At 66.4% G+C, this 54,963-nt stretch carries 55 protein-coding genes (1 of these 55 running past the window's edge); 21 read left to right on the forward strand and 34 right to left on the reverse strand.

Features of this window, described 5'->3' with window-relative positions; genetic code table 11:
- Positions 1-6: 6 nt before the first annotated feature.
- A complete protein-coding gene (locus tag ACO6D5_RS06910; RefSeq protein WP_485824974.1) occupies positions 7-1,215 on the reverse strand; it encodes an ABC transporter substrate-binding protein in 1,209 nt (402 codons plus the stop codon).
- A gap of 226 nt (positions 1,216-1,441) precedes the next feature.
- Between ACO6D5_RS06910 and ACO6D5_RS06915 the strand changes: the two genes are divergently transcribed.
- Positions 1,442-2,182, forward strand: a complete 741-nt coding sequence (locus ACO6D5_RS06915; protein WP_485824975.1) for an IclR family transcriptional regulator — start codon at positions 1,442-1,444, stop codon at positions 2,180-2,182.
- A gap of 25 nt (positions 2,183-2,207) precedes the next feature.
- On the opposite strand, the gene rocF is transcribed toward ACO6D5_RS06915, so the two are convergent.
- Positions 2,208-3,146: an arginase gene (rocF, locus tag ACO6D5_RS06920; protein WP_485824976.1), complete on the reverse strand. Its 939-nt coding sequence runs from the start codon at positions 3,144-3,146 to the stop codon at positions 2,208-2,210.
- Between the two features lie 23 nt (positions 3,147-3,169).
- On the reverse strand, positions 3,170-4,405 hold the full coding sequence (gene rocD, locus ACO6D5_RS06925) for an ornithine--oxo-acid transaminase (RefSeq protein ID WP_485824977.1): 1,236 nt from the start codon (positions 4,403-4,405) through the stop codon (positions 3,170-3,172).
- Between the two features lie 165 nt (positions 4,406-4,570).
- Between rocD and ACO6D5_RS06930 the strand changes: the two genes are divergently transcribed.
- Positions 4,571-5,392 carry a MetQ/NlpA family ABC transporter substrate-binding protein gene (locus tag ACO6D5_RS06930; RefSeq protein WP_485824978.1) on the forward strand — a complete coding sequence of 274 codons (822 nt, stop codon included), beginning with the start codon at positions 4,571-4,573 and terminating at the stop codon, positions 5,390-5,392.
- Between the two features lie 14 nt (positions 5,393-5,406).
- On the opposite strand, the gene ACO6D5_RS06935 is transcribed toward ACO6D5_RS06930, so the two are convergent.
- Positions 5,407-6,603 carry an MFS transporter gene (locus ACO6D5_RS06935; RefSeq protein WP_315845979.1) on the reverse strand — a complete coding sequence of 399 codons (1,197 nt, stop codon included), beginning with the start codon at positions 6,601-6,603 and terminating at the stop codon, positions 5,407-5,409.
- A 92-nt stretch (positions 6,604-6,695) separates the two neighbouring features.
- On the opposite strand from ACO6D5_RS06935, the gene ACO6D5_RS06940 reads away from it, so the two are divergent.
- Complete coding sequence (locus tag ACO6D5_RS06940; RefSeq protein WP_315845978.1) at positions 6,696-7,166, forward strand: Lrp/AsnC family transcriptional regulator; 471 nt, start codon at positions 6,696-6,698, stop codon at positions 7,164-7,166.
- Positions 7,167-7,171: 5 nt separating this feature from the next.
- On the opposite strand, the gene ACO6D5_RS06945 is transcribed toward ACO6D5_RS06940, so the two are convergent.
- The 8 genes from ACO6D5_RS06945 to ACO6D5_RS06980 form a co-directional block, all read right to left on the reverse strand.
- Entirely contained in the window at positions 7,172-8,344 is a 1,173-nt protein-coding gene (locus tag ACO6D5_RS06945; protein WP_485825006.1) for a metallophosphoesterase, read from the reverse strand.
- Positions 8,345-8,442: 98 nt separating this feature from the next.
- Complete coding sequence (locus ACO6D5_RS06950) at positions 8,443-9,669, reverse strand: alpha-hydroxy acid oxidase (RefSeq protein WP_485824979.1); 1,227 nt, start codon at positions 9,667-9,669, stop codon at positions 8,443-8,445.
- 135 nt (positions 9,670-9,804) lie between these two features.
- On the reverse strand, positions 9,805-10,674 hold the full coding sequence (gene asd, locus ACO6D5_RS06955; protein ID WP_315845976.1) for an archaetidylserine decarboxylase: 870 nt from the start codon (positions 10,672-10,674) through the stop codon (positions 9,805-9,807).
- A gap of 109 nt (positions 10,675-10,783) precedes the next feature.
- On the reverse strand, positions 10,784-12,415 hold the full coding sequence (locus tag ACO6D5_RS06960; protein ID WP_081533934.1) for an ATP-binding cassette domain-containing protein: 1,632 nt from the start codon (positions 12,413-12,415) through the stop codon (positions 10,784-10,786).
- Between the two features lie 274 nt (positions 12,416-12,689).
- The gene (locus ACO6D5_RS06965) at positions 12,690-13,559 is read right to left on the reverse strand and encodes an HpcH/HpaI aldolase/citrate lyase family protein (RefSeq protein ID WP_485824980.1); all 870 of its coding nucleotides are present in this window, start codon (positions 13,557-13,559) and stop codon (positions 12,690-12,692) included.
- Between the two features lie 11 nt (positions 13,560-13,570).
- On the reverse strand, positions 13,571-14,290 hold the full coding sequence (locus ACO6D5_RS06970; RefSeq protein WP_315845973.1) for a response regulator transcription factor: 720 nt from the start codon (positions 14,288-14,290) through the stop codon (positions 13,571-13,573).
- Positions 14,291-14,638: 348 nt separating this feature from the next.
- Positions 14,639-15,124 (reverse strand): hypothetical protein, encoded by a 486-nt coding sequence (locus ACO6D5_RS06975; RefSeq protein WP_315845972.1) that lies wholly within the window; start codon positions 15,122-15,124, stop codon positions 14,639-14,641.
- Between the two features lie 118 nt (positions 15,125-15,242).
- The gene (locus tag ACO6D5_RS06980) at positions 15,243-15,842 is read right to left on the reverse strand and encodes a GNAT family N-acetyltransferase (protein WP_485824981.1); all 600 of its coding nucleotides are present in this window, start codon (positions 15,840-15,842) and stop codon (positions 15,243-15,245) included.
- A gap of 87 nt (positions 15,843-15,929) precedes the next feature.
- Here ACO6D5_RS06980 and ACO6D5_RS06985 point away from each other — a divergent pair, with 87 nt between their 5' ends.
- A complete protein-coding gene (locus ACO6D5_RS06985) occupies positions 15,930-17,168 on the forward strand; it encodes an NAD(P)/FAD-dependent oxidoreductase (protein ID WP_485824982.1) in 1,239 nt (412 codons plus the stop codon).
- A 9-nt stretch (positions 17,169-17,177) separates the two neighbouring features.
- On the opposite strand, the gene ACO6D5_RS06990 is transcribed toward ACO6D5_RS06985, so the two are convergent.
- Positions 17,178-18,305: a 3-deoxy-7-phosphoheptulonate synthase gene (locus ACO6D5_RS06990; protein ID WP_485824983.1), complete on the reverse strand. Its 1,128-nt coding sequence runs from the start codon at positions 18,303-18,305 to the stop codon at positions 17,178-17,180.
- A 285-nt stretch (positions 18,306-18,590) separates the two neighbouring features.
- On the opposite strand from ACO6D5_RS06990, the gene ACO6D5_RS06995 reads away from it, so the two are divergent.
- Together ACO6D5_RS06995 and ACO6D5_RS07000 are read left to right on the forward strand one after the other, a co-directional pair.
- A complete protein-coding gene (locus tag ACO6D5_RS06995; RefSeq protein WP_315845969.1) occupies positions 18,591-19,811 on the forward strand; it encodes an EAL domain-containing protein in 1,221 nt (406 codons plus the stop codon).
- Positions 19,812-19,958: 147 nt separating this feature from the next.
- Complete coding sequence (locus ACO6D5_RS07000; RefSeq protein ID WP_485824984.1) at positions 19,959-21,269, forward strand: ferredoxin reductase family protein; 1,311 nt, start codon at positions 19,959-19,961, stop codon at positions 21,267-21,269.
- Between the two features lie 10 nt (positions 21,270-21,279).
- Here the strand turns inward: ACO6D5_RS07000 and ACO6D5_RS07005 are convergent, their stop codons facing one another.
- Together ACO6D5_RS07005 and ACO6D5_RS07010 are read right to left on the reverse strand one after the other, a co-directional pair.
- Complete coding sequence (locus tag ACO6D5_RS07005; protein ID WP_485824985.1) at positions 21,280-22,935, reverse strand: mucoidy inhibitor MuiA family protein; 1,656 nt, start codon at positions 22,933-22,935, stop codon at positions 21,280-21,282.
- Between the two features lie 156 nt (positions 22,936-23,091).
- Entirely contained in the window at positions 23,092-23,991 is a 900-nt protein-coding gene (locus ACO6D5_RS07010) for a LysR family transcriptional regulator (protein WP_485824986.1), read from the reverse strand.
- Between the two features lie 105 nt (positions 23,992-24,096).
- On the opposite strand from ACO6D5_RS07010, the gene ACO6D5_RS07015 reads away from it, so the two are divergent.
- A complete protein-coding gene (locus tag ACO6D5_RS07015) occupies positions 24,097-25,374 on the forward strand; it encodes an MFS transporter (protein ID WP_315845965.1) in 1,278 nt (425 codons plus the stop codon).
- Between the two features lie 5 nt (positions 25,375-25,379).
- Here the strand turns inward: ACO6D5_RS07015 and ACO6D5_RS07020 are convergent, their stop codons facing one another.
- Positions 25,380-25,697, reverse strand: coding sequence for a flagellar transcriptional regulator FlhD (locus tag ACO6D5_RS07020; RefSeq protein WP_315845964.1), 318 nt, complete (start codon positions 25,695-25,697; stop codon positions 25,380-25,382).
- A gap of 302 nt (positions 25,698-25,999) precedes the next feature.
- Between ACO6D5_RS07020 and ACO6D5_RS07025 the strand changes: the two genes are divergently transcribed.
- The 3 genes from ACO6D5_RS07025 to ACO6D5_RS07035 all read left to right on the forward strand — a co-directional run bounded on the left by ACO6D5_RS07025 (position 26,000) and on the right by ACO6D5_RS07035 (position 30,320).
- Positions 26,000-26,716, forward strand: a complete 717-nt coding sequence (locus ACO6D5_RS07025) for a DUF2325 domain-containing protein (RefSeq protein ID WP_485824987.1) — start codon at positions 26,000-26,002, stop codon at positions 26,714-26,716.
- Between the two features lie 74 nt (positions 26,717-26,790).
- The gene (locus ACO6D5_RS07030) at positions 26,791-29,802 is read left to right on the forward strand and encodes a PAS domain-containing protein (RefSeq protein ID WP_485824988.1); all 3,012 of its coding nucleotides are present in this window, start codon (positions 26,791-26,793) and stop codon (positions 29,800-29,802) included.
- 161 nt (positions 29,803-29,963) lie between these two features.
- Positions 29,964-30,320: a hypothetical protein gene (locus tag ACO6D5_RS07035; protein WP_315845961.1), complete on the forward strand. Its 357-nt coding sequence runs from the start codon at positions 29,964-29,966 to the stop codon at positions 30,318-30,320.
- Positions 30,321-30,415: 95 nt separating this feature from the next.
- Here the strand turns inward: ACO6D5_RS07035 and ACO6D5_RS07040 are convergent, their stop codons facing one another.
- Positions 30,416-31,894 carry an RNA polymerase factor sigma-54 gene (locus ACO6D5_RS07040; RefSeq protein WP_485824989.1) on the reverse strand — a complete coding sequence of 493 codons (1,479 nt, stop codon included), beginning with the start codon at positions 31,892-31,894 and terminating at the stop codon, positions 30,416-30,418.
- 144 nt (positions 31,895-32,038) lie between these two features.
- The gene (locus tag ACO6D5_RS07045; protein WP_485825007.1) at positions 32,039-32,956 is read right to left on the reverse strand and encodes a sigma-54 interaction domain-containing protein; all 918 of its coding nucleotides are present in this window, start codon (positions 32,954-32,956) and stop codon (positions 32,039-32,041) included.
- 291 nt (positions 32,957-33,247) lie between these two features.
- Between ACO6D5_RS07045 and ACO6D5_RS07050 the strand changes: the two genes are divergently transcribed.
- A complete protein-coding gene (locus ACO6D5_RS07050; RefSeq protein WP_485824990.1) occupies positions 33,248-34,627 on the forward strand; it encodes a sigma-54-dependent transcriptional regulator in 1,380 nt (459 codons plus the stop codon).
- Between the two features lie 52 nt (positions 34,628-34,679).
- Here the strand turns inward: ACO6D5_RS07050 and ACO6D5_RS07055 are convergent, their stop codons facing one another.
- Positions 34,680-35,048, reverse strand: a complete 369-nt coding sequence (locus tag ACO6D5_RS07055; RefSeq protein WP_315845958.1) for a hypothetical protein — start codon at positions 35,046-35,048, stop codon at positions 34,680-34,682.
- Between the two features lie 130 nt (positions 35,049-35,178).
- Here ACO6D5_RS07055 and ACO6D5_RS07060 point away from each other — a divergent pair, with 130 nt between their 5' ends.
- Positions 35,179-35,397, forward strand: coding sequence for a hypothetical protein (locus tag ACO6D5_RS07060; protein ID WP_315845957.1), 219 nt, complete (start codon positions 35,179-35,181; stop codon positions 35,395-35,397).
- A 15-nt stretch (positions 35,398-35,412) separates the two neighbouring features.
- Here ACO6D5_RS07060 and ACO6D5_RS07065 read toward each other — a convergent pair whose 3' ends face one another.
- Together ACO6D5_RS07065 and ACO6D5_RS07070 are read right to left on the reverse strand one after the other, a co-directional pair.
- Complete coding sequence (locus tag ACO6D5_RS07065) at positions 35,413-35,715, reverse strand: DUF378 domain-containing protein (RefSeq protein ID WP_485824991.1); 303 nt, start codon at positions 35,713-35,715, stop codon at positions 35,413-35,415.
- A gap of 61 nt (positions 35,716-35,776) precedes the next feature.
- Positions 35,777-36,058, reverse strand: a complete 282-nt coding sequence (locus tag ACO6D5_RS07070) for a hypothetical protein (protein ID WP_485824992.1) — start codon at positions 36,056-36,058, stop codon at positions 35,777-35,779.
- Between the two features lie 132 nt (positions 36,059-36,190).
- On the opposite strand from ACO6D5_RS07070, the gene ACO6D5_RS07075 reads away from it, so the two are divergent.
- Positions 36,191-36,781, forward strand: coding sequence for a hypothetical protein (locus ACO6D5_RS07075; protein ID WP_485824993.1), 591 nt, complete (start codon positions 36,191-36,193; stop codon positions 36,779-36,781).
- A 4-nt stretch (positions 36,782-36,785) separates the two neighbouring features.
- On the opposite strand, the gene ACO6D5_RS07080 is transcribed toward ACO6D5_RS07075, so the two are convergent.
- On the reverse strand, positions 36,786-37,673 hold the full coding sequence (locus ACO6D5_RS07080) for an SDR family oxidoreductase (protein WP_485824994.1): 888 nt from the start codon (positions 37,671-37,673) through the stop codon (positions 36,786-36,788).
- Positions 37,674-37,860: 187 nt separating this feature from the next.
- On the opposite strand from ACO6D5_RS07080, the gene ACO6D5_RS07085 reads away from it, so the two are divergent.
- The gene (locus ACO6D5_RS07085; RefSeq protein ID WP_006222117.1) at positions 37,861-38,037 is read left to right on the forward strand and encodes a CsbD family protein; all 177 of its coding nucleotides are present in this window, start codon (positions 37,861-37,863) and stop codon (positions 38,035-38,037) included.
- A gap of 26 nt (positions 38,038-38,063) precedes the next feature.
- Here ACO6D5_RS07085 and ACO6D5_RS07090 read toward each other — a convergent pair whose 3' ends face one another.
- On the reverse strand, positions 38,064-38,405 hold the full coding sequence (locus tag ACO6D5_RS07090) for an ElaB/YgaM/YqjD family protein (RefSeq protein WP_315845952.1): 342 nt from the start codon (positions 38,403-38,405) through the stop codon (positions 38,064-38,066).
- Between the two features lie 76 nt (positions 38,406-38,481).
- The gene (locus tag ACO6D5_RS07095; protein WP_006222115.1) at positions 38,482-38,814 is read right to left on the reverse strand and encodes a four-helix bundle copper-binding protein; all 333 of its coding nucleotides are present in this window, start codon (positions 38,812-38,814) and stop codon (positions 38,482-38,484) included.
- Positions 38,815-38,961: 147 nt separating this feature from the next.
- Between ACO6D5_RS07095 and ACO6D5_RS07100 the strand changes: the two genes are divergently transcribed.
- Positions 38,962-39,225: a hypothetical protein gene (locus ACO6D5_RS07100; protein ID WP_485824995.1), complete on the forward strand. Its 264-nt coding sequence runs from the start codon at positions 38,962-38,964 to the stop codon at positions 39,223-39,225.
- Here the strand turns inward: ACO6D5_RS07100 and ACO6D5_RS07105 are convergent.
- Positions 39,211-40,278, reverse strand: a complete 1,068-nt coding sequence (locus tag ACO6D5_RS07105; RefSeq protein WP_485824996.1) for a DNA topoisomerase IB — start codon at positions 40,276-40,278, stop codon at positions 39,211-39,213. The two genes, ACO6D5_RS07100 and ACO6D5_RS07105, sit on opposite strands and share 15 nt — an antisense overlap.
- Positions 40,279-40,464: 186 nt before the next feature.
- Here ACO6D5_RS07105 and ACO6D5_RS07110 point away from each other — a divergent pair, with 186 nt between their 5' ends.
- Positions 40,465-40,626 (forward strand): hypothetical protein, encoded by a 162-nt coding sequence (locus ACO6D5_RS07110; protein ID WP_315847237.1) that lies wholly within the window; start codon positions 40,465-40,467, stop codon positions 40,624-40,626.
- A gap of 50 nt (positions 40,627-40,676) precedes the next feature.
- On the forward strand, positions 40,677-40,829 hold the full coding sequence (locus tag ACO6D5_RS07115; RefSeq protein ID WP_006222114.1) for a DUF3309 domain-containing protein: 153 nt from the start codon (positions 40,677-40,679) through the stop codon (positions 40,827-40,829).
- 92 nt (positions 40,830-40,921) lie between these two features.
- On the opposite strand, the gene ACO6D5_RS07120 is transcribed toward ACO6D5_RS07115, so the two are convergent.
- Together ACO6D5_RS07120 and ACO6D5_RS07125 are read right to left on the reverse strand one after the other, a co-directional pair.
- Positions 40,922-41,758 carry a universal stress protein gene (locus ACO6D5_RS07120; protein WP_485824997.1) on the reverse strand — a complete coding sequence of 279 codons (837 nt, stop codon included), beginning with the start codon at positions 41,756-41,758 and terminating at the stop codon, positions 40,922-40,924.
- A 126-nt stretch (positions 41,759-41,884) separates the two neighbouring features.
- On the reverse strand, positions 41,885-43,981 hold the full coding sequence (locus ACO6D5_RS07125; RefSeq protein WP_485824998.1) for an FUSC family protein: 2,097 nt from the start codon (positions 43,979-43,981) through the stop codon (positions 41,885-41,887).
- Between the two features lie 383 nt (positions 43,982-44,364).
- Between ACO6D5_RS07125 and ACO6D5_RS07130 the strand changes: the two genes are divergently transcribed.
- The 3 genes from ACO6D5_RS07130 to ACO6D5_RS07140 all read left to right on the forward strand — a co-directional run bounded on the left by ACO6D5_RS07130 (position 44,365) and on the right by ACO6D5_RS07140 (position 46,932).
- Positions 44,365-45,276, forward strand: a complete 912-nt coding sequence (locus ACO6D5_RS07130) for an EAL domain-containing protein (RefSeq protein WP_315847240.1) — start codon at positions 44,365-44,367, stop codon at positions 45,274-45,276.
- Between the two features lie 173 nt (positions 45,277-45,449).
- On the forward strand, positions 45,450-45,629 hold the full coding sequence (locus ACO6D5_RS07135) for a hypothetical protein (RefSeq protein ID WP_315847241.1): 180 nt from the start codon (positions 45,450-45,452) through the stop codon (positions 45,627-45,629).
- Between the two features lie 193 nt (positions 45,630-45,822).
- Entirely contained in the window at positions 45,823-46,932 is a 1,110-nt protein-coding gene (locus ACO6D5_RS07140; protein WP_485824999.1) for a DUF748 domain-containing protein, read from the forward strand.
- Positions 46,933-46,944: 12 nt separating this feature from the next.
- On the opposite strand, the gene ACO6D5_RS07145 is transcribed toward ACO6D5_RS07140, so the two are convergent.
- From ACO6D5_RS07145 to ACO6D5_RS07175, 7 genes are all read right to left on the reverse strand, one after another.
- Positions 46,945-49,080 (reverse strand): TonB-dependent receptor, encoded by a 2,136-nt coding sequence (locus ACO6D5_RS07145; RefSeq protein ID WP_485825000.1) that lies wholly within the window; start codon positions 49,078-49,080, stop codon positions 46,945-46,947.
- Between the two features lie 48 nt (positions 49,081-49,128).
- On the reverse strand, positions 49,129-49,533 hold the full coding sequence (locus ACO6D5_RS07150; RefSeq protein ID WP_485825001.1) for a DUF2946 family protein: 405 nt from the start codon (positions 49,531-49,533) through the stop codon (positions 49,129-49,131).
- A gap of 45 nt (positions 49,534-49,578) precedes the next feature.
- Entirely contained in the window at positions 49,579-50,292 is a 714-nt protein-coding gene (locus tag ACO6D5_RS07155) for an MgtC/SapB family protein (RefSeq protein ID WP_280026192.1), read from the reverse strand.
- Between the two features lie 198 nt (positions 50,293-50,490).
- Positions 50,491-50,874 (reverse strand): hypothetical protein, encoded by a 384-nt coding sequence (locus tag ACO6D5_RS07160; protein ID WP_315847245.1) that lies wholly within the window; start codon positions 50,872-50,874, stop codon positions 50,491-50,493.
- Between the two features lie 332 nt (positions 50,875-51,206).
- Positions 51,207-52,124: a c-type cytochrome gene (locus ACO6D5_RS07165; RefSeq protein ID WP_485825002.1), complete on the reverse strand. Its 918-nt coding sequence runs from the start codon at positions 52,122-52,124 to the stop codon at positions 51,207-51,209.
- Between the two features lie 2 nt (positions 52,125-52,126).
- Positions 52,127-53,893 (reverse strand): GMC family oxidoreductase, encoded by a 1,767-nt coding sequence (locus ACO6D5_RS07170; protein ID WP_485825003.1) that lies wholly within the window; start codon positions 53,891-53,893, stop codon positions 52,127-52,129.
- The gene (locus ACO6D5_RS07175; RefSeq protein WP_485825004.1) at positions 53,886-54,695 is read right to left on the reverse strand and encodes a gluconate 2-dehydrogenase subunit 3 family protein; all 810 of its coding nucleotides are present in this window, start codon (positions 54,693-54,695) and stop codon (positions 53,886-53,888) included. The genes ACO6D5_RS07170 and ACO6D5_RS07175 overlap by 8 nt, the downstream gene beginning before the upstream one ends.
- 115 nt (positions 54,696-54,810) lie before the next feature.
- Here ACO6D5_RS07175 and ACO6D5_RS07180 point away from each other — a divergent pair, with 115 nt between their 5' ends.
- On the forward strand, positions 54,811-54,963 hold the 5' portion of the coding sequence (locus ACO6D5_RS07180; RefSeq protein WP_315847164.1) for a hypothetical protein. 234 nt of this gene lie beyond the right edge of the window; only the first 153 of its 387 coding nucleotides appear in the window; it begins with the start codon at positions 54,811-54,813; the stop codon falls past the right edge of the window.

A 54,963-nucleotide genomic window follows, 5' to 3' on the forward strand; every position in this document is an offset into this window, starting at 1 on the left:
GGGGCGCTACTTCTTTACCAGCGGGCATTCACTGTCGGCGAGCGACACGAACACTTTTTCGCCTGGCACGGTAGACAGGATACGGTAGAAGTCGCCGGGGTATTTGGACTCGGCGGGCTTCTTCACTTCGACCAGATACAGGTCCATGATGACGCGGCCGTCTTCGGGACGGATCCGGGCATTCTTGATCAGTTTGGTCGTGATGGGCAACTCGCGCATCTTCTGATTGACCGCGGCGCCCTCGAACGTGCCGGCGGCCTGGGCCGCTTGCAGGTAGTGCGTGGTGGCGACGTAGCTGAGCGCCTGCACGATGGAAGGCGGGCGCGTGACGCCCATCTTCTTCTGCCAGCGTTGCGTCCAGGCGCGGGTGTCTTCGTCGGCGTCCCAGTAAAAGCCGGTGGGGAAGGTCAGCCCTTGGGCGACGGGCAATCCCATCGCCTGCACGTCGTTGATGAAGGTCAGGAAGGTCAGCATGCGCTGCTTGCCGCCGGTCAGGCCGAATTCCTGCGCCTGCTTGATCAGGTTGACGAGGTCGCCGCCTGCGCTGGCCAGGCCGACGACGTCGGCCTTGGAGGACTGCGCCTGCACCAGGAAGGATGCGAAATCCATGGCGCCCAACGGATGGCGCGTGCTGCCCAACACCTTGCCGCCCGCGTTTTGCACGAAACGCGTGGCATTGCTTTCCAGCGATTTGCCGAAGACGTAGTCGGTGGTGATGAAGTACCAGGACTTACCGCCGCTTTCCACCACGCTCTTGACGACCGCGTTGGCCAGCGCATAGGTGTCGGGCGCCCATTGCGTGCTGAGGTTGCTGCACTGCTTGCCGCTGAAGTCGCCGGCAAAACCGCCGCTGATCAGCGCGGTGCCGCCTTTTTCCTTGGCGACGCCTTGGGCGGCCAGGCCGGCCGAACTGGCGCCGCCGTCCACCACGGCGACCAGGCCTTGCGTATCGAACCAGCGGCGGACCAGGGCCGAGGCGACGTCCGCCTTGTTCTGGTTATCGGCGCCAATCACTTCCACGGTCTTGCCGGCCACTTTGCCGCCGAAATCCTCGACGGCCATACGCACGGACATTTCGGAGCCTAGTCCGCCCAGGTCGGAGTAGATGCCTGAACGGTCATTGGACACGCCCAGGCGCACGACATCCGATTGGGCTTGGGCCGCGGACGCGGCCATTACGGCGGCAAGGGCCGCCAGCAGGGGGTTGATACGCATCTGTCTGTCTCCCCGGCCCGGGTCGGGGCCGATCATTGGAATTGTGGTGATGACGCGGTACCGCTAACCGAGGCGCCAGTTCTCCAGCCGGCTGAAATTTATTTCGTGTTGGTGAATATAAATTCCTGTGCAAGAATTTAGGTTCACACATATGAAAAGTCAACTTAGTGGATGACCTAGCAGATTTACGAATTTTCTGAAGGCAAATCCGAACAGGGGTCGCCACATGGAAGTGAAATTAGTCGTGCGGACGCTGGAACTGATCGAGCTGTTCGCGCAGACGCGGCGGCCCATGCCGCTGACGGAATTGGCGCAGGGTTTGGGCGCGCCGATGTCGAGCTGCCTGGCGCTGGTGCGCACACTTGTCGCGCGCGGCTATCTGTACGAAGTGCGCCGCCGCGGAGGGTATTACCCGACCGCCAAGCTGCACGCCTTGAGCGGGCAGATCCAGTCAGGCGATCCCTGGCTGGACTACGTGCGGCCGCATCTGGTCGCCTTGCGCGACGCGGCCAATGAAACCGTGATGCTGGGCAAGATCCAGGACGGTGCCGTGGTGTTCCTGGACGTGGTGGAATCAACCCATCCGGTGCATTACGCGGCGCGCCCGGGCGAGCGCCGTCCGATGCACACCAGCTCGGTCGCCAAAGCCATCCTGGCGCGGCTGGCGCCTCTGGATCGGGACAGCCTGCTGGCGGCGCCGGACTACACGCGCTACACCGAGCGCACGCTGGTTACCCGCGACGCCTTGCGCGCCGAGGTGGAACGGGTTCAAGCGCAGGGGTGGGCGGCGAATGTGGGCGAAAGCGTCGCCGACCTGACCGGGCTGGCGGTTGCGTTGGATCTGGGCGGGGAATGGTATGCGCTGTGCATGGCCGGACCCACGCCGCGAGTGTGGGAACAGCGCGACCAGAACCTGCTTCATCTGCACGCGGCGGCGGAAGCGATTCGCCGGGCGCGCGCGGCTTAGCCTGGCCCGCCCATCCAACCGAGGCTCAGGCGCCGCGGCGCATCAGCGTCGATTTACCGAACAGGCTCTCGATCAGGTCCACGGCCAGTTCCGCCGTCTTGTTGCGCACGTCGAAGGCGGGATTCAGTTCCACGACGTCCAGCGAGCGCATCAGGCCGGTGTCGGCGATCATTTCCATGCACAGCTGCGCTTCGCGGTAGGTCGGGCCGCCGGGAACCGTCGTGCCCACGCCGGGCGCGATCTCGGGGTCCAGGAAATCCACGTCGAAGCTCACGTGCAGGTGGGTGTCGGCGTCCAGTCCGGCCAGCGCGGCCTCCATCGTGGCGCGCATGCCCATTTCGTCCAGATAGCGCATATCGAACACTTCCAACCCAGCCTCGTGCACCAACCGCTTTTCGCCCTGGTCCACGCTGCGGATGCCGATCTGGCGCACCCAGCCCGGTTCGATGTCCGGCGTCTGGCCGGACATGCCCGTGATCTGTTCAGGGCCATAGCCGCACAGGCAGGCGACCGGCATGCCATGCACGTTGCCGGTGGGCGTCAAGGCGTTGGTATTGAAATCGGCGTGGGCGTCCAGCCACAACACGCGCAGCTTCTTGCCCGCTGCACGGCAGTGGCGCGCCACGGCGCTGATCGATCCGATGCCCAGGCAGTGGTCGCCGCCCAGCAGCACGGGCAGACGGCCTTCGGCCAGCTCGGCGTACACGGCATCGTGCACCGCCCGGTTCCATGCCGCGACTTCTTCCAGATGGCGGTAGCCGTCCACGGGTGGCAGCCACGGGTTGGCGGGGCCGTACAGGTTGCCGCGGTCGATCACCTGGAAACCTTGGGCCTCGATCGTGGGACCCAGGTCGGCCACTCGCAAGGCTTCCGGGCCCATCGATGCGCCGCGCGCGCCGGCGCCGATGTCCGTCGGCGCGCCGATGAGGGTGATTTGGATAGGCAAGGTGGCGGTGTTCTGCACGAGGGCGGGCTCCGGTGGGTTCTTCAAGGGGCGGATAGTACCGCGGCCAACTGGTCGCAAGCCCAGTCGACCTGTTCGCGCGTGACGATCAGCGGCGGCGACAGGCGCAGCGTGTGGCCGTGGGTATCCTTGACCAGCATGCCGCGTGCCAGCAGGCGCTCGCTGAAGCGGCGCGCGCCGCCAGCATCGGGCTCGAGTTCCACCGCCAGCATCAGGCCGCGCCCGCGAACCTCGCGCACGGGGCCGGGCAGGGCGCGCAGCCGTTCCAGGAAATAGGCGCCGACTGCCGCCGCATTCTCGATCATGCCTTCGTCGGTCAGCACGTGCAGCGCGGCGCGCGCCACGGCGCAGGCCAGCGGATTGCCGCCGAAAGTGCTGCCGTGCTGGCCCGGCTGGAACACGCCCAGCACGTCGGCGTTGGATAAGACGGCGGACACCGGATAGAAACCGCCCGACAGCGCCTTGCCGATCAGCGTGACATCGGCTTCGATGCCTTCGTGCTCTTCGGCCAGCAGTTTGCCCGTGCGGCCCAGCCCGGTCTGGATCTCGTCAAGGATCAGCGTGATGCCGCGCTCGGTGCAGCGCTGGCGGACCCGGGAGAAGTATCCGGCGGGGGGCATCACCACGCCGGCCTCGCCCTGGATGGGCTCGACCAGGAAGGCGACGGTGTTGGGGGTGATGGCGGCGTCGAAGGCGTCGAAGTCGCCAAAGGGCACGACCTTGAAACCGGGTGCGAAGGGGCCGTAGTTGCCGTAGGCGTCAGGGTCGGTGGAAAAGCCCACGATGCCCAACGTGCGGCCATGGAAGTTGTTGGCGCAGACGATGATCTCGGCCTGGTCCGGCGGCACGCCGCGCACCTCGTAGCCCCATTTGCGTACCGCCTTGATGGCGGTTTCCACGGCTTCCGCGCCGCTGTTCATCGGCAGGATCTTGTGTGCGCCGGTCAGTCGAGCCAGGTCTTCGTAGAACGGCGCCATCTGGTCGTGGCGGAAAGCGCGGGACGTCAGCGTGAGCGTTTGCGCCTGTTCGACCATCGCGGCCAGGATGCGGGGGTGGCAGTGCCCCTGGTTGACGGCGGAATAGGCCGACAGGCAATCCAGGTATTTGCGGCCTTCGACGTCATAGACCCAGACGCCGCTGCCGCGGGCGATGACGACATCCAGCGGATGGTAGTTGTGGGCGCCCAACTGGTCTTCGATCTGGTCGCGGCGGCGGGCCGCGGACCGGGCGCCGGGCAGGGTGGTCAGCACGGAATTCATGGGGCCTCCCGGAAGGGACGGATTGCGACCATCTTAGCGCTAGTCCCGGCGTCCACACATTGCCATTGCGTGACAAAGGCCTTTCGGGGATCGACGCGCAAGCTGCTGCACAATATCGCCAGCGCCGGCGCGGGGCCGGCTTTCCAAGACTTCTGGACACTCTTCATGCTTCTCAAGCACCTGCTTTTCAAACTGACGCGCGGCGCGGCCGTCGCGGCCCTGGGCCTGGCGGCGGCGTCCGCGGCGATCGCGCAGGACAAGCCCTTGCGCATCGGCGTGATCCCCAGCGTGGCGAACGAAGCGACCGAGTTGGCGATCGCACAGGCAAAGAAGGCAGGCCTGGACGTCAAACTGGTGGAATTCAACGACTGGGTGCTGCCCAACATTGCCGTGGCGGATGGATCGGTCGACGCGAATTTCTTCCAGCATGAACCCTTCCTGCAACTGTTCAACCAGCGGCGCGGCGCGAACCTGACGCCCATCGCCTACGGTTACTCCACCACCATCGGCTTGTTTTCGAAGAAGCTGAAAAAGGGCGACACGGTGCCGGACGGGGCCACCATCGCCGTGCCCAATGATCCCGTGAATACGGGCCGGGCCTTGCTGTTGCTGGAATCGATCGGGTTGATCAAGCTCAAGCCGGGCGTGGCGCATCAAGCCGCGCTGGAAGACGTGGTGTCCAATCCCAAGAAGTTGAAGTTCGTGCAGATCGAGGGCTCGCAATCGGCGCGCACGTTCGACGATGTGACGGCTTCGGTGACCTATACGACGTTCGCCAAGCAAGCCGGCCTGAATGAAAAGGACGGACTGGCGTTCGACAATACCGACCCTGTCAGCATCCGCCGCTACGCCATCCGCTGGGTCACCACGCCGGAAAAGGCGCAGGATCCCCGGCTGCTGAAGTTCATCGAGATCTATCAGAACTCGCCGGAAGTCAAAAGCACGCTCAAGCGCTTGTACGGCGACTTGATCAGCTTCCCGTGGTAAGCCGGCGCGCCGGGTCAGGCGGTGGCTTCGCCGCGCGCGGCCCGGCGGCCGTTCAACCGCCAATGCAGGCCGATGGCGGCCATGCCGACAGCCGCCGAGGCGCATAGCCCCAAGGTGTCGAACCCGGCGTGCGTATACAGCGTGCCGGCGATCGCGGTGCCCACGCTGGCGCCCAGATAGGTGGTGCAGGTGTTCAGGCCCAGCACGGCGCCACGCTCGTCAGGACGTGCGCGCGACAGCAGCAGCACCAGCAGGTTCAGGCTCAGTTGCGACGCAGCCCCCCAGAACGCGGCGATGGCCAGCACCGCGGCCAAGGCATGCGCGGCGGGCAGCAGTGCCAGATAAACCAGCGCGATCGCGCCCAGGGCCAACGGCAAGGCGCGGCGCGGCCCCAGCCGTTCGATCAGCGGCGCGCCTGCGATGCCGGCCAGCAAAAAGCCCGCGCCGTAGGCAAAGGCGATGAAGCCGACCTGCCCGGCAGACAAGGCCAGCAACGTGCGGACGTGATCCGCCAGGAAGGCGTATACCCCGTAGAAGGCCGATGAAAACGCCAGGCAGGCCAGCAGCAGCACCGGCACATCGCGATAGGACAAGGGCGCCAGCAAGCGTGACAGGCGCAGCGGCGCGGGGTTTTCCGCGCGACGCTCAGGCAGCTTGCGCAGGCCCAGCAGGGCCACCGCGGCGCACAAGGCCAGGACGCCATAAGTGGCGCGCCAGCCCACGGCATCCGAGATCAGGGCCGACAGCGGCACGCCCGCCACCAACGACACCGACCAGCCGGCAATGACCCGGCCCAGCGTGCGGGCCTCCTGGCCGGGCGGCGCGATGAGCGATGCCGAACCGTAGGCTGCGGGCAGGATGACCCCGGCGGCGCCACCGGCCAGGGCTTGCGCCAGGGTCAGCACGATCCAGTGGGGCGCCGCGGCCGACAGGAGCAGGGCGGCGATCAGCGCCACCATCGCGCCCAGCAAGGCCCGGCGGATGCCGATGCGGTCGATGCGCGCGGCCAGGAAGAACGCGCTGGCGGCGGTGGCGGCGCCATAGGCGGAGATGGCGGTGCTGATCGTCAGCGCGGACGTCGAGAACGAACCCGCCACATCGCTCAAGATGGGGCTGAGCGCCAGCCCGTTGGAGCCCACGACGCTGACGGCGAACATCAAAGCGGGGACGGAAGAGGGCGTGCGGGTGTTGCGGTTGCTACGATTCTGCATGCCGGGAATTTTATTGGAATAAAATAAGGGTTAACGCTGATATTTCCTTATTCCATAAAAGTTCGAATGCCGTAAGGCAGAACCTGATTCCGATGCCAGACCTGGACGACCGCGACCGAAAACTATTAACGCTGCTGGCGGACGACGCCACGCCAAGCTATGCCGAATTGGGCAAGATGCTGAACCTTTCGGCGCCCGCGGTGCACGAACGGGTCAAGCGCCTGAAGCGCGACGGCTTGATCAAGGGCATCGCCGCCAAGCTGGACGGCGCGCGCATCGGCCGGCCCTTGCTGGCCTTCGTGCATGTGGACACCAACAACTGGAGCATCACGCAACAGGTGCTGGGCTTGGCGGAACTGACCGAAGTGGAAGAGATCCACACCATCACCGGCAAGAGCGCCATGCTGCTGAAGGTGCGGGTGCGCGACACCCAGGCGCTGGAGCTGCTGCTGGCGCGCATCCACAAGATCGAGGGCATCACCAATACCACCAGCGATATCGCGCTGACCAGCTACCTGGAACGCGGGCCGCTGCCGGACACGACGCCGGACGCTGCGGCCTGAGGGCGTCAGCCGCGCGCGGCCGCTGCGCGCAAACGCAAGCGCGTGATCTCGGACGGGGCGCCCAGGCGCTTCGGCGGGCCCCAATAGCCGGTGCCGCGGCTGGTGTACACCCACATCTTGCCCAGCCGATGCAGGCCTGCGGTGAACGGCTGCTGGAAGCGCACGAAAAAGCCCCACGGAAAGAACTGTCCGCCATGCGTATGGCCGGACAACTGGAGGTGGTAGCCCAGCGGCTCGGCCGCGGCGGCGCTGCGGGGCTGGTGGGCCAGCAGGATCCTGGCGCAGGCGTCCGCGGGCGCGCCCGCCAGCGCGGCCTTCGGGTTGCTGCGTTGCTGCGGGTCGAACGCGCCGGCGCTGTAGTCCGTGACGCCCGCCACCACCACGGGCAGGCCCGAGGGGTGGATCACGGCGTGTTCGTTCATGAGCACGCGCAGGCCCAGTCGGCGGAATTCCGCCACCCAGGGCGCGGCGCCTGAATAATATTCGTGGTTGCCAGTGACCAGATACACGCCGAATGGTGCGCGCAGCGCGCCCAGCGGGCTGGCCTGCGCAGCCAGATGCTCGACGCTGCCGTCCACCACGTCGCCCGTGACGGCGATCATGTCGGGCAGCAGTCCGTTCACGGCGTCGACGATGGCCTGCACGTAATGCTTCTTGATGGTGGGGCCGACATGGATGTCGCTGATCTGCACGATGGTGAAGCCGTCCAGGTCTTGCGGCAGGCCGGGAATGGGCACGTCCACGTCGACGACGCGCGCGCGGCGTCGCGCGTTGTAGAACCCGATCAACGTGCCGGCCGCCGCCAGCCCCGCGACGGTCCACGCGCTGATGCTGCGCAGCCGGACCCAGGGCAGGCCGGCGCCCGCCGCCAGGCTGACGAGCCAGGTCACCAGCAGGATGACGTCGCGGATCAGGGTCAGCACGAACAGCGACGAGAACAGCCCCATCGCGATCAGGCCGACCCACGCGATGCGGTCGCCCCAAGGGGGATGCACGGAAGATCGCCCCAGCATTCCCAGGGGGATCAGGATGCATGACAGGATCAGGGCAAGGGTGGCGGCGGCGGCGCCCGTATTGCTGAGCAGCGCGTCTGGAATCAGCCGCGCGCCGACGTAGACGTGGGCAAGCGCCCCAAGCGTCAGGAAGCGCAGGAAAAACGAGGATTGGCGTAGGGACACGGCGGGCACGGGGCGCGCCGCTTTGATGGCCGGCGCACGGGTAGCAAGGGAAACGCCATTCTATGCCGGGCGGGCGCAGTGTTTCGTGCCGGTTTGCGTCAAGGGCCGACCGGGCCGTCCCGCCATAGCAGGCTGGCGTCCATCTCTCGGACGCTGTTGATGCCCAGCATCGCCATGTTGCGGTCGACCTCGGCGCGCAGCAGGCCGATGGCATGGCTGACGCCCGCTTGTCCGCCCACGGCCGCCGCGTAGTTGAACGGACGTCCGACGAAGACGAAGCGGGCGCCAAGGGCCAGCGCCTTGAGGACGTCGCCACCGCGGCGCACGCCGCTGTCCATCATGACCGTCATGTCGCCGGCGGCCGCGACCACGCCGGGTAGCGCACGCAGCGGCGAGATCGCGCCGTCCAATTGGCGGCCGCCGTGGTTGGACACGATGACGCCGTCGGCGCCATGTTGGCGCGCCAGCGCCGCGTCCCGCGCATGCAGGATGCCCTTGATGATCAAGGTGCCGGGCCATTGCTTGCGGATGCGCGCCACGTGCTCCCAACTGAGGTGGTCGCGGGCGGTGAAGTCGCGCAGCACCGAGGAGGAAACGATGGGCGCGCCGCGCGTCGCAAAAGAGTTCTCGAAATGCGGCATGCCATGCGCCATGAGCGTGCGCAGAAAGGTGCCGACCAGCCAGCGCGGATGCGTCAGGCCATCCCACGCCAGGCGCAGGCTGGGTTTGAGCGGGGTGGAGAATCCTGTGCGCACGTTGTTTTCGCGATTGGCCGAGACCGGAATGTCCACGGTCAGCACCAGGGTTTCGTAGCCCGCGCGGCGGGCGCGCTCGACCAGTGCATCGATCTTCGCGGGGTCGCCGGGCAGGTAGGCCTGGAACCAGGTGCCAGGCGCTTCGCGGATGACGTCTTCCAGGGCGATGAGCGAGGTGCCGCTGAGGATGGCGGGAATGTTCTGCTCGCGCGCGGCGCGCGCCAGCACGATGTCGCCGCGGTACGCAGACAAGGCGCTGATGCCCATCGGCGCAATGCCGAAGGGCGACGCGTACTGGCGGCCGAACAGTTCAGTCTGCTGCGTGCGGCGGGACACGTCGACCAGCACGCGCGGCGCGAACGCATACTGGGCGAACGCCTGGCGGTTGTCGCGCAGGGATTGATAGTCTTCGGCGGCCCCGGCGACATACCCGAAAATGGGCCGGGGCAGGCGCCGCCGCGCCGCAGCTTCGAAGTCGTCCAGGGACAACATGCGGGCAAGCGCAAGCGGCAAGGGCCGGCGGGTGGCGGCGCCATCGGGCGCGGTGGCGGGCAGGGCGGTGGTTGTCATGGGGGAGCCGGTAAAAGCCCCTAATCTAGCAACGCCGCTTCATCGCAGAAAGCGAATAAATAAGGAAAAACCATTTCGCCAAAAGCGAAATAGCGGGTGCGGCGCCCAGGTTGGCGCGCCGCACACTGGCCGGAATCAGGGCTGCGCCGGCAACGCCAACAGTTCGCCCATGCGCACCGGACCCAGCACCGACGGCGTGTCGGCCCAGCGGATCTTGTTCGGCCCGAACAGCACGATCGCCGTCGAGCCGAGCTTGAAGCGGCCCATTTCGGCGCCTTTCGCCAGATGGATGGGCGCGCGCGCCAGGTCGTCGTAGCGCACGGACTTGACGCGGCGCTTGTACGGGGTGACGAGACCTGCCCACACGGTTTCGATGGACGCCACGATCATCGCGCCAACGAGGATGAGGGCCATCGGGCCGTGCTCGGTGTCGAACAGGCAGACCACGCGTTCATTGCGCGCGAACAGGCGCGGCACGTTGCGGGCGGTCAGCGGGTTGACCGAGAACAGCCGGCCGGGCACGTGCACCATTTCGCGCAGCGTGCCGGCAACCGGCATGTGCACGCGGTGGTAGTCCTTGGGTGACAAGTACACGGTGGCGAATTCGCCGCCCTGGAAGGGCGCGGCGCGCTCGGTGTCGCCGCCCAGCAGATCCACGAGACCGTAGCTGTGGCCCTTGGCCTGGAAGATGCGGCCCTGTTCGATCGCGCCCATCTGGCTGATCGCGCCGTCGGCGGGGCACAGCACCGAACCCGGCTCGTCGTCCAGCGGACGCGCATCGTCTTTCAGCGCGCGGGTGAAGAAGTCGTTGAAGCACTCGTAGGCCAGCGGGTCTTCCTGCACGGCTTCGCGCATGTCCACGCCGTACTTGCGGACGAAGCGCGAGATCATCCAATTCTTGACCGCGGGTTCCCGGCAGTCTGAGGCGTATCCGAAAAAGCGCGACACCAGGTGGTGGGGCGCAAGATACTGGCTGGCGAGGAATACTTGGTCTTTGATCGTCATCTACGAGCGCTGAAAAAACGCGTCCCGCAAACAGCGGGACGTGGTTGAAGGTTGCCCGCACAAGTCCGATTGAAGACCGGTGCGGGCAATTCGCGGGATTGTAACGCGATCAGGCGGCTTTGGCGGCCAATTTGGTTTTGTATAGCCAGTCTTTGTAATCGTCCAGGTCCCCGTCGAAGGGGCTGACGGCGCCGTCGGCCACGATGATGAACTCATCGGTGGTCGCGCGCAGCAGGTGGCGATCGTGCGAGACCAGCATCAGCGTGCCTTCGAACTGCGCCAGCGCGGTGGTCAGCGCTTCGCGCGTTTCCAGGTCCAGGTGGTTGGTGGGCTCGTCCAGCAGCAGCAGGTTGGGCCGCTGCCAGACGATCAGCGCCAGCGCCAGCCGGGCCTTTTCGCCGCCGGAGAACGGGGCGATGGAACTGGTGGCCATGTTGCCGTTGAAGTTGAAGCTGCCCAGGAAGTTGCGCAGTTCCTGTTCGCGCACGGTGGGCGCGATCTTCATCATGTGCCACAGCGGCGATTCGTCGTGGCGCAGCATTTCGACCTGGTGCTGGGCGAAGTAGCCGATGGACAGGCCCTTGTTGAACTGCGTGTCGCCCGCCAGGGACTCGAGGTCGCCTGCAATGGTCTTGATGAAGGTCGATTTGCCCGCGCCGTTGATACCCAGCAGCCCGATGCGCTGTCCGGCCTGAAGCGAGAAATTGATGCCCGACACGATGATCTTGTCGGAGACGGCTTGCGTGTCTTCGTCTTCGACGCGATAGCCCGCGCTGACCTTGTCCATCGTCAAGAGCGGATTCGGCGCACGCAGCGGTTCGCGGAACTCGAAAGAGAATTCGGCGGCCGCGCGCAGCGGCGCCACTTCTTCCATGCGGGCCAGCGCCTTGATGCGGCTCTGCGCCTGGCGGGCCTTGCTGGCCTGGGCCTTGAAGCGGTCGATGAAAGACTGCAGGTGCGAGCGTTGGCGCATCTGCTTTTCCATCATGCCCTGCGCCAGTTCCAGCTGGGCGGCGCGCTGGCGCTCGAACGACGAGTAGTTGCCCGAATAGCGCTTGAGCTTGCGTTCGTCGATATGGACGATGACGTTCACCACGCCGTCCAGGAAATCGCGGTCGTGGGAGATGACGATGAGCGTGCCCGGATAGCGCTTGAGCCAGTCTTCCAGCCAGATGATCGCGTCCAGGTCCAAGTGGTTGGTGGGCTCGTCCAGCAGCAACAGGTCGGACGGGCACATCAGCGCTTGCGCCAGGTTCAGGCGCATGCGCCAGCCGCCCGAGAAGCTCGTCAGCGGCAGGTGCATCTGCGCTTGCGTGAAGCCCAGGCCGGTCAACAGCTGTTCGGCGCGCGAGTGCACCGTGTAGGCGTCCGCGTCCGCCAGCGCGGCGTAGATGTCGCCCATGCGCAGGCCGTTCTCGGCGCTTTCCGGTTCGGCCTCCAGAGCCGCCAGTTCCGCTTCCAATTTGCGCAGCGTGACATCGCCGTCGATCGCGTATTCGATGGCGGGGCGGTCCAGCGCGGGGGTTTCCTGCGCTACATAGGCCATGCGCCAGCTGGAGGGATAGTCCAGGTCGCCCTGGTCGGCGTGCAGCGTGCCGCGCAGCAGGCCGAACAGGCTCGACTTGCCGGCGCCGTTGGCGCCGATCAGGCCGATCTTGTCGCCGGGGTTCAGCAGCAGGTCGACCTTGTCTAGCAAGGGCTTGACGCCGCGCATGAGTGAAACTTGTTGGAAGCGGATCATGAATCGTGTGGCTGGGGGTGGCGCGTCAGGCGCGCGGCAAGGCTCCCGCCACAAGGCGCGGCGCAAAAAAGGGAACCGGGGCGGGATCGCGCGCGAGGCTGGCGAACTGATGGGTGCAGTCGGGCGCGAAGGGCGAAATAGAGGGGCGGCCAATCAAAGCCGCCGTCCAGTCGTGGGCGTTATTGTACCGGGCCGCGCGCTTCGGCGCTGGCGCCTCGCGATAGGGGGGCTTGCGGCAGGCGATTCAGCCCCGAAACCGCCGTCGAGCGCCGGACTATCTGCCCGCGATGGCGGCGGCCAGCGCCAACAGGCGTTCGGCTTCCTGCGCGTGCAGGTTTTCCACCAGCGCGCCGTCGACCACGGCCACGCCCAGCCCCGCAGCCTGGGCGGCGCGCCAGGCGTCCAGGCGCTTGCGGGCGGTGACCCGTTCCGCCTCCGTAGGCGCGAACGCGTCGTTCGCCGCGGCGATCTGTTTGGGGTGGATCAGCGTCTTGCCGTCAAAGCCCTGGTCGCGCCCTTGGCGGCAGGCAGCGGCAAGGCCCGCGTCGTCCTGCAGGTCCAGGTGCACGCCATCCAGCACCGCCAATCCGTGCGCCCGGGCAGCCATCACGGCGAGCGAGCGCGCCAGCAGCGTTTCTTCGCGGGCGGGCGTATGGCGGGCGTGCAGGTCCTTGACCAGATCGGAGGTGCCCACCACGATGGCGGCCAGCCGCGGGTGGCCGCCCGCGATGGCATCCAGGCGCAAGAAGCCCAGCGGGGTTTCCGCCATGGCCCACAACGGCAGATCGGGTGGCGCACCCGCGGCGTCCAACGCTTGCGCCAGCGCATCCAGCTGGGCGGCGGATTGCACCTTGGGCAGCAGCACCGCGTGGGCGCCGGCTTGCGCGATGGCGGCAACGTCGTCCTGGCCCCATGGCGTGTCCAGCGCATTGACGCGCACGACGCATTCGCGCTGCCCATAGCCGCCTTCGCGCAACGCGCGGGCGACTTGTTCGCGGGCCTCTGCCTTGGCGTCGGGCGCGACGGCGTCTTCCAGATCCAGGATCAGGACATCGGCGTCCAGGCTGCGCGCTTTGTCCAGCGCGCGCGCATTGGCGCCGGGCATGTAGAGGACGGAACGGCGGGGGCGGATGGGTGGCGTCATAGGCGGGTGTGTCAGGGCTTGAGGTTGCCGACGATCTGTACGGGCGTGGTGCAGACATAGCCTACGCCATACACGGTGCGGATGCCCATGTCGCCGCCGGCTTGCGCGCGCAGCTTGCGGCGCAGGCGGTGCATGTGCGCATCCAGGCGATGCGTGTCGTAGGCGTCGGTGCTGGCGCCCAGCGCTTCGACCAGGCGGCCGCGCGACAGGGGCAGCGGCGCGGCCTGGATCAGCGCGCCGATCAAGCGGCTTTCGGTGTCGGTGATGTCGACGCAGACCTGGTTGGGCGACATCAGCGTGCGGCGCGAGGGATCGAAGCGCCAGGCATCGGACTGCGCGGCATTGACGTCGGCGGGGGGCACGACGCGCAGCCGGCGCGACAGCGACACCAGGGTGGCGCCCAGTTCGGCCAGATTGACGGGCTTGGTCAGATAATGGTCGGCGCCCAGGCTCAGGCCCGAGATCTTGTCTTCGCTGAGCAGGCGGCCGGTCAGCATGATGATGCCCATTGACGGATACGTCGTGCGCAGATGCGACACCCGGGTCAAGGCGTCGCCGTCGGGGAGCATCGCGTCCAGCACCAGGATGCCGGGCGTGACCGTGAGCAACAGCTGATCCAGCTCGGCCAGCGAACCTGCGGTGAGGATGGCTTTGTCCAGGCCCAGGTCCTGGATGTACTCGGCGATGGTGTCGCGCCAATCTCCATGGTCGTCGACGATGATGATCGTCACGGCGTGGTAGATCCCCGCGCTTGCACGCGAGGCGCTCCAACGGCAAGCACGCTTTTCGCTGTTGTCATGCTACGGCTTCTTGTTTGGGGGGAGTCCGCTGCGGGCGGGCGCAGGGGCCAAGGGGCGCGATACGTTTTGTATCGCTGGCGCTTGCGGAGAATATCATCATCCCCGTTTGTGGCGGTGCGGCACCTGTGCGGGATGTCATCCGCCCGCGAAAGAAACTTTGACTGGTCAAAAAATGCGCAGCCCCGTGCGCTGTCGTTTGAACGGCCGGGCCTCGTGCATCCGGGCGGGTCTTATCCACAGAAATTGTGGATAAGACCCGCCCGGCTGGCGCCATCCTATTTATGTAGGCAGGTATTCCACGGGGACCCCGTGCGGCACCTTGCGCATGCGGTCGCGCTCGATGCGCACGGCGGAGAAGCGCGTCTTGCGGGCGGCGGCGTTTTGCAGCAGCACCGACAGCACCGCCCCTTTGTCCTGGATCCATTGCGTTTTGCCGCGCAGCAGCTTCATGGCGTTCTCGACGGTGCCCAAGCGGTAAGACATGGCATTGATCTGCACCGAGGTCTTGCCGTTGAACGAGGCGGGTTCTTGCTCGGTGATGGCGGCGGCGTCGAGGTTGCTGCTTTCGTGGTCGACGCGATAGATGAATTTCAGGCCGCTGTGCGGGTCCTGCACCACCACTAGCTTGTCCGAACCCGAAACGTCGGACAGCATGCCGATGACCGGCGATTCGACCAACTGGTTGCCCCGCTGTTCTTCCGTGTAGAGGAATATGGTGTGGCGCGCCTGGGAGCCTGCGGCCGGGAGGAGGGAAGAAGAGTCCATACCTGACTTGAAAAGGGCGGCGAAGGCGAACAGCGCCGTCGGACCGCCGGTCCTGCGATAACGGCCCCGGTTCTGCGGAACGCGGTGGCCGGCTGCGAAAAGAGCGTAGCGCGCGGCGCTATTGCGGCCGGTGCATGCGCGCCTGCAGGCGCGCTTTGACCGCCGGCCAATCCTCGTCGAGGATGGCGTAATAGACCATGTCGCGGGTGCGTCCCGATTGCGCGATCAGGTGCTTGCGGAACACACCCTCTTCGACGCCGCCGATCCGGAGAATGGCTTGGCGCGACTGCGTATTGCCCAGCTCCGTCTTGAAGACAACGCGTATGATACCAATTGTTTCAAAAGCGTGCTGCAACAGCAGGAATTTTGCTTCGGTATTGGCGCCAGAACGCTGGGCGGCCGGCGTGAGCCAGGTCGCCCCGACTTCCAGCCGTTTGTGCGCCAACGCGATGTCCATATAGCGCGTCGCCCCGATGATCTGCCCCGAGCTTTGCTGCACGATGACAAAGGGTAGACAGGTCCCGTCGCGCTGCGCCGCCAGCGCGCGCTCGACGTAACGGCGCATGTCGTCGGCGGTCTCCAGGGGTTCCGGCTGCAAGCGCCAGAGTTCGGGATGCAGGCCGACGCCGGCCAGCGCGTCGGCGTGCTCGGCCGCAAGCGGTTCCAGGCGGACGACCTCGCCTTCAAGCGTGACGGGTTGCAGCAAGGGGAGGGGCATGTCGAAGTCCGGGGCGGCCGTGTCCAGCGTTGGATTCTACGCTTGCACGGCTTGCCGAACCCGGGCGCGTGGCGCAGAATCCGGCGCATGAAAACAGACGTCGTGGTTCTTGGGGCGGGCATCGTCGGGGTGAGCACGGCGCTGCATCTGGCGGCGCGCGGCCGCTCCGTGGTGCTCTTGGACCGGCGCGGCCCGGGCGAGGAAACCAGTTACGGCAATGCCGGCCTGATCGAACGCGCCAGCGTCATACCCTATGCCTTCCCGCGCGATTGGCGCAGCGTTTGGCGCTATGCGCGGAACAACACGCCGGACGTCAGTTATCACCCGCGCTTTCTGCCCCGCGTGGCGCCTTGGCTGCTGCGCTACTGGTGGCATTCGTCGCCGACGCGGCTGGCCCGCGCGGCCGACGCCATGCTGCCGCTGATCGAGCGCAGCGTGGCCGAGCACGATGCGTTGAAGGACGACGCGCAGATCTCGCACCTGTTCCGCCGCAACGGCTGGATCGACGGCGTGCGCACCGAAGCCGGATTGACGCGTGCCATCGCCGAGGCCGAGGCGCTGGCGCCCTATGGTTTGAACTACCGCGTATTGGACCGGCAGGCGCTGTCGGCGCTGGAGCCCGCGCTGTCTACAAGGATGGTGGGCGCGATCCATTGGCTGGACCCCGTCAATGTGTCGGATCCGGGCGCCGTGACGCGGGGCTACGCCGCCTTGTTCCAGCAGCGCGGCGGGCAGCTTGCCAAGGGCGACGCGCGCAGCCTGAAGCCGGCGCCAGGCAAAGGCTGGCAGGTGCAGGGCGAAGACGGGGTGATCGAAGCGCGCGACGTGGTCGTGGCGCTGGGGCCGTGGTCGCCCGATGTGCTGCGGCCACTGGGCTATCGCATTCCGATGGCGGTCAAGCGGGGATATCACCAGCACTTCGCGCTGGAAGACGGGGCGACCTTATCCCACCCGGTCGCCGATATCGACTGCGGATTCGTCGTGACGCCGATGACGCTGGGCGTGCGGCTGACGACAGGCGCGGAGTTCGCGGCGCGGGACGCGCCGCCGTCGCCCATCCAGATCCAGCGGACGCGGGCCCTGGCCGCGCAGTTGCTGCCCTTGGGCGCCGCGGTCGAACGCGAACCGTGGATGGGTTGCCGCCCCTGCATGCCGGACATGCGCCCGGTGATCGGCCCCGCACCCCGGCACCCCGGGCTATGGATGGCATTCGGCCACGCGCATCACGGCTTCACGCTGGGCCCGGTGACCGGCAAGCTGCTGGCCAGCCTGATCACGGGGCAGGGGCCGGATATGGATCCGGCCCCTTACGGCTTGCGCCGCTGACGCGCAGGATCAGGCCGCGGCCTTTTCGCGGCGCTGACGGACAGCCAGCGCCAGGGCGTCCAGCACCGGTTCGGTCTGGGACCAGCCCAGGCAGGCGTCGGTGATCGACACACCGCGGCGCAGGGGCTGGCCGGGCTTCAGGTCCTGGCGGCCTTCTTCCAGGTGGCTTTCGATCATGACGCCGGTGATGCGGGCATCGCCCTGGGCAAGCTGGGCGGCGATGTCGTTGGCGACATCGATCTGGCGCAGGTGCGACTTGTTCGAGTTGGCGTGCGAGCAGTCGATCATGACTTGTTCACGCTGGCCGGCGGCGCGCAGGGCGGCGCAACAGGCGTCCACGCTGGCGGCGTCGTAATTGGGGCCTTGCTTGCCGCCGCGCAGGATCACGTGGGTGTCCTGGTTGCCGCGGGTTTCGAAGATGGCTGCCATGCCCATCTTGGTCATCCCCATGAAGGCATGCTTGGCGCTGGCGGCCACCATGGCGTCCGCGGCAATCTGCACGCCGCCGTCGGTGCCGTTCTTGAAGCCCAGCGGGCAGCTCAGACCCGAGCTCAGTTGGCGGTGGCTGGGGCTTTCAGTGGTGCGTGCGCCGATGGCGCCCCAGGCGATCAGGTCGGCAATGTATTGCGGGCTGAGCAGGTCGAGGAATTCAGTCGCGATCGGCAGGCCCAGGCCGCTGATGTCCAGCAGCAGTTCGCGGGCGCGGCGCAGGCCTTCATTGATGCGGAAGCTGCCATCCAGGCGCGGGTCATTGATATAACCCTTCCAGCCGACGGTGGTGCGGGGTTTTTCGAAATAGACGCGCATGACGATCAGCAGGTCTTTCTTGTGCTGGTCCACGGCGGCGCGCAGCTGGCGGGCGTATTCCATTGCCTGGCCATGGTCGTGGATGGAGCAGGGGCCGACCACGATCAGGAGGCGGTCGTCGCGGCCATGCAGCACGTCGGCGATCTGGGCGCGGCTGTCTTCGACCAGGGTCTGGATGGCGGGGGAAACGGGCAGTTCGTCCTGGAGCAGCGCGGGCGAAATCAGCGGACGCACGGCGCTGATGCGCGTGTCGTCGGTGCGCGTGTTGTCCTGGGTCGAGTCGGCCGTGCCGACCTCGCGGTCGTGCTGGGGGTCGTCAATGCGGGTCAAGGGATGCTCCGTGCCGTAGATGCGTAAAGACAGCCATTATCGCACCGGCGGCGCCGCGGTGCGCCGGGCGGTGGGAGCCGTCTGACCGAGTCCGGGCGTTGCGCCCCGACGAATGGGGGCGGGTCCATCGGGGGAAGATGCTCCAAAACCTAAGCCTATCGGCATAGAAATGGCACTAAACCGTTCTTGATGACGACAGATCAGCTGCAGATGCCGTAGGATGGAGTCCAGCGATTTCAAGCGGCCGCCTGCGAAGGCCCGCCCTATAAGCTAGGACGGAACGTAATGCCTAAAACCGACGCCGGAGCGGCTCGACGGATTCTTCTGGTTGAAGACCACCCGGTCGAGCGCGCTTACCTGCAGAACATGCTGCTGGCGTTGGGGTATCGCCGGGTCGCCGGCGTGGGAAGCAGCACGGAGGCCGTTGGCGCGCTGGGCCGCCAGTTCTACGACCTGGTGATCAGCGACATCGTGATGGGCGATGGCGACGGCACGCATCTGCCCAATGAACTGCGGCGTCTCGCCGATGTCGGGCGGCTGAAAGCCATGCCGCCCATCATCTGGATCAGCAGCCTGAGCGACGAGCTGCTGCAGTCGCATGTGCGGCTGGCGCTGCAAGCCGGCTGCCCGTCGGCACAGGCCCTGTCCAAACCCGTATCGCGCACCTCCATGCATCAGGCGGTCAAGACGGCGCTGCTGTCCACCGAAGACGTGACCTCGCCGCGCCAGCAATCGGTCCGGCGCGACGTGATCGAGGCCGAACTCGGACGCGCCCTGATCACCGGCATGGGCATGAGCGTGGTGCTGCAACCGCAGATGAGCCTGTTGACGGGCCAGGTGCTGGCGGCCGAAGCGCTGTCGCGTTGGGACCACCCTGAACTGGGTCCCATTTCCGCGGCCGACTTCGTGCCGGCCGCGCATCGCCTGGGCATGGACCGGATGCTGTTCCTGCGCGTGGTCGACCGGGTCATCGAGGTCTTGCAGCGCATGCATGCCGAGGACATCGCCGTGCCGATCGCCATCAATGCGTCGTCGTCCACGCTGTGCTCGCGGGACTTGCCCACGCTGCTGGAAAAGCGCGTGGCGCAGGCGGGGTTGCCGGCCCGGCTGGTGAAGATCGAGCTGACCGAGGACGAACCCGTCAACGATTGGCTGGCGCTGTCCTCGGTGCTGAACCTGTTGCGGGTCCGGGGCTTTGAACTGGCGATGGACGATTTCGGCGCCGGCATCGCGTCGATGCGGCTGTTTTCCGCCATGCCGTTCACCGAATTGAAGATCGACCGCGACTTCATCGTGCATATGCACCGCGAAGCGGCGTCGCGGGCGGTGGTGGCCGCGGCCATCGAAATGGGCCGCGTGCTGGGGCGGCGCGTGGTGGCCGAAGGCGTGGAGCAAGATCGCGACGTGCAGTTGCTGCGCGAGCTGGGCTGCGACGTGGCGCAGGGCTACGGGCTGTCCGTGCCGCTGGATGCCGACGCGTTCATCGATTTCTGCCGCCGGCATTGACGGCGTTCGTCCTGGGCCTGCCGCTGGTTCGGCGGGATTGCCGGGGGCGTTGACGGGGATCAAGGCAGGCGGGTTGCGCGGCGAATAGGGGGCATATGTGCCACTACCATGGAGGCTGTTCGAGGCAACCCGTGGAGAGGTGAATCGATGCGACGCACACTTGGCGCCGTCTTGCTGTTGTGCCTGTTGGCCTGGGGCGGGACGGTCTGGACGCATCCGCCGGCCGCATTCAACATCTGGATCCTGCGCGACCAGCTCATCCTGTTGACGGGCCTGGGCGCCTATGCCCTGATGGCGCTCATCATGCTATTGGCGGTCCGCCCGCGATGGATCGAATCCCGGTTGGGCGGCCTGGACAAGATGTATCGCCTGCACAAGTGGAGCGGCATCCTGGCGACGGCCCTTGCCGCGACGCATTACCTGGTCAAGATTGGCAAACCGCTGCTGCTTGCGCTGTTTGACCCTGTGCCCAAGACGCCGCGCGTGGCAGCCTGGCTGGACATGTTCCGCGGGTCCGCCAAGGACATCGGGGAATGGGCGGTCTGGATCCTGGTGGCGTTGGTGGTGCTGACGCTTTGGCGGCGGTTTCCGTATCACCTGTGGCGTCAGGTGCATCGCATCGCGGCCGTCGTGTTCCTGGTGGTCGCGTTCCACGGCGTGGTGCTGACGCCTGCCGCCTGGTGGTGGCAACCCGCAGGATGGCTGGTGGCGGTGGCGACCGCCGTGGGCAGTGCATGCGCCGTGCTGGCGTTGACCGGCAGCATCGGCCGAGCGCGGCGGCACAAGGGGCTGGTGCTCGCCGTCGACCCGCTGTCCGACGACATCCTGTCGCTGACCTGTAGGATCGAGGGCGACTGGCACCACCGCGCCGGCCAGTTCGCCTTCCTGACGGCCGACCGCCGCGAAGGCGCGCATCCCTTCACGGTGTCGGGTGCGGATGACGGCACGGGGCGCGTGCGGTTTTCCATCAAGGCGCTGGGCGATTACACCCGGCGGCTCCAGACCAGTCTGAAGGCGGGGCAGGCGGTGACGGTGGAAGGGCCCTATGGCTGCTTCGATCTGCCGTGCGATGACGGCCGCCCGCAGATCTGGGTCGCCGCGGGCATCGGCGTGACGCCCTTCATCTCCTGGCTGGAGTCGTTGCAGGCCGACCCGGACCGCGCGCCGAAGGCGACCCTGTACTACTGCGCGCGCAATGAGGCCGACGCGCCGTTTGCCCGGCAGCTGGAGACGCTATGCGCCCAGGTTCCCAGGGTGACGCTGCATGTGTGGTACAGCGAAGCGCAACGGCCGTTGACGGCAGCCGACCTATTGGCCGGCCGTGTTGCCGGGACCCCTTGGCCCAGTGTCTGGTTCTGTGGACCGACGGGATTCGCCGATGCGCTGAAAGACGGGCTGCACCGGCGGGGTATGCCGGTGCGCCAATTGTTCCACCAGGAGGCGTTCCAGATGCGGTAGGGCCGGTGGGTCAGATGCCGGACACGTCGACATCGCCCGGATAATCCACCGAGAACTTCAGCACCGTCTCACGCGATTTGCCCGGTTCCAGTTCCCATTCCCACGCAAGCTTGCCGTCTTCTTCGCGCTTGACGTCGCGGTCGGCGGGCGACAGCAGCTTCACCACGATCTTCTCGTTGCGCGAGACCGGCAGGCGGTCCTTGAACACGATCTGTTCCTTGGTGGCCTTATTGTTCTTCACCGTGATCTTGTATTCATAGGTCACACGCTTGCCGCTGCCCGAAAACCCCGTGCTTTCGGTATACCGGTTCACCAGCTGGCGTTTGATGGATATGCCATCGTCTGCGCCCATGGCCAGTTCGACCTTTTCGCCGGGCATGACCGCCTTGATGCGGCTTGAGGCCACGAAAGCGTCATCCAGGAACGTGTTCAACGGGCCGGCCAGGAACGGGAAGTCCGTGCTGTTGCTGGCTTGCGCGGTCAGGAAGACCGCTTCCCGCAGCGCGGGCGTGGACTGGTACTGCAGCGTGGCCGGCAGCTTGGCGGTGGCGATGGCCACGCGTTGCGACGAGTTGTCCGACGGCAGGGTGGCCGGGCTCTTGATCTGGAACGAGGCGCTGGTAGCGTCGTTCTGCATTTGGGCGGTGGACACCTCGACGGCTTCGGGCGCGGGTTCGGGCATGGCGGCGTTGGCATAGGCTTCGTCAGCCTGTGCCGGGCGTGAGCGCTTCATCGACATCTCGCCGGCGATAGGGGCGGGCGCGGCGACCGGCCGGGGCGGGCGAGGCGGCGGGGGCGGGGGCGCCACATCGATGATCCACGGTTGCAGGGGCGGCGCGCCGCCGCCCAGCGACGGGCGTGCGGTGGACAACGTCAGCTTGACGTTCTTCCAGTCTTCGCCCGTGTTCTGGCTGATGACACCGAAGTAGCCCAGGTCCACGCTGCGGTCAGCGGGACGCAAGCGGGCGTCGTAGGCGGGCGTCCAGCGGGCGCCGCCCACGGCATACGACACCGCCAGGTCCACCTTGCCCGCGCGCGCCAGGTTCACACGCAGCGTGACCGTCTTGCTGCGGCGGCTCAACTGCCCCTGCACGACGTTCAATTGTTGTTGGAGCGCGTCGATTTCGCGTTCCAGCACGGTCTTGCGTTCGGCGACCTGGCGCAGGCTGGCCAGCGTCTTGCCCAGGCTGTCGGCGCTGAGCGTCTGGATCGCCTTCAATTCGTCCAAGGTCAAGCGGGCGCCTTCCTTGGCGGGTTCGGTCGCGCCCCGCTGCATCATCAGGACGAGCTCACGCTGGTTGTCCAGCACGGTGGCCTCGTCGTCCAGTTCTGCTTGCTGGGCTTCCAGCTTGCGCAATTGTTCCTGCAGTGCGCGGACCCGCTCGTTGGTGGTGTCGGCCTGGAAGGCGTCGCGCACCTTGACGTCCAGCAGCGAAGCTTGGCCGGTGCTCTTGGCCGACACTTGCAGCGAATTCTCCTGCAATGAGGCAGGCAGGTTTTCCAGCACGAGTTCGTGTTCGCCGGCGGCGAGTTCGCTGCTGGCCGACCGGGTCACCACGGCACGGTCCTGATAGACCGTCACCGCGCCAATGGAGGATGCCAGCCCGGCGGCTGCGCCCAAGCCGGGAATCGTTGCGATGGCCAAGGCCAGAAGGGTACGTCGCACTAAGTCACCTGTAGGAAGGTTGAAGTCGGCAAGGCTGCGGCCCGGTTCAGGGACGGATCACCGATAGCGCGACAATTTACTCCGCGTATTCAGCCGCGGCCTTACAGAAGATGACAAAAGCGACAGGGCGATACTGCCCCATTTTTCCTCCGGTTTTCAAGACCGTTCGGGGTGGGCAAGACGGCGCAGCATGTCCACGGCGTTGCCGGCCGCGATGGAACGGTCGTGGCGCCGGTAGGCCATGTCCAGCAAGGCGTGCGGGGCGTCGCCGGCGATGGGCCGGTACTCGATGCCTTCCGCGCCCATGTGGCGCATGGCCGCGGGCACGACCGAGATCCCGACGCCGGCGGCGACCAGGCTGACGATGGACGCCATCTGCGGCGCTTCCTGAATCACGCGCGGGGCAAAGCCCGCCCGCTGGCAGGCGGATTGAATGGCGTCGTACAGCCCTGCGCCGATCGGGCGCGGATACAGCACGAAATCCTGGTCTGCCAGCGCGGCGATGGGCACGCTGGCGAGGCGGCTCAAGGGATGGTCGGGCGGCAGGGCGACCAGCATCGGTTCGTCCAGCACCCGCTCGGATTCGAATTCGGCGTCCAGCAGGTAGGGCGGGCGCACGAATGCGACGTCCACCTCGCCCAGCCGCAGGCCGCGCAGCAGCGACACGGTGTTGCCTTCTGTCAGCGTGACGCGCACATCGGGATAGCGGTCGCGGAAGGCGCGGATGGCGCGCGGCAGGTAGGGGTGAAACACGGCCGACGCGGTGAATCCCACGGTGAGGGCGCCGCGTTCGCCCCGGCCAAGGCGGCGGGCAGTGTCGATGGCGCGGTCGGCGCTGGCCAGGATGGCGCGAGCGTCTTCCTGGAACTGAACCCCGGCCTCGGTCATTTCGACCCCTCGCGGCAGCCGCAGGAACAGCGGCGTGCCGATTTCGCGTTCCAGCTGCTGGATCTGCTGGCTGAGAGGCGGCTGTCCGATGCCCAGCCGGGCTGCCGCCCGGGTGAAGTGCAGCTCTTCGGCGACGGCGGTGAAATAGCGCAGGTGGCGGAGTTCCATCGTTTTAAAGTATGGGCTCTGTGAGTTTCATATATTGGACATATGCAGGGGAAAAGTCTACTTTTATGGGGCGGGCTGCACGCCCGATGCCATTCGAGAATCCTGATGTCTACCCCCTCCGCCAGTCCTTCTTCTCCGGCCCCCGCTGATTATCTTGCCCGGGGTACGCCCGGGTTGCGTCGCGCGCAATGGGCGTTGTTCGCCGCCGGCTTTTCCACCTTTTCCCTGTTGTATTGCGTGCAGCCGCTGATGCCGCTGTTCACGCACGCGTTCGGCGTGTCGCCCGCGCAAAGCAGCCTGGTTCTGTCCCTGTGCACCGGGTTGCTGGCCGTGGCGATTTTCTTCGTCGGACTGTTCTCGCAATCGCTGCCGCGCAAGCGGGTGATGGCGCTGTCCTTGGTCGCGTCGGCCGTGCTGGGCACCGTGGCGGCGGTGGCGCCGGACTGGCACAGCCTGTTGGCGCTGCGGGCCTTGCAGGGCGTGGCGATGGGCGGCGTGCCGGCCGTGGCGATGGCCTATCTGGCCGAAGAGGTCGAACCGGATACGCTGGGCTTCGTCATGGGCCTGTACATCAGCGGCAGCGCCTTCGGTGGCCTGTCAGGCCGCGTCATCACCGGCCTGGTGTCTGACCACTTCGGCTGGCGGGCGGCGATGGGCACGCTGGGCTTGCTGGGCATTGTGGCCGCCGTGTTGTTCGTTTGGCTGCTGCCGCCTTCGCGCCGCTTCGCGCCGCAACGCGGCCGGGGCTGGGCCGGTGTGGCGGGCGATGTGCGCGCCGGCGTCAGCGCCCATCTGAAGAACGGCCCGCTGTGCGCGCTGTTCGCGATGGGCGGCTTGTTGATGGGCGCTTTCGTCACGCTCTACAACTATGTGGGCTTCCGTCTGCTGCTGCCGCCGTTTTCGTTGAGCCAGACTTTCATCGGCTTCATCTTCGTCGTGTATCTGGTGGGGATCTTCGCGTCGACGTTCTTCGGCCGGCTTGCCGACCGCCATGGCCGGGGAGTGATGCTGTCCGCCGCTACGGGCCTGGCGCTGGCCGGCTTGCTGCTGACGCTGTCGGAGTCGTTGCCCGTGCTGATCGCCGGCATCGTCCTCTTCACGTTCGGCTTTTTCGCCGCGCATGCGGTGGCCAGCGGGTGGGTGGGGCAGATGGCGCGCGGCTACAAGGCACTGGCGGCGTCGCTCTACCTGCTGGTGTACTACGTGGGATCCAGCGTGCTGGGTGCCTGGGGCGGCCATTTCTGGGCCTCCAGCCAATGGCCGGGCGTCGCGGCGATGGCCGGCGGGCTGCTCACGCTGGCGCTTGCGATCAGCACGGGACTGGCGTGGCGCACCGGCGGTAGCGCCAAGCGCGCCACGGCCATTGTGGGCGAGTCTTCCTGAGGGCGTCAGGGCAGTTGGGCGGCCTGCGGTTCGGGGGGCGCCGCGGCGACCGCCCTGGCCGCCAGCGTGGCGTCGATGCCCTGGCTGAGCGCCGACAGCAGCAGGTGCGGCGTCAGATCCAGCTGCGCCAGCAGCACGCTGCATCGCGACATCTTGATCAGGTTCTCAGGGGAAAGGGCGGCCAGCCATTGACAGGCGTGCGGCGATATCTGCAGCCCGGCCATCGCTGGCGCGTTGCCGGTGCGGGCCAGACGCTGCAATAGCAGCAAATACATCAGGTTGGTTTCGTGGATATCGCGCAGAAGTTCGGTGGATTTCGGCATCGGGCATCCCTGACTTCGATGGTTCCGCCGGTCGGCCACGGCCGGAGCGGAAGGGCGCGTGGCGTCCTCGTGGGAACGCCTATTCCAAGCCCGGGGCGGGCTTGCGAGCCGGAAGAGTTTGTCGATCATATTTAAGCGATCCGGGCGCGTCAGTTATGGATTTCCCTGTGCGCGGGGCGGGCAGGCCGTCATTTCTTAAAAACGACGCATTCTCATTTATAATTGCCCGCATGCCAAGTGGCGCGCTGCGGGGAGTGTCCTGCGCGCAGCTATCCGGTGACCGGTTCAACCCGAGGCCTGCGATGACTTCCTCTACCCTAGACCGACAGACACTGCAGCGTGAACATGCGGCGCTGCTTGCCGCTTATGGCCAGGCGCAATCGCATTGCAGCCAATTGCTCAGCGCGCAGGCGGCGCGGATCCTGTATCTGGAAGCGCAAGCCATGCGCCTGCGCGCCGCGGTCATCCAGCGTGAGACCGCATTGGCCTGGGCGCGGGAAGACCATCGCGCATTGGAAGGGGCGATACCGGGCCTGCCCAGGCGGGTGGCGCTGGCGCGGCGGGTCACGCAGTTGATGGAGCGCATCCAGTGCCTCATGCGCGAGCGGTTGGCCTGGCAGGACCGCGCCAGCCAGGCACGGGCGCGTCCCGTCGAACCGCTGGCCGACGCCGTGGCGCCTCCGCCTGCCGTGACGGCCGTCGCCCTGCGTGAAAAATCCGTGCTCTGCGTGGGCGAAGACGCCATGGCGTTGATGCTCACGCGCAAAGTCGTGGAGCTTGCCGGCGGCCGTTACCTGGGCCACAGCGGCGAGGGCGACGCGGACGGCGCGACGCTCGAGGCCAGTCTGGTTGCTGCGGATCTGGTCATCTGCCAGACGGGGTGCGTCAGCCATGGCGCCTACTGGCGCGTCAAAGACCACTGCACCCGCACGGGCAAGCAATGCGTGCTGGTCGACAAGCCCGAAGCGCTGAACGCCTTGCGCCTGGTCGCAGACACCCCGTTGGAGCAGGAACGGTAGCGTCGCGTTACCGAGCGTTTCCGCAAGGCGACCCCGCCCCGCAATACAGTAGGCGTTGGCGAAAGGGGGCAGACATGTTGAAAAAACAAGATCGCGTAGCCCTCCCTTGGACGGATACGCTTGCCCGTCTGGAAGACGAACGCATCATGTTGCAGCGGATTGCCGCAGGCATGCCGCTGCCGCACGTGCTGGAGCACGTGCTGTACGCTATCGAGGCGCAATCCAGCGTCGAATTACGCGCGGCGATCGCCCTGATCGACGATACCGGGACATTCCTGTTGCATGCCGCGGCACCCAGCTTGCCCGCGGCGTTCAACCTGGCAGTGCAGCGCACGCCGATCGGGCCGCACATGGCGTCCTGGGGCTCGGCGGCGTTTGCAGGCAGTGCCGTGTATGTGGAGGACATCGCCTCGCATCCCGATTGGGAACGCTGGCGCGACTTGGCGCTGGCGCACGGATTGCGGGCGTGCTGGTCCACGCCGATCAAGGCGCCGGACGGACGCCTCTTGGGAGTGTTCTCGAACTACTACGGCGCCGTGCGTTCGCCATCGGCCGACGATATCGACGCCATTGCGCTGGTGACGCGCAGCGCGGCGTTGGCGATTGAACGCCACCTGACCGACACCGCGTTGCGCGCCAGCGGCGAGCGCTGGCGTGCGATGTTCGACGGCATGCAGGAAGCCTTCTTCCTGAGCGAGGCGCTGCGCGACGACAGCGGCCGCATCGTGGATTTCCGCTTTCTGGAGGTCAACCCGGCATTCGAGCGCCAAAGCGGCATGCGGGAAGGCGATACGCTGGGCCATACGCTGCGCGAGATGATCCCGGGGGTGCCCGGGCAGATCATGGACGCGTTCGCCCAAGTGGTGGAAACCGGTGAGCCAACGCAGTTCGAGTTCGCCGTGCCGGCTCCCAAGGAGGCCTGGTACGAGGCCCGCGCGCGCAAGGATGGCGACGACCGGATGATGGCGTTGTTCCTGGACGTGACCGCGCGCAAGGCTGCCGAGACGGAACTGTGGGAGGGGCAGCACCGGAAGAATTTCCTGCTGTCGCTGGGTGACCGCATGCGTGAACTGCACCACCAGTCGGAAATCGAACGCGCCGCCTGCGAAGGCCTGGGGCAACATCTGTCGCTGGGCCTGGTGGCCGTGGTGGACTGGCCCGGCGACGATGCGGAGTCGGTGTCGCCGTCCACGTGCTGGCGGTCCGAGGGGGACCGGGCGACCCAGCCGGCGCTCGGGCCCGGGCAGTTTGGCGACGAGTTCAAGGCTGCGCTGCGCAAGGGCCGCACGGCCTATGTCGAACCGCTGTTGGCGGATTCGGAGGGCGAGGTCCGCCCCTCCGCGATCGTGGTGCCGATGCGCCGCTGGGGGCGGCAGGGGGCCGCGCTATTGGTGCGTCCGCAATCCACCAGCCGGCTCAAGGCCGGCGATCTCACTTTCATTGAAGAGGTGACGGAACGCATGTGCGATGCCGTCGAGCGCTCGCAATACGCCCGGACGCTGGAGCAACGGGTCGAGCACGCCATTGCCGAACGCGACCGCATCTGGCGCCTGTCGCCGGAGTTGCTTGCCGTGGTCGACGCGCAAGAGCGCTTCGTGAGCGTGAACCCGGCGGTGCGGCCCATCCTGGGATGGAGTCCGGAGCAGTTCCTTTCCATGGGGCTGGCCGAACTGGTGCATCCGGACGACCAGGCGGCCACGCGCGCCGCCATCGCGCAAGCTTCCCACGCGGACCCCGCGCAAGCGGTGCGGCATATGGAAAACCGGTTGCTGGCGCGCGGCGGCACCTATCGCTGGATCACCTGGAGCATGTCGTGGTCGCAGGATAGCCTTTACATGACGGGCCGGGACGATACCGACCTGAAGGCGCAGGCCGAGATGCTTCGGGATACCGAGCAGGCGTTGCGGCAGTCGCAGAAGATGGAAGCGGTGGGGCGGCTGACAGGGGGGATCGCGCACGACTTCAACAACATGCTCCAGGGGATCACGGGCGCCTTGTACCTGATCAAACGCAAGCTGGACGCCGACACGCCCGAGCAGGCAGAGCGCTTCATCAACGTGGCGATGGATTCCGCCAACCGGGCCGCGCACCTGACGCAACGCTTGCTGACTTTTTCCCGGCGCCAGCCCATTGACCCGAAGCCATTCAGCGTAGGGTCGACCTTGCAGTCGATGGCCGACCTGTTCCATCGATACACGGGCGAGCGCGTGCGCCTGGTCTTCGACCTGGACCCGGGACTCTGGACTGTACGATGCGACAAGAATCAGTTCGAGAACGCGTTGCTGAATCTGGTGATCAACGCCTGCGATGCCATGCCCAATGGCGGCGCCTTGACCATAGCTGGCCTGAATCAGTCCATGGATGCGATGCGGTTGCGCCAGTTTCCCGGCGTGAAGTCCGGGGATTTCGTGGAAGTGTCGGTGTCGGACGTCGGCTGTGGCATGCCGCCAGACGTGTTGGCCCATGCTTTTGATCCGTTCTTCACGACCAAGCCGTTGGGCGAAGGGACGGGCTTGGGGCTATCGATGATCTATGGTTTTGCCAAGCAGGCCGGCGGCATGGCCACGCTGGAAAGCGCGGTCGCCAAGGGCACGACGGTCAGGCTCTTCCTTCCCCGGTACGACGGCGCGCCAGATGCGGCAGCGCGTCCGGAGCCCTCGGCCCAACAGGCGCCGGGCGTGGGGCAGCCGTCCGTGGTGGTCCTGGTGGAAGACGACGACAACGTGCGCGACATGGTGCACGAGTGCCTGGTCGAGCTGGGCATGCGGGTTTTGACCGCGGCCGATGGCGAGGCGGGGCTGGAGCTGGTGCTGGGCACGTCCGGCATCGATCTGTTGGTGACGGACGTTGGCTTGCCGGCCCTGAACGGTCGGCAACTGGCGGATGCCGCGCGGGCGGCGCATCCGGGGCTGAAAGTGCTGCTGATGACGGGATACGCCGAAAGCGCGGCGCACGACCGGGGATTCCTGGAGCAGGGGATGGAATTGATCGTCAAGCCGTTCTCGCTGGATGCGTTGGGCGAAAGGGTGCAGCACATGCTGGCCGAGCCGCGCGACGCGGTGCCGGGCGGCGCAGGCTCGACGTAGCACTGGCGAGGGGATGCCAGGGTTGCAAAGACAGGTAAAAAATACCCGTCCCCACGTGCTGGACGGCGGGCTGCGCAGGCAGGCGGGCGGATGAAGACAGGGTGGGGTGCGGGAACGAGGCTTGCGTACAGGTCCTTGCATTCCAACCAAGGAGTCTGACTATGAAAACCCGTGCCATGACTTGCGCTTTTGTACTGCTGACGGGCCTGACGTCCGCCGGCGCCGCGCTGGCCCAGTCCGCCAGCCCGACTACGCCGTCTTCCACGCCGAACGACGCCTCCGCCGCCCAGCCGAACCGCCCCTTGCCGGCGGGGCAGATGGCGCCTGCGCCCAATGCGACGCCCTCTACGGGGACCACCGCGCCCGCGATGCAACATAGCGGCACCATGTCTTCGGGCAAGAAGCACTCCGATGAAACGCCCAAGCGTCCTCGCGAGGCCAACGACAACGTGCCACGCACGCCGGCCGCCGGCGCCGCGCCGCCTCCGGGGTATCCGAATTCGGGTGGCTCGAAGTAAGCGTCCGGAACTTGGCAGCCCCCTCGGGGCTGCCATAAAGAAGAAGGCTTCCGCTGGGAAGCCTTCTTTGCGTTCGGCGCCGGCCGGCAAAACCGCTAGTGTTGGCGGCGCAACTCCGCGGGCGGCACGCGCAGTTGCCCGCGGTACTTGGATACGGTACGGCGCGCCAGCAGGATGCCGCTGGAGGCCAGTTGCTGCGTCAGGGCCACATCGGACAACGGCATAGTGGGGTCTTCGGCGTCGACCATTTCCTTGATCAGGGCCCGCACCGCGGCGGCGGAGCACGAACCGCCCGATTCGGTGGCAAGCTCGCGGGAGAAGAAGTGGCGGAACTCGAACACGCCACGCGGCGTCACCATGTACTTGCCCACGGTGGCCCGAGAGACCGTGGACTCGTGCATGTCCAGATCGTCGGCGACTTCGCGCAGCATCAGGGGTCGCAGCGCCACTTCGCCGTACTCAAAGAACGTCTGCTGCCGTTTGACGATGGCCTCTGCGACACGCTGGATGGTGGTGTAACGCTGTTCCACGTTGCGCACCAGCCAGCGCGCCTCCTGCAGCTCTTGGGCCATGGGGCTGCGATCGTCCAAGCGGGCACGGCGGAACAGGTCTGCGTAGGTGCGGTGCAGGCGCGCATGCGGCATCGCGTTACGGTTGGGCAGCACGCGCCAGCGCGCGTGCCACTTGTCCACGAACACGTCGGGCACGACATACACGGGGGCTTCCGCGCTGTAGCGGGCGCCCGGCTTCGGGTCCAGGCTGCGGATGAGCGCGCACGCCTCGCGCAGCGCGTCATCGGAGCAGTCGAGCAGGCGCCGCAGTCCCACGCAGTCGTTCTTCCCCAGGCGGTCCAGATGCTCGCGCACGATGCGCAACGCCAAGTCACGGGTCGCCGGGTCGACAGTACGCGCGGCTGACAGTTGCAGCGTCAGGCATTCGGTCAGGTCGCGCGCGCCCAGGCCAGGCGCGTCCAACTGCTGAACCAGGCGCAGGGCGGTGGTCCATTCCGCGTCATCGGGCGGCGGGTTGAATTCGGGACGGTCCGGGCTGCACAGGCTGTCGAGCGGCACGCGCAGATAGCCATCGTCATCCAGGGCGTCGATGATGAATTCCGCCAGCAGCCGATCACGCGGCTGCAGGTGATAGTTGCCAAGGTCCAGAGACAGGCGTTCACGCATCGATAGCGACGCGCTGGCCCATTGGCCCAGGTCCTTGCCTTCGCCACCGCCGGTGCCGGACGACGGCATGGGGTAATCGCCGGAATAAGTAGGCGCATCGGGAGGCGGTTCCTCGCCTTCAGCGCCCGGCGTCGCCGTCTGCTCCCTGGACGTGTCGGCGCCGTGGGCGTCGTCGGCGTCGTTGCCGAAACCCAGAGGCTTCGCGTCCAGGCCGTTGGCCGTACCGTCGGTTTCCTGCTCGTCGCCGTCTTCAAGAAAGGGATTGGTGGCCAGCGCATGCTCCACCGCGGTCGTGAACTCAAGCGCCGACATCTGCAGCAGCTTGACGGACTGCTGCAGCCGGGGCGCCAGCGTCATCTGCTGTCGCAGGCGCAATTCTTGCGTAGGGTGGCCCAATCGAGTCTCCTTGCCGGGAGCCGCCGGAAGGCGGCGTATCCTGGATACTCATGCAAGATCCATGCCAGGTGGACTTGCGGGCGGGCATCGAGAGGAGGGCGGCCGCTTGCGGAGCCGCTATTACAAGCCGGCGGTAAGAACTGCTCAGCGGTCCGCCAGGCCTTCCTTGTCGTACACATCCAGCCGGTTGTAGAGCGTCTTCAGGCTGACGCCCAAGGTGTCTGCCGCCAAGCGCTTGTCACCGTCATGGTGCGCCAGCGTCGCCAGGATGAACTCGCGCTGGGCCCGGCCCAGCGGCATGCCGACCGGAAAGTTCAGCGAACCGTCACGCAATTCCGTCCGTTGGCGCGCCGGGCCCCGCGCCAGGAGGTCGGTGTCCAATTGCGTGTCTGACAAGATGAAGGCGCGCTGCACGACATTGCGCAGTTCCCGCACGTTGCCTGGCCAGTCATGTTGCAGGATCGCCTCCAGCATTGGCTTGGAGAATGTCTTCTGTGTTCGATGCTGGGCGTTGAGAGTGTCCAGGAACCGGTGCGCCAGGATGAGTGCGTCATCTCCGCGTTCGCGCAAAGGCGGCACGCGCAGGGGGATGACCAACAGCCGGTGCAGGAAGTCCTGTCGCATCCGGCCATCGGCGACGGAGGCCGCAGGATCCCGGTTGCTGGCGCAGATGATGCGCACATTGGCACGCAGCAGATCTGACCCCCCCACGCGCTGATAAGTCCCTGCCTCCAGGACGCGCAGGAAATGCACCTGCATGTCGGGTGGCATTTCGGTGACTTCGTCCAGGAACAGGGTTCCGCCGCTGGCGTATTCGAAATACCCTGCATTCTGGGCCAGTGCGCCGGTGAAGCTGCCCTTTTCATGGCCGAACAATTCGGCATGGGCAAGCGTGCCGCTGATGGCGCCGCAGTTCACGGCGACAAAGGGTTGGCTGCGACGTTCGCTGGCGTCATGGATCGCGCGCGCAACGATCTCCTTGCCGGCGCCGCTTTCTCCAACGATGAAGACGCTCGCGTCGGTGGATGCCGCCAGTTGCAACTGGGCGCCCAGCTTTTGCATGACTGGCGACAGGCCGGCCACGTCCATCGGAAGGGCGGGGGACGCAACCGCGTCCAAGCGCCCGGTGGTGGTGCGATTTGCCATGCTGATACCTCGGCCCGTCGGGGCCAATCGCGATTCACCAATCGTAGAGGCGGGGTGCCCCCAGGAATGCGACCAGTTGCAAGTATTCGAAAACTTTAGTGGACAGTATCGAATATTTACGCCTGTCGCCGCCAGAGTGACTATTCTCATTCCAATAAGAATGCGCGGCCCGGACGTCCTGCCGCGTATCGTCCTACGGAGAAGTTAATGCCTCATTTGCTGATCGTCGACGATGACGACGCGATACGAGAGACCTTGGCCGAGCTGGGCCGCGACAGCGGCTTCTCGGTCGCGCTGGCGGCCAGCGTCAAGGACGCGTTCATACAACTGGAGCGCCAGGCGCCGGATCTGGTGCTGACCGACGTCCGGCTGCCGGGCGGCAATGGCATGGACATCTTCAAGAATGTCGCCGCCGCCAGCGCTGAGGTCGTGGTGATGACGGGACACGGTACGGTCGACTATGCCGTCCAGGCGCTGCGCCTGGGAGCCACCGACTTCCTGGTCAAGCCGATCTGCATGGAGCGGCTGAACGCCATCCTGAAACGCGTTGTCGCCAATGCGGGCGGAGACCTGCCTGGCATGCCCTTCGAGGAAGCCGGGCGCTTCGGCAAGCTGTATGGCGCGTCTGACTGCATGACCGCGCTGTACCGGCAGATCGGGCGCGTCGCGCCCACCAACGTTACGACCTTGCTGATCGGCGAGAGCGGCACCGGCAAGGAACTGGCCGCCCACGCGATCCACGAACTGAGCACGCGCCGCCAGCGCCCATTCATTGCGGTCAATTGCGGGGCGATTTCGCCCAACCTGATCGAAAGTGAAATGTTCGGCCATGAACGCGGCAGTTTCACCGGCGCTGACCGTCAGCACAAAGGCTATTTCGAGCGCGCCGACGGCGGTACCTTGTTCCTGGATGAAGTGACCGAGATGCCGCTGGACTTGCAGGTCAAGCTCTTGCGGGTGCTGGAGACCGGACAGTTCATGCGGGTGGGGACCAACCGCGAAATCGGCTGCGACATCCGCATCGTCGCCGCCACCAACCGCAATCCGGAACAGGCCGTGCAGGATGGCAAGCTGCGCGAAGACCTGTACTACCGGCTAAGCGTCTTTCCCATCGAACTGCCCGCGCTGCGCGAGCGCGGCGACGACATTCTTTTCCTGGCGCAGCGGTTCCTGCAGGCGCAAAACCAGGAAACCGGCAAGAACAAGGTGTTTTCACCGCAGGCCGCCGAGGCGCTGATGCAGTACGAATGGCCGGGCAATGTGCGCGAGCTCAAGAACTTCGTGCGTCGCGCCTTCATCATGGCCGATGGCGACGTGCTGGATGTGGACATGCTGGCGCCGCACGTCTCGCCAGGTGGCGATGCGGCGGGCGGACAGGTCAGCGTGCCCGTGGGCGAGACATTGGCCGAGGCCGATCGGCGCCTGATCCTGGCCACGCTTGCGCGCTGCAATGGCGTCAAGAAGCAAACCGCGGCGATGCTGGGCATCAGCCCCAAGACGCTCTACAACCGTCTCGAGGAATATGCCGCGGCGGGCTACATCCTGCCAGGCGAGGCGGGGGCAGGCGAAGCCCGCGACGCGGGGTAAGGTTCGCGCGGCCGGGCTGTGGCGCCGGCGCGCGCCTTCCGCCGGGCGGGTCTTACTTGCCGTAGCGGGTCTTCAGGTCGGCGACGCAGGCGTCCTTGGCATTGCCGGACATGGCGTCGCACTTTTCCTTGCCTACCTTGTAATCGGCGTCATTGCGCACCTTGGCGGCGTCATGATTGGCTTCAGCCTTTTCCTTGCCCGCCTTGGCGTCCGCCTTCGCCTTGTCGCGGTTGGCTTCTGCCTGTTGCTGGCAGACGTCCTTCTGGTTGCCCTTCATACCGTCGCATTGCTTTTTATCCATCTTGTACTGGTTGTCGATCTGTTCGCTGCTGCGTACCGGCGTGGTTTGCGCGGAAGCCTGGAACGCCAGGGCGGACAGGCACAGGGCGATAGCGGGGCAAACGGTTCTGGACAGATTCATGACTGACTCCTTTGGGTAAGGGCCCGGTGTGAGGCGGGCCTGCCCACCCCCAAGCAAGCCGCGTTCCCGGCCCCCCGGGCACGCGGCTTGCGCCGCCCATCCGCGCATCATCGGCAACATGGAGAGCAAGATGACACAGCCCACTGCACAGAAGCCGGCCAAGCCCGAGGCGAACACACCGAGCGACAAGACGGACGCCGCCCATCGCAGCGGCCAGTTCGGCGCGGACGAGCCCGAGGTCGCCAAGGATCCCCCGGCCAAGCGGCCGGCAGACAAGACGCCCAACACCAAGGGGCCGCAATTCGAAGAGGGAGGGGAGTATCCCGGCAAGCGGCCGGGCGGAAAGTAAGGCGGCGGGCCCCGATCAGTCCGGGGCCTCCGCCAGGCGGAAGAGCAGCACCACGCAATGCAGGGCGGCCAGGCCGATCAGTCCCTGAACGGCGCGGGTCGCCACGGTGTAGGGCAGCACTTTCGCGAACACGTCGAGATTGACCGCGGCGATCAGGCCGCAGTTCAACCCGCCTGCCACGACGGCGATCAGCGCCAGCCAATCCAGGCGCGACAGTTCACGCCCGCGAGGATCGCCAGCCGCGGTAGTTTCTGCCTCAGGGGTAGAAAAAACTTCACTGTCCCCCGGGACGTCAATGACTGGCTCACGGGCCGCCACGTCAGTGCCGGCGCTCAGGCCGATAGGCGTTCGCCCAGACGCTGGCTCCGCCATCATGGATTCAGCCGCCATTGCGCACCGGATCGGGAGCCGAATGCGATATGCCGGCTTCATCCGCGCGGGTGACCCGGTCAGGCGCGATGTCGCTGCCATCGTCGTCCCGCGCGTCGGGTTCGACGCTTTCGCGTTCGCCGGTTGCCTGCGAATCGCTGTCGGAATGCGCCAGGCCGGGCGGCAGGTCGCTGGCCGAATCGGATGAATCGCTGGGGCCCAGGTCGGGGCGGCCATTGTCGTTCGGGTCCGGCAAGCCATCGGGAAAATCGGGGGCTGGGGTGCGGGGCATGGCGGTCTCCGGATAGGGGGGCGGCGCAGTCCCGGGAGGGGGGACGCGCCCGGCCAGACAGCAAGCGCCGTGCCTTGGCGTGACAGGCATGCCAGTTGCTGCCCGGACGGCACATCCATACGGGAGAACGTCATGTCCTTGATTGTCGCCGCACGTTTCCAGACATTCGACCAAGCCACCGTGGCCGCCCAGAAGCTTTTTGCCGAAGGCTTCACCGAGGATGACGTGCATACGTTCTATATCAATTCCGCGGGTGAGCACGGGCGCTATCCCTTGGGCGGGGACCGGGTCGCAGATCCGGACGCCAAGGGCGGCCACCTGGGTGCCGTCGCGGGCGCATCGGCCCTGGGATTGCTGTTTGCGCTGCTGGGCGGCCTGATCGCGGCGCAGATGGTGGCATCGATCTTCATCGTCATCGCCGCGGCGGGCGTAGGCGCTTACCTGGGAGCGTTGGCAGGCGCGCTGTGGATCGTCGGGCGGGACAAGCGCAAAGGGAAGTCCGCGCCTCGCGCGCAAGAAATGCATCCCGCCATCCGCCCGGCGGGCGTGATGTTGGCGCTGCATGTGCCTGTGGGAAAGGAGGCGCTGGCGCGGCAGGTATTGCGCGAATCCGGCGGCCGCGACATCGAACGTGCTCAGGGGCGCTGGCTGAACGGCAAGTGGGAGGATTTCGACCCTTTGACGCCGCCCCAGCACGTCGAGGCGCCCACCTCCGTCACCTGAGGGGTCAGTCGCCGGCACTGCCTGTGATGGGCAGCACGATGCCGGTGATGTAGCTGGCGCACACGGGAGAGGCCAGGAACACGTAGGCGGGGGAAATCTCTTCAGGTTGCGCCGGCCGACCCAGGTCGGTGTGCTTGCCGAATTCCTTGATGGCCTTCGGGCTTTGGTCCGCGGGGTTCAAGGGCGTCCAGACGGGCCCGGGCGCCACGGCGTTCACACGGATCCCTTGGTCCGCCAGGTTCGCGGCCAGCGAACGGGTAAAGGCATGGATGGCGCCTTTCGTGGACGAATAGTCCAGCAGCTTGGCGCTGCCGCGAAGTCCCGTCACCGAGCCCGTATTGATGATGGAGGCGCCCGCCTTCAGATGCGGCAATGCCGCCCGGGCCATGTAGAAGTAGGCGGTGATGTTGGTGCGCAGCGTCTTGTCCCATTTGTCGTCGCTGATTTCGGTCAGCGTATCGGTGTGTTGCTGATAGGCGGCGTTGTTCACCAGGACGTCCAGCCTTCCGAAGGCTTTCACCACCTGGGCGACGGCGTCCTTGCAGAAGGCTGCGTCCTGCACGTCGCCCGGAATCAGCAAGCAGCGCCGGCCTTCGGCCTCGACCGCGCGCCGGGTGTCATCGGCGTCTTCGTGTTCGTTCAGATAGATGACCGCGACGTCCGCGCCTTCACGCGCGAACAGCACACTGACCGCGCGGCCGATACCGGAATCGCCGCCAGTGACGATGGCGGCCATGTCCTGCAGTTTGGCGCTGCCCGAGTAGCCAGGCGCTTGATACTGTGGCTTGAGCGCCATATCGGCTTCGTTGCCTGGCTTCTCAAGATGCTGGTCCGGCATGGGCGGCGTGGGATGGGGACGGTCGCCGGTGCCGGCGTTTCGGGCTTTGCTCATGCGAGGCTCCTCGAGTCGGGCGGTTGGCGCGCGGTGGGTGCGCGCTGCCGGCCGGATACGCAATTGCTGTTCCTGGCGCAGGGATTGATGGCGGGTACGAAGCTTTGGGCACGCGGCTTGCGAGGGCTGCGGCGGGCGTCTTCCTTGACGCCGTTATCCCAACCACGCGATGAAAAGTGAGAGAGCCATGAACAAGGACCAGGTGAAGGGCAAAGTCAACGAAGCCGTCGGCAAGGCGAAGGAAGTCGCCGGCAAGGCGACCGGCAGCACGTCCACGGAGTTGAAGGGGACGGCGCAGAAGGTGGCCGGCAAGACGCAGGCCGCTTACGGGGATGCCAAGGAAAAGGCGCAAAAGCCGGGCTAAAGCCCGGCAGTCCCGGCTGGCGCGGCTTATTGGCGTCCGACGACGACGCCGAATAGAAAGGCTGCGCCGGCTACCAGCCCAATCGCTTGCCACGGCCGGGCGTGAATGTATTCCTCGGTGCAGTCGATCGTTTCACGCATCAGGTCGCCCGCATTTTCCGAGGCGTCCCGCAGGCTGCGCCGTGTGGCGTTCAATTGGTCCGCCAATCGGGCCTTCAGCGCGTCCAGATCGGTCGGGTCGGCGTCGCGCAGCGTCGCTTCGATTTCATCGATCCAACTTTCCGGATGGCGCGCGCGCCTGCGCGACCCACGATTGTCCGGGCCGTTCTCGGGAAAATCGGAAGGCAGAGGGGTGTTCGTAGAGGCCATCAGAAAGCTCCTGGCAATCGGGCGGGAATTCCACCAGCGCGGACCGGCCCGTGCGGCCGCGTGGCGTGTCGGGGCGCTAGGCCTCGAGCATGTCTTGGCAGGCCAGGGTGCAGGCCAGGCAAGCGCCGGCGCAGATCTGGCAATGCTCCATGTCTTGGTGCGGCGTGCAAGCCCGCGCGCAGGCATCGCAAACCAAGGCGCACAAAGTACATAGCGCAGTAGAAAACTCTCCGTTACGCGCCAGCATGGCGGCGCACAGGCGGCACACGCTGGCGCAGTCCGTGGCCAGGCTGATGCAGCGCTTCATGCGGGTCGCATTGATTTCCAGGCTGGTTGCGGCGCACTGGTCGCAGGCCACCGCGCATTCGTAGCAGGCTTGCACACATTGCTCGAAGTTTGGGTCTCGCATTGCATCTCCTTGTGAGTTCCCGTGGCGGTCGGCAAAGGCATGCCCGGCCGGCCCGGGCACATCCGCTTGCAATTTGAAGGTACTGAGCGCGCTTTATCGCGGCCGCTGGCCGTAGGATGGAAAATCGAAACCTGGCAGGAGATACCGATGAAAAACCGTTCCCCGTCGACGCCCGCCGCCTCTGGCCGTGCGGACCGGTCCGCGCAAGCCGATACGCAGGACAACGCTAAGATACTGCCGCCGCACGGCCCCGTCGATGTGCCGAAACAACCGGTCAAACCAGACGCCTCCACCCCGGATGAGGCGGCGCGCGACAAGCGCGCGGTGGTCGACAATCAAACCGAATCGAACTGGGCGGACGGCGCCGCGCCCCAGCCCCGCGCAAAGAACGCGCGCTCATCCCTTTTTTGATTGCGCTGCGGGACCCGAGGCGTCCGAGGCCCCGGGCAGCCCGCGCAGGAACGCCAGCAGGCGCCGTTCGTCCGCGTCCAGCCCGCGTGGCGTGACCGGTGCGCGCGCCTTCGGCGGCAAGGCGCCCGCCAGATAGGCTTCCAGCAGGGCAGGATGCACATAGCAGGCGCGGCATACGGCGGGCGTGTTCGCCAGGCGCTGAGACACGTGCTTGATGACCTCCACCACGGTCTGCTTGGCTTGGGCTTCGTTTTCAAAGGGGCGCGCCTGCAACGCGGCATACGCCAGCACCGAACCCGCCCAGGTGCGGTAATGCTTGGCCGTGAAATCGCCTGCGCCGGCGGCACGTAGATAAGCATTGACGGCCCCGGAATCCACAGGGTGTTTGTCCCCATCTTCGTCCAGATACTGGAATAGTTGCTGGCCCGGGATTTCCATGCAGCGGCGGATGATGCGGGCCACGCGGCGATCCTTCACCGTGACGTCGTGGGGCACGCCGCTCTTGCCCTGGAAGCGGAACCGGAAGCTGCTGCCCGCGATCGTCGTATGCCGGCGTGTGAGCGTCGTCAGGCCGTATGACTTGTTGGAGCGGGCGTACTCCCGTGCCCCGATTCGGATCAACGTGGTTTCCAGCAACTTCACCAACGTGGCGATGACCTTGTCCTGCGCCAGTCCCGCTGCGCGCATATGCCGGTCCACCTGGCGCCGGATGCGTGGCAGGGCCTGGCCGAACGCCAGCAGGTTCTGATACTTGTCCGCGTCGCGCAACGCCGCCCAGCCGGGGTGATAGCGGTACTGCTTGCGGCCGCGCGCGTCGCGGCCGGTGGCCTGGAGGTGACCGTGGGGCAGGGGACAGATCCACACGTCTTCATAGGCGGGGGGAATCACCAGCGCGTGGATGCGAGCGATCTCTGCGTCGTCTTTGATGCGTTTGCCCTGCGCATCCACGTAATGGAAAGTGCTGCCGTTCACGCGCACCCGGCGATAACCCGGTTGCGTGTCCTCAACGTAGACCAGCGCTGCGGGCTCGGCGGGTGATGTTCGGGCGTCCATGCTGACCTCCAACGGCGTTGGCGGCGCCTGCAGCAAGCAGCGTGCCCATCGACGGCGGCACCCGGCACGCACGAAGGTCAGGCACGGCGCTTGCTGAGGCAATCGGCAGCAACAACATCAGCGAACCGATCGTTGCGGGCCAGCGCTAACGCCCCGTCCCGGCAAGGATCCCTACAGGAGAGTGCCATGCAACCCAGCCTACAGCTACACGTGCCCCCCAAGCCCGATCCGATTCCGCCCGGATCGCCGCCGGGGGACCTGCCGGTGGAACCCGACACGGATGAGCCGGAAGTGGACCTGCCGCCGCTGTCGCCGCCGATCAGGGAAATCGATCCCCCCAAGCGCTGATGCCCCGCATGCCGCTGAATAATTCGAATCAATAACGACGAGGAGTCATCATGTCGACCATTCTTCTGATCATTCTGATCCTGCTGCTTATCGGTGCCGTGCCGGCGTGGCCGCACAGCAAGGGCTGGGGCTATTACCCCAGCGGCTTGCTTGGCATCGTCGTGATCGTGCTGATCGTGATGTTGCTGATGGGCCGGATATAGCGCATAACGCCTGACGGCCGGCCGGGCGCCCCGCGGCGCCGGCCGGCCTTTTTGTTTGCGCCGCCGCAAGCCGAAGCGGCGTAGCCGCGTGCTTAGTGCGAGAACATGATCGGCACGGTCATGCTCTTCAGGATGGACGCGGTGGCGCCGCCCATCGCCCATTGGCGCAGCTTGCTGTGGCCATAGGCGCCCATCACGATCATGTCCGCGCTATGGTCGGCGGCGGCGTTCAGGATGGTGCTGCCCACGCCGACGCCCTTGATGTCGCGGCGGACGTGGTCCGGCGCGGGCATCCCGTGGGCGACGCAATACGTAGCCAGGTCGTCGAACGGCACGGTTTCCTCTTTCTGCGAGGATCCGCCTTCGTCCATGGTCAGCGCGATGAGGTGCGATGACAGGCGCAGCGCGGGCGTGGCATCGCCCAAGGCGCGCGCGGCTTCGCGGCTGCCGTCCCAGCAGAAGAGCACACGGTCGCCCACGGCGGGAAAATCGCCGCTGGAGGGCAACACCAGCACCGGGCGCCCGGCGGTCAGCAGCATCTGCTCGACGAATTCGGCTTCGTGCGCGGCTTCGACATCTTCGGGGTTGAACTGGCTGACGATGACGAGATCGCTGGTGCGGGCGTGCAACGCCACGCAGACGCTGGGCGCGGTATCTCCTGCGCGCACGACTGCCGGCACGTCGGCAGCGGCTGCGGCATCCAGGAACGCGTTCTGCACCGCGGCGCGGTTCTGCGCCTGCAGTTCCTTCATGACGTTCAGGGTCCGGGACATCAATACGGACTCGCCGTAGTAATACTGGGGCGGCGCCGCGCTGGCGTAGATGCCGACCAGTTCGGCCTTGTGGCGTTTGGCTAGCGACAACGCCAGCTGAGTGCGGCGTTCGCAGTCGAATCCGTGGTCCAGGTGTACGGCAATGCGGCGATACATGCGGGTCTCCTCAGTAAGCGTCCCATAGCGACATGGTTACGCTTTTCGAGGGGCCAGCCCTTGATGCGCGTCAAGCGGCGCCCAGATACCCGGATTGAACGCAAGGCGGCGGCGCTTCAGGGCCGACTATCGGGGTGGGTCCTTCTCGATGCGGTCGCGCAGTTGGCGCACCTGTCGCGCCTGCTGCGCGATGCGGTCCAGCGGTTCGCCCAAGGCCGGGTCCGCCGCGGCGATGGCGGCCGGCACGGCCCACTGGCGCAACGGCAGGTCCGGTCCGTGGTCCTGCGGATGCAGCGCGTGGGCCAGCATCAACCCGTAGTCGCGCAGCGCCGCCGCGGCAGGCGCGTCGGCGGGCAAGGCGGGCTGGATCTCAAGCACCGTCCCTGCCGCGGTGATACGCCGCATGGCGTTGAGCAGGTTCACGGCGGTGTCGACGTTGCGGTCGCGGTGCACGGGATTCTGTTGCAGGCGCTGCAATGACGCCTCGGCGTTGTCGGCCGACAGGCAGGCTTGCCGGCGCAAGGCGACGATGCTGCTCTCATCCGGAAGCGGGGCCGCGCCGCTTTTTTGCCGGATCAGCGCCAGCGAATACGCGGCATGCCGGTCCAGCGCACGCGTCAGGGCGCCGGCCAATTGCCGCGGCTCCTTTTCCGGCCACACCAGAACGCCCACCAGCAGCGCCAGGATGCCACCCAGTACGCTGTTGAAAGCGCGCAGCGCCGCCAGCGTGGGTTCATAGATTTCCGGCTGCTGGATATGGCTGACCAGCACGAACTGCGATGTCAGGAAGAAGGTGAACAGCGCGTAATGGATGGTGCGCGCGGCGAAGGTGCCCAGCGCGATGGGCAGCACCGCCAGCGCCACCGACAGCGGCGTGCTCAGCAGCAGGCCCAGCAGCGAGGCGCCGATGGCGCCGGCGACACTGCCGGTGACGCGTTCAAGGGTGCGCTGCCAGGTGGTTGCGAAATAGGGCTGCAGAATGAACACCAGCGTCAACGACATCCAATAACCATGGTTGACCGCGAATGTCTTGGACAGGGCCACGGCGATGGTGGCGCCGACGCCTACGCGCAAGGCGTGGCGGAAGGCATCGGATTCCACGCCCAGGTTCTGGCGCAGTGTGCGCCATGCCTGCCGCGCGCGAGACGTCGCGCGGCCTTGCTGGGCGGGGGCAGCCGGCGCATCGACCTGATCGAACAGGGCCTGCGTGACGGCTTGCGCCGTCTGCAGCAGGCGGTCCAGCACGGGCACCATCGTGGCCAGGTCGGGCGCATAGGCCATGGCGCCGCCGCGCAGGTCATGCAGCCCGGCGCCATAGTGCGCCAGACGCTCGCGCAGGCATTGCGCCTGTTTGGGGTCGCTCACGTCCGAGGTGCTGGCAATGGCGTTGCACACGCTGGCGTAGCGGTGCAGCGCATGCGACAGGTGCGCGCCGGCGCTGCGGCCCAGCCAGTGCGGCGCGTGTGATTCCAGCAAGTCGGCGCAGGCCACCAGCGCAATGAAACTGTCCTCGGCGCTGTCCAGCAGGTAAGTCAGCTGATTGGCGCGCGCGCGGCGCGAAGGCCGCGTGTCCTGCACTTCGCGGATGCGGCCGCGGGCCGCCTCCAGGGCGGCGCGCTGGGCGCTGCGCTGCGGTTTGGTGACGGCCGTCCAGGCTTGGGGGCCGGCCGCCGGGGTCAGGCCCGAATACATGCGCGCCAGGGCGTCGGCAAAGTCCGCCAGCCCGCGGTAGCAGTGCGCGACGGCGTGCGTGGCGTCCTTCCAGGGCCGGCGGCGCCATACCAGTGCAGTCATCAGGATGGCCCAGACAGCGCCCGCCAGGAAGAACAAGGTGTACGACAGGCTGTCGGCCAGCGTCGGCGCGGGCAATTCGGCAGCCACGACGAAGCCGGCGGACAGCAAGGTGCCGACGATTGCCGCCGCCGGTCCCAGCACGCGTAGCAAGCCGCCGAACGTGCAGCAGAGGAAGGTCAGGGGCAGCAGCAGCCACAGATGGCCGGCGCTTGCGCTGGCAAGAAAGCAGAAGAGGCCGCCGATCAGGCCCAGCGCCAGCATGGAGCCAGCGCGCTGCCGCAAGGGGCCGCCCGGATCGCCGAAGCAGGCCCAGAACGCGGCGATCGCGGTCCAGCCCAGCCGGGGCTCGTGCACCAGCACGGCCAGGATGACGGGCGCGGCGCTGATGGCAGCGGCTTGCAACGCATCCAGCCATAAGACATTGCGCAAGGAAGCACGCCAGCGGGTAAGCAAATTCGTCACGCGATTCATCAAGCTGCAGTGGGGCCAGCAGGCCAAGAGACGCAAACCCTACCATGTCGACAAGGCGGTTTTGTCGGCGTCACCATCGCCGTCCACTGGGTGTCAGATTCATGAATCCGAATGGGTCTATACAAATGGTTTCATTTGTGTGACTTTACCGCGTCTTAAGCGCAAAATTGCCTGGAACAATTGCTCGAAATCGCATAAAAAAACATTTGGCGGTTCCATGCGCCGGAAATTACGTCCGGCGCAATAGCGGTAAGCCGATAGTGAATACTCATGTCCCAATGTGCCTCTTTCTGCGCCCGGACAGCGCAGGCCTTACCCAGGGGCACGCGAGGAGCGTAGACATGACACCCAATCATGAGGCTTCCACAAGCTCGGTGGTCAGCGACGAAGAAATCGCGGCCATGGTGGCAGGAAAGGATGGCCTGCGGGTGCTGTTGCAACCGCAGGTGGACCTGATGACAGGCAGGATCGTATCCGCCGAAGCGTTGGCGCGATGGCAGCATCCCCGGCTGGGTCTCGTCATGCCTGCCGAATTCATTCCCGCCATCAACCGCATGGGGTTGGACAAGCTGCTGTTCGAGCGCGTGTGCCTGCGCGTGATCGACATACTGCTGACGATGCGGCGGGCGGGCATTGCGGTGCCGGTCGCCATCAACGCGCCCGCGACGACGCTGTCCGACGAAAGCGCCGTGGATTTCCTGTTGGACCTCATCTATACCGCCGAGCTGCCGGCCTCTTTGGTACGCGTCGAACTGACGGAAGACCAGCCCATCCGCGAGCTCGACGTCTTGCGCGCGTCGCTGATGAAACTGGAGGATGCGGGGTGCGAGGTCAGCCTGGATGATTTCGGCACCGGTCATGCCTCGCTGAAGCTGCTGTCGGCCATTCCCTTGTCCGAAGTGAAGATCGACCAGTATTTCGTGACGCGCATGCGGCGTAGCGCCGTGGCGTTCGAAGTGCTGCGCACCGCCGCCGAGCTGGCCACGCGCCTGGGCTGGCGCGTGGTGGCCGAAGGGGTGGAGAACGTGGCCGACATTCCCGCCCTGCGGGCGGCCGGTTGCCGGTATGGGCAGGGTTTCGCGCTAGGGCGCCCGATGTCGCTGGACGCCTTGATGGTGCGTTTGCGCACGCAGCGTGACGGCGGCGAACCCCTGGCCGCGCCCGCCAATTACGCATCTTCCTGGATCGAGGCCTTCGACGGCGGCGCCAAAGAGACTGACGCCGGCTTTCCCGTCCGCGTCACCGCGCAGTAGCGCAGGCAGGCGCCTGGTCGCTTGCGCAATTTCTTCCAACCGGGCCAGGACTTACCGGCCGAGAAATGGGGACTTCAAATCGCTGTCCCCTATGCACGCCCGAACCGCTTTTGGGCACGTCAGTTGCTACGCCTGATCCAGCGGAGTCCTTTCCGCCTATCAGGAGACTTGTAATGTCCAATCAGAATCAGCCCGACCAGCAAAAGCAGCCCCAAAAGCAGCAGTCCCAGGAAAACCCCAAGGACCGCAATCAGTCCCCGGGCCAGCAGCCTGGCCAATCCGGGCAGAACGCCGATAAAGGCCAGGGACATCAGGGCCAGCAGCCCGGCCAGCAAGACAAGGCACAACGCTGATCCCTTGATCGCGCATTGAGTCCGGAAGCCGGCAGCGCGATACCCGACGGCCCCGTCCACGCCCTTCACGGGCACGGGCGGGGCCGTTTGCGTCAATAGGCATCCGCTGCCATCATCCATTTCGTCCATTGAAAAATGGCCCTGTATCGCCGACCATTGCCTTCACTGTCGGCAACACGTACCAGGATCCGCAATGAGCTTGAACGCTTCCGCGCCGCGCCGCAGATCGGCCTTGGGCACGACCCTGGCGGTGCTGCTTGTCCTGGCCGCCTTGGCCGGGGTACTGGCGCTTGCGGCCACTCGCATGGCCGAGCAGCGGATTTCCAGCATGCTGGGGCCGCGTGGCCAGGTGGGCGACGTGCAGGTCGGGTGGCGGCAGGTCGTGCTGACCGATGTGAAGGTCTCCGGCGCTCCGGGGCAGGCGGGCGCAAGCGCCCGACGCGTCGTGCTGGAACCCGAGTGGTCTGCATTTTTGCGCCATGAGGCGGTTTTCAACACGGTCGTTGTCGAAGGTTTCGATTTTACGGTCGTGCGCAGCGCCGACGGCGAGATGCAGATTGCCCCCGCATTGCAAGCCGCGCTGCACGCAGGCGCCGGCGGCAACGGCGACGGCAAACCGCGCACGGATCGCACCATTCGCGTTGCGGAATTGATCCTGCGCGACGGCCGGCTGGATTTCGAGGATGCCGCGGTTTCCAAGCCGCCGCACCGCATCCCGTTCAAGAACGTGCAGGCACGGTTGAGCCCGTTGTCAGTCCCGGGCGATGGCACGCACAGCGACATGGAGTTCAGCGGCACACTGGAAGAGAATCGCAATGGGGAGTCGACGGTGCGCGCGCAGGGCTGGCTGCAAATAGGTGGGACGGACGCCGACATGAAAGTGGCGGTGCGCAACATGGACATCCGGCACGCCGCGCCGTATCTGTCGGAAAAGGATGCAGGGTCGCTGACGGGCGGGGCGATGGATCTGGATATGAACACCACCATCGCCAAGCGCCAGCTGCAGGCCTCGGGCACCGTGGCGTTGCGCGGCTTGACGTTCAGTGGCGACGGCACGCTGTTTTCGTTGCCGCGCAAGGCGGTGCTGGCCGCCATGAAAGACAAGACCGGCGCCTTGCGCTTCCAATTCAAGCTTCAAGGCAGCCTGGATAACCCCAAATTCTCGGTGCGGCGCGGCTTTGCGGCACAGGTGGCGCAAGGCTTCGGCCGCGCCATCGGCGTGGGCGCGGAAGGCGCGGCCGAGGGCGTGACCGGCGCGGTCAAAGAGCTGGGCAACGCCTTGTCGGACCTGCTCAGCCCTTGATGCGCCCCAGCCTCAGAACCGGTAGTTGGCACTGAGCTCCACGCGTCGGCCTTCGCCCACCAGCCACTGCGTCTGGTTGTAGTAGGCGGTTTCGGCGTACTGGCGGTCGAACACGTTGAAGGCGCGAAGCGCCAGGCTCAAGTCGCGCCGCGGGTCCCATTGCAGCGCAAGGTTGGTTGTGGTGTAGCCCGCCATTTCCAGCCGATTGGCGGCGTCCGCATAGCGTTTGCCCACGTAGCGTACGCCGGCGCTGGCCGTCCATTGTGGCGCGAACTTCCAACTGACCCACGCATTGGCGACGCGTTCCGGCACGTCGGTCGGCACGTTGCCGTTGCGCGACACCGCCACGCCGCCGACCGATTCATTGAAATCGTCATAGCGCGCGCGCAGCGCCACGGCGTTCAGGTCCACGCGCCAGGCCGGCGACAGTTCGACCGCAAGCGTCGCCTCCAGTCCGCGCGACGATTGCTCGCCCACTTGGATGCGCAGCGCCGGGTCGTTGGGATCGCGCGTGACCAGGTTGTTCTTGGTGATGTGATAGGCCGCCAGCGTCCATTGGCCCTTGTTGTCCCAGAACGTCTGCTTCACGCCGATCTCGATCTGTTTGCCCTGCGACAGCTCGTAGTCCTTATTGGCGGGCGACAGCAATAGCAGGCTGCCGATGGGGTCAGCGGCCTGCGCGTATTGGCCGTAGACCGACAGGGTGGGCAGCACGTCGTAGACCGTGCCCAAGCGCCATCCGACATTGGTGTAGGTGCTGCGGAAGGCCGTCTCGTCAGCAACCAGGTCGCGCCGCTTCAAGTCGATATGGTCGTAGCGCAGGCCTCCCAGCACCGACCAGCGCGACGTCAGCATCAGCCGGTCTTCGACGAACAGCGCGTACTGGCTGGCCGTGTTGCGATAGCGCGGCGTCGTGCCGGCGACATTGATGAAGCGTCCGTGATCCACGTCGTACGGATCTACCAGCGAGGTGCCGGAATAGGGCGAGTTGTTGGTGTGCTTGAGCGAGGCGCGGTTCAGCTCGACCCCCACCGCCACGTTGTTCGACAGCCCGAACAGATGGCCGTCGAAGGAGGCGTCGGTGACCATGCCGGTCTGTTCCTGATCGTGTCCGATCTCGGTATAGCCGCTGCGCAGGATCTGGCCGGCCGGCGTCCACGCGTAGTTTTCGGCATCGCGATAGTCGCGGTCGCTGCCGATGTAGTACAGGCGGCTGCGCACCGTGGCGGCGGCGTTGGGCGACCATTCGGCCTTCAGCTCCGTGCGGCTGTCGCGGTAGATGATCTTGCTGTCCGCCACGTTGTAGTTCTGCTTGGCCAGCCCGTAATCCAGCGTGCCGTTGGCGAGCGGGGTGCCGAAGTAGCGGGTCGGTTCCTGCCAGGCGTAGGCCTGGGTCAGCGTGAAGTTCAGTGCCGGCGATACGTCCAGGCGCAGCGCCGCGGTGACGGCGGCATCGCGCGAATCGCCCAGGCTGATCCCGGAATCCGTGTGGTTGCCGCTGACGTCCAGCCGGTACGACCACTTGTCGTCCAGCGCGCCGCCGCTGCCGAAACCGAAGCGCTGGGTGTCGTGCGTGCCCAGCGTCGTCATCAGCTCGTTTTCGATGGGCCCACGCGTGGGCTTCTTGGGGATCACGTTGACGACGCCGCCAATGGCGCCTTCCCCGTACAGCACCGAGGCTGGGCCGCGCAGCACTTCGATGCGGTCCACGGCCCAGGGATCGTAGATGAAGGTCTGGCCCACGCCGCCGTACTGGCGCACGCCGTCATACAGTTGCGCGACGGAGTTGGAATCGGTGAATCCGCGGGAAGACAGGGACGAGCCACCGTTGCCCGGATGGCGCATGGCGCTGATGCCCGCGGCCTGGGTGATGGCGTCGGTGACCGTGGTGGCGCCGCGCGCACGCAGCTGTTCGTTGCTGATGATGTCGATGCTGGCGGGCGTCTCGAATGGGGTCAGGCCCAGCAAGGTGCCGGTGGCGGCATGCTCAAGCAGGGTCGGTGCGACCGTGTCGCCGGATACGGAAATGACGGGCAGCGTGGCGACCGGGGTGGTTTGCGCGTGCAGCGCGGGCGTGAAGGCGAGCGCGGTCCAAATGGCCACGCGCCGCTTCAGGACGCGATGCGTCCTGGCGGAGGAAAAAGACATGAGTGCTCTCGGTAAGCTAAGGATTGCCGCGCAGGGGCGGCGCAGGATTTAGCGGGATACCGAGGCTGGGGGTGGGGCACGGGCGCCGAGGGGCGCGCCGGTGGCAGAGGCAAGGACGGGGCCGGGCGGGGCGCGCGCGGCCAGCGGATGGGCCATGACGGCCAACGCCGCCGGCAGCACGACGGGCGAGGGCGGCAGGGCAACCGCGGCAAGCGCCATGCCCATGGGGCAGGTGGCGGCTTGCGCCGCGTGCCGCTCGTCCGGCGCGTTGTCCTGTTTGGATGGCCCAGCCACCCAGATGGGGCCGGCGGCCGAGCATAGCTGGATCAGCGTGCCGCTTTGGTGCGTGGCCGGCATGAAACCCTGCGGCACCATCGCCTTGAACACGAACAGCATCAGCACCAGCCAAAGGCCGGCGTTGCCGCGGTTGAGAGTAGGCAGGGGAGTACGCATGGTCGGCGCCCATTCTAGAGCGTTTCGCCGCGCCCGTCCCCGGCTTCAAACGGTTCGGGCAGCCCAGAACGCCGTGCGCACGGCGGGCGATGCGGCGATGCTCGCCGTCACCCGGTCCAGGTCCAACTCGTCGACGGACGCCTCGCTGAGCGCGGCCTCGATCTCGACCTCGTTCTCGCCGAACTGGTCGATCTTCAGTTCCGACAGCGGCAGTTGTTCGGCCTCCAGCACGTCTTCCAGCACGGTCATGGCGGCCTGGCGATGCTCCACGTTCGCGATGACATGAATCACGTTCGTGACTTCGGACGTCTGCGAGTCCAGCGGTTGACGGTTCACATAGCTGACCACAGGGCGTAGCAAGGTGTTGGCCGCCAGCACGAAGGCCGTTGCCGCCACCGCCTCCAGCATCAGCGACGCGCCCGCGCAGGCACCGATGGCGGCCGAGCCCCACAAGGTGGCCGCGGTGTTCAGCCCGCGGATGCTGCCGCCTTCACGCATGATCGCGCCGGCGCCCAGGAACCCCACGCCCGACACGACATAGGAGATGACGCGCGCGCCGCCGTCCGCGCCGCCGACGCGGAACGCCATGTCGACGAAGATGGCGGCGCCGACGGCCACCAGCACGTTCGTGCGCAGGCCGGCCGTGCGTTGCCGGAACTGGCGTTCGAACCCGACGATCGAGCCCAGCACGAAGGCGGTCAACAGGCTGACCAGGGTATTGGCCAGGGTCAGGAATTGGATGTTCTCGAAGTTCTTCATGGTCTTGCCCCTTTTTCAGCTTATGGGTGTTCGACGGGGCCGGGCGGCCCCCCTGGCGTGCTCAGGGCAGACGCCAGATCGAGGCCAGCACGAGGCCCGCGCCGACCAGCCAGATCAGCACCAGGGCCAGCACGCGGGCCAGCAGGAGGACTTTGTACGGGTCTTTCATGACAATCTCCTTGCCAGGAAAACCGGGTTTCAGGCCGGCAGCACGGCGATGGACGCGCCGGTTTCGTTTTCCCAGTGCACGCGCCGCACATCCGGGCTTTGGCCCAGCCGCAGCGCCACGGCGCTGAGCAGGCTGCGCAGGTGAGGCGGGCAATGCAGCGTGACGACCGTCGAGGCCAGCTGGTCGGATTCGGCGCGCGAAATGCGCACGGCGACCACGCGCAGGTCCAAGGCCTGGAGCTCGTAGTACAGCTGCTTTCGCAGCGCATTCAGCGTGGCGCTCAGGCTGACGATGGTGAATTGAAAGACCGGCGTGACGGGCGCGTGCGCAGGCAGCGCGCCCAACGACACCGGGCCTTCGGCGCGGGCGTCATGGGCCCGATCCAGGAAAGGGAAGAATTTCTTGATGCGCATGTTCGTCTCCTTGACAGGGGAGTACGGTGGAAGGTCCACAGGCATGCGCCGCCTGACCGGCAAGGCACGCGCGCAACAAGGCCCGCGTATCGCGTCGGTAAGCTTTTGGGGGAGAGGGGCTGAAAGCCCAAGTCCTGGCTGATCGCAGGACTCACGCGGAACGGAGATTCCGCGGATCCTGCGTCAAGCGGCGCGAGCAGTCGGTTTTCGACTACATCCGTCGTTGTCCACAGTGATCTCTAGGTGGTTGAAAGTGCCGCGAGTATAGCCCCGGCCTAGGGTAAACACCAGTAAAAAATGTCCGCCCCGCGGATCGCGCAGGGCGGGTGGGCTTACTTCGGTGTTGGCGGGGGGCCGGCGTAATACAAGGCCAGCGCCTCGATATCGCTGTCTGTCAGCCGTTGCGAGAAGGCGCGCATCACGCCCACGTCGTCGTTTTGGCGTGAGCCGTTGCGAAAGGCGTTCATCTGGTCGGTGAAGTATTCCTTGGATTGCCCCGCCAGCCTGGGCAACAAGGGGCCTTCGCCCATGCCGCGCAAGCCGTGGCAGTTCGCGCAGGCGGGCAGCGCGCGCGCGCCGTCGCCTTGCAGGTCCAGCTTGCGCGCCGCTTCGCCGCCGAATTCGCCCACGTGCAGCGGCGGGCCCGCCAAGGTGCCGTAATAGGCCGCCACCTGGCCGATTTCCTGCTCGGTCAGTGCGCGCGCGATCGTATTCATCAGCGGCTGCTCCCGAGTCCTGCTGCGGAAGTCCGCCAATTGCTTGGCCAGGTACTCCTGGGTGAGGCCGGCCAGGTTGGGGAAGATGCCGCCCGTGGGGGTAATGCCGGCAGGCCCGTGGCAGGCGATACAGGCCTGGACGCCGGCCCCGGGCTTGCCGTTGGCCGCCAGTTGCTTGCCGGCTTCGGGGTCGGCGCCACGCAGGAATCCTTCCCAGTCGGGACGCGCGGCGCTGAAGTCCAATGCGCTTCGGCCGGGCACGGGAGCAGCGGCCGCGGTGGCCGCGACTGGAGAAGGCGCCGGGGCGGCGGCTGCAGGAGCGGCAGGCGCCGCGGGCGAGGCGGCGGGCGCGGGCGCCGGGGCCGCCGGTTTGGCGGCCGGCGGCGGGGCGGGCGGCGCGGTGACGGCGCTTGCGCGGATCAGCCCGTCGCCGCCCGTGCCGATCATCTGGTGCGCGGTGGCGATCAGCGTGACGAGCGGCGGCGCCATGATCAGCAGGACCGCGATGGTGATGCCTTTGCGATGTTCGATCATGATCACACCAGCCGCCCTGGCGAACGCAGATAGTCCGCCTTGATTTTTTCGACGATCCAATAGGCGGTGGCGCCTACGGTGCCTGTCGGGTTGTAGCCCGAGTTCTGCGGAAACAGCGACGCGCCCGTCACGAACACATTGGGCACGTCCCAGCTCTGCCCATAGCGGTTGACCACGCTGGTTTCCGGGTTGTCGCCCATGGCCGCGCCGCCCGTCAAATGGGTGGATTGGTAGGCGGTGGACGAGAAGGGCCGCTTGCGCGGCCCAGGTTCGGTGCGCGCGATCCCTTTCATCGCGCGTGCGATCTCATCGCCCTTGTCGGTCAGGAAGGCCGACATCCGGATGTCGTTGTCGGGAAAATCGTAGGTCACGCGCAGCAGTGGCAGGCCCCAGGCGTCCTTGTAGGTGGGATCCAGGCTCAAATAGCCGCCGCGCCAGGGCTGGGCGGAGCCCGTGATGGTGATGGAGGCGGAATGGTTGTAGTAGCGCTTGACCGCCTTTTTCCACTCGGCGCCCCAGGTCGGCGTGCCCTTGGGCGTTGGGTGATATCCGATCGGTGCGCCGCTGACGACCTGGATCTGCAGGTAGCCGCCGCCCACGAATCCGAGCGGCCCGTGGTCGAAGTTGTCGGCGCTGAAATCGTCCATCGTCACCGCGACGGCGCCCGCGCCCATGAAGGGGTTGATGTTGACCGATTCGTCGAAGAACAAGTTCACGCCCGAGGTGGTCTGGTGCGTGTAATTGCGCCCCACGACGCCGGTATCGGTGACCGGATCGTAGGGCTTGCCGATGCCGGACAGCAGCAGCAGCCGCACATTGTTGATGCTGAACGCGCACAGCACCACGATCTCGGCGGGCTGGAAGACCTCTTCGCCGGCGGCGTCCACATAGGTCACGCCGCGCGCGCGCTTCTTGTCCGGCGTCAGCTCCACGCGCAGCACGTGCGCGCCGGTGCGGATTTCGAAGTTCTCCATCTTCATCGCCACCGGCAGGATACAGACCTGCGGCGAGGCCTTGGCGAAGTGTTCGCAGCCGAAGTTGGAACAGAATCCGCAATACACGCAGGCGCTCATGTGCAGGCCTTCGGAATTCACGTAGGGCCGGGTACAGAGCGCCGACGGCTGCACATAGGGGTGGTAGCCCAGCTTCCTGGCGGCCTCGCCGAACAATGCGGGCGCATAAGGCACCTTCATGGGCGGATTCGGATACGGCCGCGACCGCCACGGTTCGAACGGGTTGCCGCCTTCCTGCTTTTGCCCCTTGATGTTGCCCGCTTGCCCGGACGCGCCGATCAGGTAGTCGTAACGGTCGAAGTAGGGCTCCAGTTCGTCGTACGTCAACGGCCAGTCCTGACAGGTCAATTCGCGGTCGAAGATGCCCGCGCCATAGCGTTCGGTGTAGTGGCTGCGGATGCGGAAGTCCGTGGGGTCGAAGCGGTAGTACGCGCCCGACCAGTGGTTGCCCGCGCCGCCCAGATGCGTGCCCGGATAGGCGAATTGCCAGCGGCGCATCGGCAGCGCCTTCTGGTCGGTGTTGTTGCGGAACGTATAGGTCTCGGTCGCGGCATCCTGGTGCAGTTCGTGCCGGCGGGTGTATTTCAGTTCGTCGTGGACATTCGGCCCTTGGAAGTCGGGCGAGGGCCAGCGCGCCTGGCCCCGCTCCAGTACGACCACGCGCTGCTTGGCGGCGGCCAGCTCCTTGCCGATGATGGATCCCGTCCACCCGCCGCCAATGATCGCCACGTCTACCGCGGGTAAGGTCTTAGCCATGCTTGTCTCCCGGTTTCATCGCATGTCCCGTGGCGTTGGCGATCGATACCGGTTTGCCGGCCCAGATGACGCCGTGCCGTTCGATATCGTTGGAGAACGAGGCGAACGCGCCCGGAAACCCCACCAGCTTCCAGCCCACCATGTCGACGTTGCCGCCGTACAGCGGATCGGAGAAGAATCCTTCGATGGTGGCGTCCAGCAGGGCCTGGAAGAACACGTCTGACGGCAAGGGCGAAAAATCCGGCTTGCCGGCCTGCAAGTCATGAAGCCAGGCGTCCTGCCTGGCTTCATCCAATTCGGCGAAAGGCTTGCCGTCCTGCTTGCGGGTCGCGGCGTCCAGCGCAGCGAGGCCGCGCCGGATCATCTCGGCCGGGGTGAACGACAACTGGTAGCCCTGTTCGGGCGTGCCTTTTTCGAACGGGCCTTGGCGGTAGAACTGGCTGCCCGCGCCCCATGCGCCGGCCAACTGGCCATCCAGGAACCGGGTGACGCCCGCTTCCTTGGCGCCCGGCCCCAGCTCGTCGGCCGGAATCAGGCGCGCGGCGATGGCGTCCATCGCTGCGGCTTCCTGGGCGTTGAAAAAGGTGAGGGTGCGATTGGGGGAAGGGGCCGCTGCGTGGGGACTCTGGCCTTGGCCCGCCGCCCCTGCGGCGTCTGCGGGCGCGCTGCGGGCGGTTACCGCCCAGGCGGCTCCGGGAACGCCGACCGCCAGCGCCTTGAGCAAGCCGCGCCGTCCTGGGGCAGGCGGATCATCCGGGTGTTGAAGACCGGGGGAAAGATCGTCCGAGGGTTGATCGTCCATGCATCACTCCAGCTTCGGGGCAGGCACGCAACTTGCCCCTGGGTGAAAGAGATCCCGCACCAGCTCGTTATCTGTCGGCGCTTAGTTTGTCACTGTTTTCCATTTGGAGACAACCATGAAAAGCCACAAACTGCTACTGCTGTACGCCCTGGCCTTGCTTCCCTGGCACGCCGCCGGGGCGCAATCCGCCAACACCACGCTGGTCGCCCAGGCCGCTGCGCCGCAGCAGCCCATGCCCACGGCCGACGAGAAAACGGCGCCCGCGAAT

It is taken from the genome of Achromobacter sp. (assembly GCF_057314935.1).

Excerpts from the sequence above, each read along its gene's own strand:
- ACO6D5_RS07160 (WP_315847245.1), bottom strand. The coding sequence starts at position 50,874 with ATGCGCATCAAGAAATTCTTCCCTTTCCTGGATCGGGCCCATGACGCC.
- ACO6D5_RS07030 (WP_485824988.1), top strand. The coding sequence starts at position 26,791 with ATGTTGAAAAAACAAGATCGCGTAGCCCTCCCTTGGACGGATACGCTT.
- ACO6D5_RS07035 (WP_315845961.1), top strand. The coding sequence starts at position 29,964 with ATGAAAACCCGTGCCATGACTTGCGCTTTTGTACTGCTGACGGGCCTG.
- ACO6D5_RS07165 (WP_485825002.1), bottom strand. The coding sequence starts at position 52,124 with ATGATCGAACATCGCAAAGGCATCACCATCGCGGTCCTGCTGATCATG.
- ACO6D5_RS07000 (WP_485824984.1), top strand. The coding sequence starts at position 19,959 with ATGCGACGCACACTTGGCGCCGTCTTGCTGTTGTGCCTGTTGGCCTGG.
- ACO6D5_RS07130 (WP_315847240.1), top strand. The coding sequence starts at position 44,365 with ATGACACCCAATCATGAGGCTTCCACAAGCTCGGTGGTCAGCGACGAA.
- ACO6D5_RS07115 (WP_006222114.1), top strand. The coding sequence starts at position 40,677 with ATGTCGACCATTCTTCTGATCATTCTGATCCTGCTGCTTATCGGTGCC.
- ACO6D5_RS07085 (WP_006222117.1), top strand. The coding sequence starts at position 37,861 with ATGAACAAGGACCAGGTGAAGGGCAAAGTCAACGAAGCCGTCGGCAAG.
- ACO6D5_RS07170 (WP_485825003.1), bottom strand. The coding sequence starts at position 53,893 with ATGGCTAAGACCTTACCCGCGGTAGACGTGGCGATCATTGGCGGCGGG.
- ACO6D5_RS06985 (WP_485824982.1), top strand. The coding sequence starts at position 15,930 with ATGAAAACAGACGTCGTGGTTCTTGGGGCGGGCATCGTCGGGGTGAGC.
- ACO6D5_RS06940 (WP_315845978.1), top strand. The coding sequence starts at position 6,696 with ATGCCAGACCTGGACGACCGCGACCGAAAACTATTAACGCTGCTGGCG.
- ACO6D5_RS07060 (WP_315845957.1), top strand. The coding sequence starts at position 35,179 with ATGACACAGCCCACTGCACAGAAGCCGGCCAAGCCCGAGGCGAACACA.
- ACO6D5_RS07100 (WP_485824995.1), top strand. The coding sequence starts at position 38,962 with ATGAAAAACCGTTCCCCGTCGACGCCCGCCGCCTCTGGCCGTGCGGAC.
- ACO6D5_RS07120 (WP_485824997.1), bottom strand. The coding sequence starts at position 41,758 with ATGTATCGCCGCATTGCCGTACACCTGGACCACGGATTCGACTGCGAA.
- ACO6D5_RS07050 (WP_485824990.1), top strand. The coding sequence starts at position 33,248 with ATGCCTCATTTGCTGATCGTCGACGATGACGACGCGATACGAGAGACC.
- ACO6D5_RS07080 (WP_485824994.1), bottom strand. The coding sequence starts at position 37,673 with ATGAGCAAAGCCCGAAACGCCGGCACCGGCGACCGTCCCCATCCCACG.
- ACO6D5_RS07150 (WP_485825001.1), bottom strand. The coding sequence starts at position 49,533 with ATGCGTACTCCCCTGCCTACTCTCAACCGCGGCAACGCCGGCCTTTGG.
- ACO6D5_RS07090 (WP_315845952.1), bottom strand. The coding sequence starts at position 38,405 with ATGGCCTCTACGAACACCCCTCTGCCTTCCGATTTTCCCGAGAACGGC.
- ACO6D5_RS07045 (WP_485825007.1), bottom strand. The coding sequence starts at position 32,956 with ATGCAAAAGCTGGGCGCCCAGTTGCAACTGGCGGCATCCACCGACGCG.
- ACO6D5_RS07095 (WP_006222115.1), bottom strand. The coding sequence starts at position 38,814 with ATGCGAGACCCAAACTTCGAGCAATGTGTGCAAGCCTGCTACGAATGC.
- ACO6D5_RS07025 (WP_485824987.1), top strand. The coding sequence starts at position 26,000 with ATGACTTCCTCTACCCTAGACCGACAGACACTGCAGCGTGAACATGCG.
- ACO6D5_RS06980 (WP_485824981.1), bottom strand. The coding sequence starts at position 15,842 with ATGCCCCTCCCCTTGCTGCAACCCGTCACGCTTGAAGGCGAGGTCGTC.
- ACO6D5_RS07010 (WP_485824986.1), bottom strand. The coding sequence starts at position 23,991 with ATGGAACTCCGCCACCTGCGCTATTTCACCGCCGTCGCCGAAGAGCTG.
- ACO6D5_RS06930 (WP_485824978.1), top strand. The coding sequence starts at position 4,571 with ATGCTTCTCAAGCACCTGCTTTTCAAACTGACGCGCGGCGCGGCCGTC.
- ACO6D5_RS06915 (WP_485824975.1), top strand. The coding sequence starts at position 1,442 with ATGGAAGTGAAATTAGTCGTGCGGACGCTGGAACTGATCGAGCTGTTC.
- asd (WP_315845976.1), bottom strand. The coding sequence starts at position 10,674 with ATGACGATCAAAGACCAAGTATTCCTCGCCAGCCAGTATCTTGCGCCC.
- ACO6D5_RS07105 (WP_485824996.1), bottom strand. The coding sequence starts at position 40,278 with ATGGACGCCCGAACATCACCCGCCGAGCCCGCAGCGCTGGTCTACGTT.
- ACO6D5_RS07145 (WP_485825000.1), bottom strand. The coding sequence starts at position 49,080 with ATGTCTTTTTCCTCCGCCAGGACGCATCGCGTCCTGAAGCGGCGCGTG.
- ACO6D5_RS07070 (WP_485824992.1), bottom strand. The coding sequence starts at position 36,058 with ATGCCCCGCACCCCAGCCCCCGATTTTCCCGATGGCTTGCCGGACCCG.
- ACO6D5_RS07155 (WP_280026192.1), bottom strand. The coding sequence starts at position 50,292 with ATGAAGAACTTCGAGAACATCCAATTCCTGACCCTGGCCAATACCCTG.
- ACO6D5_RS07075 (WP_485824993.1), top strand. The coding sequence starts at position 36,191 with ATGTCCTTGATTGTCGCCGCACGTTTCCAGACATTCGACCAAGCCACC.
- ACO6D5_RS07020 (WP_315845964.1), bottom strand. The coding sequence starts at position 25,697 with ATGCCGAAATCCACCGAACTTCTGCGCGATATCCACGAAACCAACCTG.
- rocD (WP_485824977.1), bottom strand. The coding sequence starts at position 4,405 with ATGAATTCCGTGCTGACCACCCTGCCCGGCGCCCGGTCCGCGGCCCGC.
- ACO6D5_RS07140 (WP_485824999.1), top strand. The coding sequence starts at position 45,823 with ATGAGCTTGAACGCTTCCGCGCCGCGCCGCAGATCGGCCTTGGGCACG.
- ACO6D5_RS06935 (WP_315845979.1), bottom strand. The coding sequence starts at position 6,603 with ATGCAGAATCGTAGCAACCGCAACACCCGCACGCCCTCTTCCGTCCCC.
- ACO6D5_RS06965 (WP_485824980.1), bottom strand. The coding sequence starts at position 13,559 with ATGACGCCACCCATCCGCCCCCGCCGTTCCGTCCTCTACATGCCCGGC.
- ACO6D5_RS07175 (WP_485825004.1), bottom strand. The coding sequence starts at position 54,695 with ATGGACGATCAACCCTCGGACGATCTTTCCCCCGGTCTTCAACACCCG.
- ACO6D5_RS06975 (WP_315845972.1), bottom strand. The coding sequence starts at position 15,124 with ATGGACTCTTCTTCCCTCCTCCCGGCCGCAGGCTCCCAGGCGCGCCAC.
- ACO6D5_RS06995 (WP_315845969.1), top strand. The coding sequence starts at position 18,591 with ATGCCTAAAACCGACGCCGGAGCGGCTCGACGGATTCTTCTGGTTGAA.
- ACO6D5_RS07110 (WP_315847237.1), top strand. The coding sequence starts at position 40,465 with ATGCAACCCAGCCTACAGCTACACGTGCCCCCCAAGCCCGATCCGATT.
- ACO6D5_RS07055 (WP_315845958.1), bottom strand. The coding sequence starts at position 35,048 with ATGAATCTGTCCAGAACCGTTTGCCCCGCTATCGCCCTGTGCCTGTCC.
- ACO6D5_RS06910 (WP_485824974.1), bottom strand. The coding sequence starts at position 1,215 with ATGCGTATCAACCCCCTGCTGGCGGCCCTTGCCGCCGTAATGGCCGCG.
- ACO6D5_RS06960 (WP_081533934.1), bottom strand. The coding sequence starts at position 12,415 with ATGATCCGCTTCCAACAAGTTTCACTCATGCGCGGCGTCAAGCCCTTG.
- ACO6D5_RS07135 (WP_315847241.1), top strand. The coding sequence starts at position 45,450 with ATGTCCAATCAGAATCAGCCCGACCAGCAAAAGCAGCCCCAAAAGCAG.
- ACO6D5_RS06950 (WP_485824979.1), bottom strand. The coding sequence starts at position 9,669 with ATGACAACCACCGCCCTGCCCGCCACCGCGCCCGATGGCGCCGCCACC.
- ACO6D5_RS07015 (WP_315845965.1), top strand. The coding sequence starts at position 24,097 with ATGTCTACCCCCTCCGCCAGTCCTTCTTCTCCGGCCCCCGCTGATTAT.